This is a genomic window from Marinobacterium stanieri, from assembly GCF_900155945.1.
Taxonomy (GTDB): Bacteria; Pseudomonadota; Gammaproteobacteria; order Pseudomonadales; family Balneatricaceae; genus Marinobacterium; species Marinobacterium stanieri.
Genome location: NZ_FTMN01000002.1, coordinates 454747 through 512417, shown reverse-complemented (window position 1 = coordinate 512417; position 57671 = coordinate 454747). Strand labels below are relative to the sequence as shown.

The following is a 57671-nucleotide window of genomic DNA, read 5'->3' as shown; positions in this document are numbered from 1 at the left end:
GAACTGCTGGGAGCCGCGCTGGGGATCAATCTCAGTGCCGGCCCCTCGGCGCTGGTCGCCAGTGAAGCGGAGCGGCAGCCGACCGTCGTCATCATTGAAGATGCTCAGAACCTGTTTCTGCGCAAAGTCGGTGGCCTGGGTGGCTGGGAAATGGTGCTGAGCCTGCTGCGCACGCGCGTGCAAAGCATTTTTTGGGTGATTGCGATCAGTAACTCCAGCTGGGCCTATCTGCGCCAGGTGTTTGGCGGTGACTACCAGTTCAGCAAGGTGATCAAAACCAAGGCCTGGACGCAAAGCGAAATTCGCTCGCTGATCATGTCGCGCCACCAGCTGAGCGGCTTGTCACTGGATTATGATGACATTCTGCTGTCCACTCGAGGGCCCCAGGCCGGCAATGTGCGCAATGCCGAGCAGCTCTATTTCAACCTGCTGTGGGATGCCAGTGGCGGCAACCCCATGCAGGCGCTGGAGATGTGGCTCAGGTCGGTCACGGTGCGCACCAAGTCCGTGCTGGTAAGCCTGCCGCAGCAGCCTTCGTCGAGTGCGCTGGATAATCTGGGGGCTGACCTGCTGTTTGTATATTCGGCGCTGATGCTGCATGAAAACATGACCAGTGATGAGCTGGTCGAAACCACTTCGATCCCGGAATCCACCATTCGCACTGCATTGAAAACGGCCTTCGATGCCGGTTTCGTCTGGCGTACAAAGGACCGTCGCTACCGCATAGTGCCGGTATGGATTCCGGTGTTGGGTCGGTTATTGCACAGGAAGAATCTGCTCAATGAATGACACGGCAGACACACTCAATTCGCAGTTGGAGACGGTGCTGGCCATGTTCGAGGCCAGCAACCTGCTGATGTTGGTAGCCGGTTTTGTCGTCCTCTGGCTGATCAACTGGATGATTCGACGTACGGCCACCGGGTTAATGGATCATTTGCCCACGCGCCGCTTTACCATCCTGCAAATGACCACGCTGGTCAGTTTTGTGCTGTATATCGGCGGTACAGCCTTTCTGCTGATTACCGTTCTGAATCCGCCTCAGGAGATGCTGCTGGCCGTGGGTGGCTCTGCAGCGGTGGCGGTGGGCTTTGCCCTCAAGGATGTGGCGGCCTCGCTGATTGCCGGCATCATGCTGCTGTTTGATCGCCCGTTCCAGGTAGGGGACAGGGTCAACTTTGAGGGCGTGTATGGCGAGATTACGGCCATTACATTGCGCTCGGTGCGGCTGCAGACGCTGGATGACAATACCGTCACCATTCCCAATGCCCGTTTCGTCACCGATGTGGTGTCATCCGGCAATATGGGCGCCATGTCGATGATGGTGGTGACCGATTTCCATCTGGCACTGGATGCGGACATTGAACAGGCCCGCAGCATTGTACGTGAAGTCATCGTCACCAGCCGCTTTGCCTATCTTAAGCAGCCGGTCACCTTTGCCATTGAAGAGATAGTGCTGACCAACCGGGTGGTGATTCGCCTGAGGGCCAAGGCCTATGTGCTGGATGTGAATTATGAAAAGGCGTTCCAGAGTGACGTTACGACCCGCGCTTCGATGCTGCTGAGAGAAGCCGGAATTGCCCGTCCTCCAAGTGCCTGAAGGCACTCAGCATCTGTGCCGAACAGAGTGGCGCCAAAAGACAATATTTGTGTGATCAGGGTGTGAATAATACCTCCATGGCCGGTCTCAGTCCGACGACCCTATGCCAATAACAATGAGAGGTTGAAATGACTCACGCTGATCACGCTGCCATTGCGCAACTCGAAGACGTTTTCCAGCAGCAGAAGGCTGCCTACCTCAAGCACTCGCACCCGACGCTTGCCGAGCGCCGCGAATGGCTGCAGGCGATTCCGGGCATGATACTGGGCAATGCCAAGCGCCTGGCCGAAGCCTTGAACAGCGACTATGGCTACCATCCTGAATTGATGACTTATGCACACGATGTGGTCAGTGTGGCGGCCCGTGCCCAGTATGCCGAGAAAATGCTGGAAGAGTGGACCGCACGCGATTATCGCGAAGTTGAGCCGCACATCTACGGCAGCTCCAAGGCTTACATCGAATACCAGCCCAAGGGCGTAATCGGCAACATGCCGGCCTGGAACTTCCCGGTTGAACTGACGGTTGGTCCGCTGTGCGAAATGCTGGCAGCCGGTAACCGTGCCATCATCAAACCCTCCGAGCAGACGCCGGCTGTAGGCGAAGTACTGGAAGAGATCATCGGCGCGACCTTTGATCGTGAGCGTGTTGCCGTGGTGAATGGCGGCATCGATCTGGCCAAGCATTTCAGTGCCATGCAGTGGGATCATCTGCTGTACACCGGCAGTACCAATATCGGCCGTGAAGTGATGATGAATGCGGCGAAAAATCTGGTGCCGGTCACTCTGGAGCTGGGCGGCAAGAACCCGACCGTATTCACTGAAGAAGCGCTGACGCCGGAAAATATCCGCTCCATGGTTGGTATCAAGATGACCAAAAACGGTCAGCTGTGTATCAACGTGGACCACTGCTATGTGCCGGCCGGTTCGGTGGATCGTTTCGTCAATCTGGTGAAGGACTTTGTCGAAAGCTCCGTGGGTGATTACACCCAGGCGCCGCAGATCTGCTCCGTCATCAATACCCGCCAGTTCGACCGTCTGGGCAGCTACCTGGATGAGGCACGCCAGCAGGGCACTCAGGTTATCGAGCTGGGCAGTGCTGCCGAGCGCGGTGATGAGAGCTCGCCGTCCCGCATGCCCCTGACACTAGTGATCAATTCGCAGCAGGACTCCCTGCTGGGACGTAACGAGGTGTTTGGGCCGATCCTGCCGATCTACACCTACACCGAATTTGATCAGGTGATCACTTCGATTCAGTCAGGTGACCGTCCGCTGGGGATCTATATCTTCTCTGACCAGCAGGAACTGGTGGACAAGCTGCGCCTGAATACCTCGTCCGGTGGTTTCTGTGTCAACGCGGCTGCGCTGCAGGGTGCACAGGAAACCATGGGCTTTGGTGGCGTAGGCAAAAGTGGCATGGGCCGTCACCACGGTGTTGAAGGCTTCCGCGAATTCTCCAACCCGCGCGGCTGCATGGAAATGGCCAAGGATGCCAACCTGGATCTGATCATGTCACCGCATGGTGAGGTGACGCGCGAGTTCCTGAAGCAGGCGACAGGCGGGTTGCTGAGCTGATCAGGATACCAAAGACGCACCCCCGGTGTTCCGTAACGCTTTGCGGAACGCCAGTGGTGTCTGGCCGAACCAGCGCCGGCAGGCACGATTGAAGGTGCTGGCTTCGGTATAACCGATCAACCCCCAGACCGACTCCAGAGGCTTGTTGGAATTGCGCAGCAGGTCTTCTGCCCGTTCTCTTCTCAGTGTATCAGCGATCTCATCAAAGCTGCTGCCCTGTTGCTTCAGCCGCCTTTGTAAGGTGCGTGGCGACATCATCAGTTGCTGGGCAATTCTGGGCAGGGTGCAATTACCCGATACCAGCTGCTGCTCCAGCAATGTGCGCACCTGCATGGCCAGGTCCAGCGGAAAGCGGCGCACGATGTGAGACACGTAAGGCTCGACTTCACCGGCCAAAACCGGATCGGCCGTGTTGATGGTTTGATCCAGCAGTTCCCGCGGGAAGTACAACCCTTCAGCCTTTTGCCCAAGTTTCACCCGACAGCCAAGGCGCTGCCTGTACTCATCCAGTGGCAGTCCCTGTTCATGTTTGAAATGCACCTCCCAGTCTGTGCTGTCTTGTTCGGGGGCCAGAAGCCGTAACAGGCGAAGTGCGATGGCATAGCTGAGTTCCGACTTCTGGCGATGAGGAATGTCTATGGGCAGGTTCAGAGAGTAGAACAGGGCGGCCTGGCTCGGGCGAGCATCAGGATCAATGACCGCTTCAGCGCTGGTGCTGATATAGGCCATGTGGCGATGAATGGCATCCAGTGCTTCGCCAACACATGCAGCGTTCAACGCAATGACGGCCACCGGCCCCAGTGCATCGGTGTCCTGTATCTGAGCCAGTTGCAGGCCGAAGTCGCTGACTTCCAGCCTTTCAGCGGCACGCTCAAACAGGCGAACGACTTGTGCATGCTCCAGCGAAGCATCGGGCTGTTCCAGCAGGGCCGGGCTGATATTCAGTTCGTGCAGCAGGTCGCTTGGGTCACCACCGCACTGGTTCACCAGATCGGCAAAACCCATCAGGGCGCGTGCACGTACGCGGGAGGAGGTTGAAGTGGTCATGCCCAAGAGCTTAGGGGGAGTGGCACGTAAAGACAATCCGGTGCTCGGCCTGACTTAGTGCGGAATGGACTTAAATCCATAAGTATTGTGAGTATTTAGTTTAAAAATTACTATAAGTGACATTTGAGACAAAAAGTGTTTTTGGCTAGAATGCTCCCTGAAATTCATAACCGAGTGCAGACATGATTTCTTCCATGACCGTTCTGGTGGTTGACGACTTTTCAACCACGCGCAGGATCATCAGCCGTTTGCTGAGCCAACTGGGCTTCACCCGCATTCATCAGGCAAGTAACGGTATTGAAGCGCTGGAGCACTTGGCAAAGAACAAAGTCGACCTGGTGGTGACGGATTGGCATATGCCGGAGATGGATGGTCTGGAGCTGGTGGTTAACATGCGTACCCACCCGGAAACGGCCCGAGTTCCGGTGTTGATGGTTACGGCTGAATCGAAGAAAGAGCAAATGACAAAAGCGGCCTATGCCGGCGTTAACGGTTATCTGGTGAAACCTTTCACCGCAGAGGCTCTGCACGGCAAGATTCAGCGTATCGTCGCGCGACTGGATGAGGCCCAGCTGCAGGCGGCTGTCTAGCAAATTCGAAAACACCTGCACTCGGGCATAAAAAAGCCAGTCAAGCCTAGTGACTGCTATGCATGGTACCCGGGTAACTGGAAGGAAATTCACGGCCTGGCTTAAGTCAGGTACCGCTCAACGTTTGTTTACCCTTGGCGATGAGAAGTCCCTGTAACCGTTGTGGCAGGGGCTTGTCGGTAATAACCAGATCGTAGTCTTCGATGTGCCCGGCGTGGCAGGGGGCCAGGCAATCAAACTTGCTGCTATCGAGCAAAAGCACGCGCAAACGGCTCTGTTCCAACATGGCTTCCCGTGCCATTACTTCATCATCGTTAAAATCGAATAATTGACCGTTGGCGTCCATTGCTCCTACCGACGTAATTGCTGTATCGGCGCGATAGCGCTTGAAGAAGCGCAGGGCGTCGCCGCCAATCACATCCCTGTCGCGCAACCGCACACGACCACCGGCGATGGTGAGGCCACAGTCCGGATGCTCGCAGAGTCGGTTCGCCACATGGAGGTTGTTGGTGATCACCTGCAAGCCTTTGTGCTCGCCAAGCCGTGCGGCCAGTTCCGCCAGAGTTGAGCCTGTGCCCATGAACAGGGTCTGAAACCCGCCGAGTTGCTCTGCACAGAGCTCAGCGATCAGTGCCTTGCCGGGCTCATTGCGAATGCGTCGCTGGTCGTAACTGATGTTCTCCCGGTGGGGGAAGGGCAAGACTTCCCCGTGGTTGCGCAGAAGCAGCCCCTGTTGTACCAGCACGCGAACGTCGTTGCGAATGGTCTGCACGGATACGCCAAAGTGCTCTGCCAGCTGCTGCACGCTGGTGCGGCCTTCATTGTTTACCCGTTCGGTAATCTGGTGTCTGCGTTGATGCATCGGTCAGCCTGTGTCCTGAAAGGTAATGCCGTTAGCGGTTTTGTCGTTGAATATGCAAAACGAAAGTCAGCGACATCAAAACGAAAATGAAATGTCATTCTGGTGTAAGGAGGTGTCACTAAGGTTTCAGCCATCACATTTTGGAGATGGCATGATGTTTAAGAAGACTCTGATGACCCTCGCCGTCATTGCCGGCGGTACCCTTTCCATGATGGCGCAGGCGGATAGCCGTCTGGTGCTGTATACAAGCCAACCCAACGCCGATGCTCAGGCAACGGTGGATGCCTTTACCCAGGCGCATCCTGATATCGAGGTTGAGTGGGTCCGTGATGGCACCACCAAGCTGATGACACGCCTGCGGGCTGAATTGCAAAGTGGTTCGTCCCGAGCCGACTTGTTGTTGATTGCCGATAGCGTGAATATGGAATCGCTCAAGGAAGGTGGGCATCTGCAGCCTTATCTGAGCCCCGAGCGCAAGCATTTCGATTCAGCTTTGTACCAGCCCCAGGGCTATTACTACGGCACCAAATTGATCACCACCGGCATTGTGCGCCATACCCGCGCGTCCGAGTCACCGGCCAGTTGGGCTGATCTGGCGCATGAGCGCTGCAAGGGGCAAGTAGCGATGCCGAGCCCGCTTTACTCCGGTGCTGCGCTGATTCATTTGGCGACACTGACCTCCAACCCTGACCTTGGCTGGGATTACTACCGCTCTCTGGCAGACAACAAGACCCAGGCTCAGGGCGGCAATGGCGGTGTGCTTAAGGCCGTTGCATCCGGCAATAAGCCCTATGGCGTGATCGTCGATTTCCTGGCCATCCGCGAAGCGCGTAAAGGCTCGCCCATTGAGTTTGTCTTCCCGGAGGAGGGCGGCAGCATGGTGACCGAGCCGGTGGCCATTATGCAGGGCGCCGAGAATGTGGACGCGGCCCGGACGTTTGTCGATTTCGTGTTGTCTGCCAAAGGGCAGGAGCTGGTGCGCGAACAGGGTTACCTGCCGGCCAGCAATCAGGTTGCAGTACCAGAAGGCTTCCCGGCACGTGACAAGATCAAGCTGATGCCGTTTGATGCGGCTGATGCACTGCGCAATGCCGATGCCAACAAGGCACGCTTTAACGACGTATTTGGCGGCTGAGCATGCTGGTAGCCATACGTTCGAGCGACCAGCCGCGCTGGCTGGTCGCACTGATTCTCGCGTTAATAGTCCTGTTGAGCCTGACGCCCAGCCTGCGCCTGATGCTGGAAGCGCTCAGTCAGCTGGATCAGGGAACTGATTCGCCGCTGTTTCGGGTGCTGCGTGACAGTGCTACCTGGACTGCTCTGTATAACAGTCTCTATACCTCGATACTGGCAACCCTGATATCGCTGGTGCTGGGAGCGCTATTTGCCTGTTCACTGTCGCTGACCAATGTCTCCGGCCGCCAGTGGCTGGTGTTCTGCTTCATGTTGCCCATGATGATTCCGCCTCAGGTAACGGCTTTGAGCTGGCTGCAACTGTTTGGCCCGAGTAGCCCGTTGCTCAACTCGCTGGGAATGGCGCCTTCATTAGGCTCGCCGCAGCCTCTTTACTCGGCCGAAGGTATTGCGTTGCTGATGGGGATTCAGCACGCGCCCCTGGTGTTTCTGACCCTGAGAGCCAGCCTGATTAACCTGCCCGCCGAGCTGATTGAGGCTGCACGCATCAATGGTGCCAGTCAGCGTCGGATCTGGCTTGATGTGATTTTCCCCCTGTGTCGCAGCGGGCTGGTAGCGGCCGCCGCAATCGCTTTCGTATCGGCATTGGGTAACTTCGGCATTCCGGCCATGCTGGGTATTCCCGCGTCCTACTATGTACTGCCCACTTTGATTTATCAGCATCTGGCCGGGTTTGGTCAAACGGTATTGAGTGACGTGGCGGTACTGTCGATGTTGATCGGGTGTCTTGCACTGATCGGTGTGCTGGTTCAGCAGCGGTTTGTGCGCAAGGCCCAGTTTGAACTGGTGGGCCATAGTGGCCGTGCTCAGGCATTTGAGCTGGATACCCGTCATCGTCGGTTATTGCAGGCGGCGCTTTGGCTGGTACTGGGGCTGATATTGGTAGCACCGCTGATCGCGCTGGTGATTAGCTCACTGGTGCCTGCTTTGGGTGTTGGCCTCACCGCTGAGACACTGACCTTTGAAGCCTATGTGGAGATGCTCACACGTCAGGGCGTCACCAGCCGTGCCATGAGTAATAGCTTGCTGTTGGCCGGCGGCAGTGCTCTGTTCTTGATGGCCTTGAGCCTGCCGCTGGCCTGGCTGCTCTTGCGCATGCAGCCCCGGCTGCGCACAACAATCAACAGTCTGATCGAAATTCCCTATGCCTTGCCCGGTGTGGTGTTGGCGATTGCCTGCATCCTGCTGTTCGTAAAGCCCTTGCCGCTGCTGGATATCAGCCTCTACGGCACGCTGGCGATTCTGTTTGTGGCCTATCTGGCGCGATTCATGAGTATCGCGCTGAAGCCGGTGCAGGCCAGTGCCGGCCAGCTTGATGGCTCGCTGGAAGAAGCCGCGCAACTTGCGGGGGCCGGGCCGCTCAGGCGTTTGCTGCAAATCGTGTTGCCACTGGTTGCACCTGCGCTCTGTGCTGGTGGACTGCTGGTGTTTCTCACTGCGGTAAACGAATTGACGGTGTCGGCGCTGCTCTGGAGTGCCGGGAATGAAACCCTGGGTGTATTGGTGTTTAACCTGGATGAAGGCGGCGACAGCGTGCTGGCCGCAGCCATCTCGGTGGTGATTGTAGTTATGGTGGCCGCGCTCATGCTGTTGCTCAGCCTGATGGGGCGCTGGCTGCCTGAAGGAGTTATACCTTGGCGAACCTGATACTGGATTCTGTAACTAAAATCTTTGACGGCCAGCCGGCGGTGGATGCGGTTAGTCTGGACATTGAACAGGGCGAATTTGTCGCCTTGCTGGGCCCCAGTGGCTGCGGCAAAACCACCATGCTGCGCATGCTGGCCGGTTTTGAGGCCGTTTCGGGCGGCAGTATCCACTTGAACGGACAGACATTGGCCGCAGACGGAGTTCATGTGCCGCCGGAGGCGCGTCGTATGGGGATGGTGTTCCAGTCCTATGCGCTCTGGCCGCACATGAGCGTGCTGCAGAATGTGGCCTATCCGCTGAAATTGCAGAAACTGTCGGAGGGCGAGCGGCAGCGTCGCATTGATGAAGCTCTGGCGGCTGTACAGCTGGCGCACCTGGCGGATCGTGCGCCCAAGGATCTGAGTGGCGGCCAGCGTCAGCGTGTTGCGTTGGCCCGCTGTCTGGTGACCGAGCCCGATGTGGTGCTACTGGATGAACCCTTGGCGAACCTGGATCGACACCTGCGTGCCTCCATGGAAGAAACCTTCCGGGAGTTTCACCGCCGTACAGGCGCCACCATGATCTACGTGACGCATGACCAGTCCGAGGCCATGTCGCTTGCCAGCAAAATAGCCGTCATGAACCGGGGGCAACTGGAGCAGTGGAGCAGCCCTCAGGACCTGTATGCTCGGCCCAGAAGTGAATGGGTGGCCGGCTTTATTGGCCAGGGCGGCGTTGCCAGCGTGGGCGGTATCGCACCGGGGTTTGAAATCGGGCCTGAGGCTCTGGCCACAGGGCTGAGCGCTGAGCAGGGTGCCAGGACCCCAGTACTGATTCGGCCTCAGGATGTGCGAGTCGGAGTGCCCGGCGTATCGGCTGAAGTGATCGCCTCCATTTACCGGGGCGCGCATTACGAACTCAAGTTGCGCCTGGCCTGTGGCGCCGAGCTGATGGCTTTTCATGATCAACCTCTGGCTATGGCCGACCGAACTTGCCTGCATATCAGCCGGGGCTGGTCGCTGGAGCCGACACGATGACAGCGGCACTGCGTATTTTGAGTGGTTTGGGCGGTAAACAGCCGGCCGCTTTCCTGCTGGATACCGAACAAGGACGACTGTTGATTGAGGCAGGAGGCCCGCTTGAGCCCGGACTGCCCTGTGACTGGGAGTGGCCACAGGATCGTCCTGTCGATGCCGTAGTGATCAGTCATGACCATGTGGATCACATGGGCGCCATTGATCGAGTGCCAAAGGGGACACCGGTATACGCGACGGAGCCGGTAGCCGCCGCCCTGCCTGCAGGGATTGAACACTGCGTGCTGCCGCTGCAGGGCGAGCTGGAAATGCTGGGGCTGCGTGTGCGGACCGGCCAGGCCGGCCACTCGCTGGGCGGTGTCTGGCTGCACTTCGATGTGGGTGACGGCCTGTTCTACAGCGGTGACTTTTCAACCGAGTCGACCCTGTTCCGCTTTGATACCCCACCTGATGCAGAGCTGACACTGTTGGATGCGTCCTACGGGCTTTACGACCAACCACTGAATCAATGCCGGGAAGAGTTGCTGACGCATTTGAATACACCCACTTTATTGCCGGTGCCTGCGTCAGGGCGTGCGCTTGAAATGGCGCTTTGGCTGGAAGAAAAGGACATCGACTGGAGTATGGATGACCTCTGCCTGCAACAGCTGGCGCGCATGCAATCGATGCCGGCCAGCTGTTTTCAGCCAGGTGTGTTCGACAGGCTTAAACGGTTGCAACCTTCCAGCACGCTGGCGCAAAGCCAGGTTGCACTGGTGGGGCGGCCGGAGGGAATCGGTGAGGACATTGAGCAGTTGATCAGCAGTGGTCAGCGCCAAGTGATTTACACCGGTTATCTGCCGCCCAAGGCACAACGGGATGTAGCCGAGGGGCGTGCCCGCTGGCTGCGCTGGAATGTGCACCCGCGCTGTTCTGATCTGCAAAGGTTGGCGCAACAGATACAGGCCAAGCGTGTCATCCCGCTGTTTACGTCTCTTACTGAACGGCAGCAGTGGCAGCGCGCTCTGGACCCTTGCCTCTTCATCCCGACCACAGACGAAATTCAACTGAGTTAATCCCCCATGATTGATACCGAGTTGGCGCTGGTGCGGCGCCCCTTTGTTTTTATGCGCCATGGTGAAACCCCGGCCAATGCCGGGCATTTGATCTGTGGCTCCACGGATGTGCCGCTGAGCCCGAGAGGAGAAGAACAGGCCCGCTCAGCGGCCTGGCTGGGCGGCTATAACTGGAGCTGTGTTGCCACCAGTCAGCTGCAGCGCGCCCGTTCCACTGCGCAGCTGGCACTGCCCGAACGCACCCTGATTAGTGTCGAAGATCTGCAGGAGCGTCATTGGGGGGCACTTGAGATGGCGCCTCTTACGGAGCAGACGCCCTATGAAGAGACACCACCGGATGGAGAGCCCTGGATCGTCTTCAAATATCGGGTCGTTCATGCTCTGAATCAGCTGCTGAATGCTTATGACTTGCCCTTGATTGTGGCGCACTCGGGGGTGTATCGCGTGATTCGCGAGCTGCAAACGGGCACTCCACAGGGCCCAAGAATTGAAAATGCCGAGCCGGTGCTCATTGAGCCTCAGGCGGATGGCTGGGACATGACCTTACTTAAGGAGATATGGTTTGAACAACGGTGATACCGTCATTGTCGATGTGGATGGAACCCTGGCACATTTCGATCCCGCAACAGTCCATCAATGGGTGCTGGGCGCCGAAAAAGCCTGGGACCCGTTCTTCGAATTCATGCGTGAAGCGCCGGTGATCGAGCCCGTGCGTAACCTGGTGAGAATGTTAAAGGCACAGCAACAGAAGATCGTCATCTGCAGTGGTCGGCCGGATTCCCACCGCGAGCACACCCTGGAGTGGCTGGACCGTCACGAGATTCCCTACGACGGCGTGTACCTGCGTGCCCTGGGTGATGATGAGGTTGATGATGAAAGCGTTAAGCAGCAGTTGCTGCAGCAAATTCGGGACGACGGGTTCAGCCCCTGGCTGGTGCTGGATGACCGTGATGCGGTAGTGGCGCGCTGGCGCGAGCTGGGGCTGACCTGCCTGCAGTGTGCGCCGGGTAGTTTTTGAGACAGGAGCGCTGGCCGTACTGGCTGGTCAGCGCTCTCCCAACACAACACATTGTTCTAACTTGCGCGAATAGCTGACGGGCAGGCGCGGGTCTGCAGTCGAAATAAGAGCAGTCCAACCATTATCAGCAACACGGGCAGGGCGGCATACAGGTTAATGGCCGCCCAGCTCATGGTGCTTGCCAAGCTGCCGGAAATCAGGGTGGCGCCGGTTACGCCGGTAAATACCAGCGTATTATTGAGTGCTCTTGCTCGGTGGCTGTCAGTTGGGTGGCAGTGCTCAACCAGCAGTGATGAGGCACCGATATAGAGAAGGTTCCAGCCCAGCCCCAGTAACACCAGTGCCGCCTCGAAATGGATCAGTTCAACCCCAAGGATGCCAATGCCGATACTGCCGAAGCTCAGCATGCAGCCCAGTAGCATTACGGGAATGCAGCCGAAGCGTTGAATCAGCTGTCCGGTGAAAAAGGAAGGGGCGAACATGGCGACCAGGTGCCATTGGATGACCCAGGCTGTGTCATCAAAGCCGAAACCGCAATGCATCATCGCCAGGGGCGTGGCGGACATCAGCAGGTTCATAACCGCATAGCTGCCCACCGCTGCCAGAATGGCAATCAGGATACCCGGGTTTTTCAGCAGTGATGCACGTGAGAGGGAATCTCTGGATGAGCTTTTGTCCGACGGCTCGCTACTGTTCTGATCCGGCAAACGAAGTGCGCCGGCCAGCAGGGCTGAGGATGTGGCGATGATGGCCAGTATAAGAAAGCTGGCAAAGAAATCCGGTCCCAGAGCATCACGGCTCCAGAGCGCCAGGTTGGGGCCCAGCAGCGCAGCGAGGAGTCCGCCGCTCAGTGTGAGGGAAATCGCCAGGCTTTTGTGCTCGATGGCAACGGCATCTGCGGCCGCAAACCGGTAGTACTGTCCAGCGCCGTTGAAGATTCCGATCAGCAGGCCGGATACCGCAAACAGGAAGAAACTCTCCAGATAAATCCCTGCTGCTGCCATAAACAGGCCCAGAGCACCGGCCAGTGCGCTGCATACAAAAGTGGTTCTGGCTCCGAGACGCTGCATGCACCAGGCAAGCGGGAACAGCATCAGCAAGGTGGCCAGATACTGGATCGCCAGTGGCAGGGTCGCCAGTTCCGGGCCGGGAGACAGTTGAGCGCCAATCAGCGCAGAAGATGACAGCACCAGGCTCACGCTGGTCATCATAGTGGCCTGGCAGAGGGTTAGCAGTAAGACATTCCGATTCATGAGTCAAAATCTCGGTAAACGTTGTTGGCCTGATCATGCATGACTAGAATCTGTCCTGAATGACTAGCTTCCCACTATTTGTGCCATGCCTCATATTATTGCCGTTTTTGTGTTTGCTGATTTCCAGTTGCTGGATGCATCCGGGCCTGTTGCTGCTTTCGAGGCCGCCAACAGGCTGGTACCAGGCAGTTATGACCTCAGGCTGGTTAGCCTTGACGGCGGACTGATCGCCAGCTCGTCAGGTGTCAGCCTGCTAACCAGCTCATGTCAGGAAGCGGGAGAGGTGGATACGCTGATGGCGGTGGGAGGCTGGGGCGTGTACTCGGCGGCTGAGTGTGAGCAGACACTGGGCTGGATGCGGGCGCGATCTGGCACTGCAAGGCGCATGACCAGCGTGTGCTCGGGTGCTTTCCTGTTGGGAGCCGCCGGTGTGCTGGATGGGCGCAGAGCGACCACTCACTGGAATCGCAGTGCGGATTTCTGTCGTCGCTTTCCTCAGGTACGGCTGGAGCCGGACCGGATTTTTGTCAATGACGGTCCGGTCTGGACTTCGGCCGGCGTCAGTGCCGGGATTGATCTTGCGCTGGCCCTGATTACCCAGGATCTGGGAGAGGCTGTCGCACGTCAGGTTGCTCGGCAATTGGTGGTGTACTACCGGCGTCCAGGTGGTCAGTCACAGTTTTCCGAACTGCTGGATCTGGCTGCGCCCGACAGTCGCTTTGCACCCTTACTGGATCATATCCGCAGCCATTTGCGCGACCCTCTGCAGGTTGAGGATCTGGCGCACTGGATGTGCATGAGTCCGCGCCATTTCAGTCGTTTGTTTACCGCTGAAGTGGGTACGACGCCCGCGCGTGCGGTCGAGCGACTCAGGGTTGAAGCAGCCAGCAGCTATCTGGAAAGTGGGCAGGACTCGATACAGGTCATCGCTAACCGATGCGGGTTTCAGGATGCTGAACGTATGCGGCGTGCTTTTGTGCGTATCAAGGGGATGCCGCCCTCCGCCTTCAGGCGCAAGGGCGGGCAAGTTACAGATGTTTAGCGGGCTGTTAGAACTGAACCGCGTAGCTCAGTCCCAAGGTGCGGCCCCGACCTTCGAAGGTTACGACCGCCGGTGAAGTCAGGCCGGCGTAAAGCATCTGGGCTTTCTGGCTCCACAGGGTCTGGTAGTCGGTATCGAACAGGTTGTTGATGCCAAAGCTCAGGTTGCCCACCGGCAGGTCATAGCCGCCCACCAGATCAAACAGGGTGTAGCCGTCCAGTTCGCGACCGGCATCATCCTTGTAGTCATAGACTTTCATCCCTTGCAGACGCAGGTTCAGCGGGCCCTGGTTCCAGTCCACATGTGCGCCCAGCTTGTGGGTACTGGCATAGTAGGCTTCCAGTGCCTGCCAGCCGTCGCCTTTTTTCTCGGGCTCGACCAGGTGCAGGTTGGCACCCAGTGCCCAGTTGCTGTTGATGCGATAGTCGGCGATGGCTTCCAGGCCGTAGATGCGTTTTTTCTCATCCAGCACGCTCACGGACAGGTTGCGGCTGCTGTTGCTGATGCGCTTGTCGGAAATGGAGTAGTAGGCCGACAGCTGGGTGCGCAGCTGACCATCGTCATAACGCCAGCCCAGTTCGTAGGAGTCGGTCTTGAGGGCGTCTGCCTTGTTGTCCGCCACGTTGATGCCGGAGATCAGGTTGCTGCCATCGTAGTTGCCGTAGCCGTAATATTTGGCCGGGTCCGGCACTTCAAAGCCTTGTGAGAAATTGGCATAAAGCTGGTGTTCCGGGGTCAGTGAGTAGACCGCGCCCAGGTTGAACAGGGTGGTGTTGTAATCGGCTTCACCGCCCGGCACGGCGTCGGCATAGGGCAGCTGACCAGTGGCGACCAGGTACTGCTGGTCGGTATCGACAAAGTCGTCGATCTTGGCATTGGCATACTGATAACGCAGACCACCGTTCAGGGTCAGCTGATCAGTCACCTGGCTGTTGGCTTGCAAGAACAGCGCCATCTCATCGATTTCAACGCCGGGGTAGCGACCAGTGCTGACATCGGGGTTGTAGACCAGGCCACCGCTGGCTGCGGCATCGGCAAAATTATAATACTGCTGGCGACTGTCGAAGGTTTCCCGGCTCAGGTCGGCACCGTAGGTGAGTGAGGTATCCGCACTCAGCTGGCTGACCATAACAGCCTTGAGGCCATAGACTTCGGTTTCCTGATTGGAGGCGCTGACAGTCTGGCTTGCCGCACGCGGGAAGGGGTAGAACTGCAGTGCTTCGCTGCGATAGAACCCCTGCACCAACAGCTGCTGGCCCATCAGGTCATCATTGGCGTATTGCAGGTTCAGCAACTTGCGCTCGGTTTCCGGCTGGTCATCCAGTTGCAGCCCATCCTCTACGGATACCTGTGACGGGTCGGTGAAGCCGGCATAGTTGGGGCCGAAGTAGGAGAAGCGGTCAGCATCCTGTTCGTTCTTGAAATACTGGGCCGTCAACTGAAGGTGCTGTTCGTCATCCAGCTGGATGCCAGTGTTGGCCATCAGGTCGACCTGATCGCCATACTGGGACGAGGTCTGGGTGATGTCCTGCAGGATCTCTTCATCCTCAGTGTTGTAGAAGGCGCCGGTTTTGCGCAGTGAGGCAGAAATCCTATAGTCCATGCGGTCATTGCCGCCACTGACGGCACCTGCCAGCTGACTGTCCAGATCGTCACTGTGGAAGCCACTCTTCACGCCGGTTTCCAGATCGAAGCGGGGTTCGCCCGGTGTGCCCTTGCGCGTAATAATGTTGATGACACCGCCCGTACCACCGCCACCGTAGACGGAGCTGGCGCCGGAGATCACTTCAATGCGGGCAATGTTGAACGGGTCGATAGACTCGAACTGACGGCTCACGCTGCGGCTGGAGATGAGTGACACCCCGTCGATCATGACCAGAATGGAGCGTCCGCGCATGTACTGACCATAGTTGGTCCGCCCCTGACTGCCGGCATCCAGGCTGGGGATCAGCTGCGCCAAGGCATCCTTGAAATCACTGCCGCCGCGCATCTGCTGCTGGATCTGCTCGGCTTCGATCACACGTACGGTGGCCGGGATATCAGCAATACTGGTCGCAGCTCGGTTGGCCGTAATGACGGTCGTGTTCAGATCAGCTTCAGCGGCAAGTGCCTGGGTACTGGCCAGACCAATGGCAACGGATATCAGTGATTTGCGAAACGTCAGTAGGGGAGAGGGCACGGAGCAACTCCTTTGGCGGATGAAAGTGGTTTTGTATTTTGGATGTGAAAATACTATACGCAATGAGAATTGTTATCAATGGTATTTTGGTTGATGAAATACAATTTTGGTGTTTTCAGGGAACAGGCAGTACCCTTATGCCTTTGGTGTTGAAGGGAATTAACGGGCGTTATGGTTCAGAAGGCAGTAACCGCACTTCAGGCCAGGTTGGCCGATCAGATCGTGCAATGGCTGAAGCAGCAGGGCGCACCCCAGGGATTCAGACTGAGGGAGTCGGCGCTGGCAGATCAGTTTCAGGTGTCACGTTCGCCCATACGGGCGGCGCTGGGATTGCTGGAACAGCAGGGCTGGGTGGAGTCTTTGCCCTATCGAGGCGTGGAGTTGCGGGTGCCGGCCAGTGAGCTGAGTCTGTTTGAGGAAAACCTGGATGAAAGCGACCCTCAAGATCTGTATATGGCGTTTCTCATAGACCGTTTTCTGTCGGAGCTGCCTGCAGCGTTTTCCGAGCGGGAGCTGCAGCAGCGCTATGGTGCCAGCCGCTCTGAAGTGCAACGCTTGCTGGTGCAGCTGGAAGTAGACGGCATTGTTCAGCCGGGCAAAGGCTATAAATGGCTGTTGAGTGACAACCTGAATAATGCCCAAAGCCATTATGAGAGCTACCGCTGCCGCTTGATGATGGAACCGGCCGCCTTGTTGGAGCCGGAGTGGACGCTGGATACGGAGTCAGTTGAGGCGCTGCTTGAACGTCACCAACAGGCCATTGCACAACCTGAACAGGTACCTGCAGCGCAACTGTTTGCCCTGAGTGCGGACTTTCATGAGTTGCTGATGCACTGCTCGGGCAACCGTTTCCTTGTTGCGATGATGAAGCAGCAGAACCGGCTGCGAAAGCCCTCGGACCTGCTGTCGATGCAGCTGCATACCTCGGTGGAGAAAGCGTGCCGGCGGCGCATGGCCATTCTGGAAGCACTGCTGCAGGGGCGTAACCGGGAGGCATCCGAACTGCTGCGGGCGTTGCTGGAAAACGATATCCGCGTGATGCGCCATACCTATTCGGAAGTGGCGCGGCTCTCGCGTCAGGAACTGGAACAGCTGGTACGCAAAGCAGGCCTGACCCTCAGGCTTCCTGCTTTCGATACGCCAGCGGACTGACGCCGGTCCAGTGCTTGAAAGCACGTGAGAAGGCGCCGGGTTCGGCAAAGCCCAATTGGCTGGAAATGTCACCAATGCTGAGGTTCTGGCGGGTCAGCATCATGATCGCCTGGTCTCGGCGCAGGTTATCCTTGATCGCCTGATAGGAAGTGCCCTCCGCCTTCAACTTGCGTGACAGGGTATAGGAGGTGGTGTGCAGCTGCTCGGACACCCAGTCCAGATTCGGCAGGCCGCCTTCGTCAAAAGTTTCCAGCATGCCGCGCACACGTGTGCTCAGGCTGTCGTCCTCATCGGTCCAGATCAGCAGGTCACGCGGCGAGCAGATGATAAATTCGTCCAGCTCTTTGGAGGTGCGTGTCACCGGCATGCTGAGATAGTTTTTGCTGAAGAAGATGCTGGTGCGAGGCTGCTCGAACAGGCACTTGCAGGGATAGATGAAGCGATATTCATCAAAATGCAGTGGCAACGGGTGGGTAAAACTTGCATGGCTGAGCACGATTTTACGGCCGATCAACCAGCCTATCAGCCGGTGCCAGACCATCAATAGCCACTCCACCAGAAAGTTGTCCGGGTCCAGCTCAGGGTGCTGGTGAGTCAGGCTCAACTCCGCTTCGTCGCCGTCCAGATTCAGCCTGATCTCGATATCTTCCGAGAACAGGCTGTAGCAGCGGATGCTTTGTTCAATCACTTCCTGCAGGTTGCTGCTGTGCACCACCAGCGACCCCATCAGATGAAAATGTCCTACCTTGCAGGGCTGACTTGTTCGTCCCATGAACTCGTCATCCAGCTCGCGCCAGATAGCGCGAAACAGGCGAATGAATTGCCCCTTGCGGATACGTGCCTTGGGCTGGGCGATCACCTTGGAATCGATATCACAGTCCGCCAGCAATGCCGCTATATCCATGCCCTTGACCTCAGGGCCGTGCAGCATGGCGCGTGCGTAATGGGATGAAAAGGTCAGGTTTTTCATGCTTGAAACAGGGCTCCAGCCAACCCGAAACCGCGATGCCGGCGGTGAACGGGCAAGCGTGAATCGCGTGCAAAAATTGTCAATTTATCTGTTGGAAGTTGTCATTCTGTTGTCACCGGCCTATCCATTAACCTGCTTTCATACTGCAAGTAAGGGAAAACCCTTGTTTCTAGAGCGCCTATGCATGGACCCCCTTCAGTGGGCAGCCGCATTACAACAATAAACAGGTTTCAGTATGGACAAGATCAGCTACAACGATTTCATCAAGGACTTCACGCCGGAGTCGATCATACAGAACTTCGTGGGCGATTTTAACGCGGGCCTCAACGTCTGTGAGGAGATCTGCGATCGCTGGGCCGAAGACCCCGTCAAGGTTGCATTGCGCTACGAACTGGCCAATGGCGACAGTGGTGAAATGACCTTCCGAGAACTGATGCAGCGTTCCGCTCAGTTCGCCAACTTCCTCCAGTCACGTGGTATTGGCAAGGGCGACCGAATTTCGGCCCTGCTGACCCGTACCCCTGAATTGTTGATTGCGGTACTGGGGGCACTGCGTGCCGGTGCCGTGTATCAGCCGATGTTTACGGCGTTTGGCCCGGGTGCGATTGAGTACCGTGTACAGAAGGCACAGACCAAGCTGATCATTACCAACCCGGACCAGTGGGCCAAACTGAAAGACGTGAACGGCCTGCCGGAAACCATGCTGGTGGCGGATGCCGGTCATGAGCTGGCCGCTGAAGCGGACAACCTGTTCTACGCCACGCTGGATCAGCAGTCTGACCAGTTCGAGCCGGTCAAGATTGGCGCGGAAGACCCGTTCCTGCAGATGTTTACCTCAGGCACCACCGGCAAATCCAAGGGTGTCACCATCCCGGCCAAGGCGCTGCCGGCGTTCTACGTATACATGCGTTATGCCATCGGTCTGCGCGATACCGACAACTTCTGGAATGTGGCTGACCCGGGTTGGGCTTACGGCCTCTACTACGCCGTTGTGGGTCCGCTGCTGCTGGGTTGCACGACGCACTTCAACGAAGCCGGCTTTACCGCTGAAAACACCTTCGAATTCCTGCGCACCTACAAGATCACCAACCTGGCAGCGGCTCCGACCGCCTATCGTATGCTCAAGGCAAACGATGCCCTGCTGAAAGACTATCCGGAAATCGACTTGCGTGTGGCCAGCAGTGCCGGTGAGCCTCTGAACCCGGAAATCGTGACCTGGGTGAAGCGTGCATTCGATTGCACCGTCTGCGACCAGTATGGTCAGACCGAAACCGGCATGACTTCGGCCAACTTCCACGAGCTGGAGCATCAGCACCGCGATGCCAGCATGGGCTATCAGTTGCCGGGCTATCGCCTGGTTGCTCTGGATGCCAACTTCAATGAAGTGGCTGAAGGAGAGAGTGGTGAACTGGCCGTGGACATGGACAACTCGCCGCTGTACTTCTTCCAGGGCTACACCTGGGAAGAGAAGAGCCCCTTCCATGGCAAGTACTACCTGACCGGCGATATCGTCATCAATAATGGCGATGGTTCCCACTCCTACACCGGCCGTGATGACGACATTATCGCGTCTGCCGGCTACCGCATTGGCCCGGCCGATGTGGAGAGCACTCTGCTGGAGCATGAAGCCGTTATCGAGAGCGCCGTAGTCGGCAAGCCGGATGACAAGCGTGGTGCCATCGTTAAGGCCTATGTGGTGACCCATCCGCAGTTCGATGCCGATGAGGCGCTGGCAGAAACCCTGCAGCAGCATGTACGCAACCGACTGTCCACTCACGCTTTCCCGCGTGAAATCGAATTTGTAACCGACTTGCCGAAGACTTCAAGCGGCAAGATCCAGCGATTCCTCCTGCGTAAGCAGGCGGCTGAAGAAGCGGAAACAGCCTGATCTTTCAGCCCTGATCCGCCGGGAGGCCGATGTGCCTCCCATCCAGTCGAGCAGAACAACAAAAAGGTGTACCTATGAAAGTACTCGTAGCCGTTAAGCGCGTAATCGACTACAACGTCAAAGTGCGTGTTAAATCCGACAAAACCGATGTGGATCTGGCCAATGTGAAAATGGCCCTGAACCCCTTCTGTGAAATCGCTGTTGAAGAGGCCGTGCGCCTGAAAGAAGCTGGCACCGCTACGGAAGTGGTGGTGGTGTCTATCGGCAGCAAGCCCTGCCAGGAGCAGCTGCGTACCGCACTGGCACTGGGTGCTGATCGTGCCATTCAGGTTGATGCTCAGGATCAGCTGGACTCCCTGTCCGTGGCCCGTATCCTGCAGAAAGTGGCGGAAGAAGAGTCCGCTGACCTGATCCTGCTGGGCAAACAGGCGATCGACTCCGACAACAACCAGACCGGCCAGATGCTGGCAGCGCTGATGGACCGCCCGCAGGCGACCTTCGCGTCTGAAGTCGTGGTTGAAGGCGAGTCCCTGAAAGTGACCCGTGAAATTGACGGTGGTCTGCAGACCCTGAGCCTGAAGCTGCCGGCCGTGGTTACCACCGACCTGCGTTTGAACGAACCGCGTTACGCCTCTTTGCCCAATATCATGAAGGCGAAGAAGAAACCCCTGGATGTGAAAACCCCGGATGAGCTGGGTGCCCAGCTGTCTGCAGGTGCCGAACTGCTGAGCGTTGAACCGCCGGCAGAGCGTCAGGCAGGTATCAAGGTTGGCTCCGTTGAAGAGCTGGTGGACAAACTGCGTAACGAAGCGAAGGTGGTAGCATGAGCATCCTGATTATTACCGAACACGACAACCAGTCCCTCAAGCCGGTTACCCTGAATCTGGTGACGGCAGCACAACAGATCGGCGGTGATATCGACCTGCTGGTAGCAGGTGAAAACGCCCAGGCTGCAGCCGAAGCGGCCTCTGCCATCGCCGGTGTACGCAAGGTGATCCATGCGGACAATGCCGCTTACGCTCACCAGTTGGCCGAAAATCTGAGCAAGCTGGTAGTAGAGCTGGCCGATGGTTACAGCCACATCCTGGCGCCGGGTACCACTACCGGTAAAAACGTTGCGCCGCGCGTGGCGGCTCTGCTGGGCGTAAATCAGCTGTCCGATATCAGCGCAGTTGAAGCGCCGGATACCTTCAAACGCCCGATCTATGCCGGTAATGCCATCGCAACCGTCAAGTCTTCCGATCCGGTCAAGGTGATCACGGTACGTGGCACCGCCTTTGATGCGGCTGAAGCCACCGGTGGCAGCGCGAATGTTGAAGCCTGTGGTTCTGTGCATCAGCATGCGGATGTGAGCTTCGTCGGTGAAGAACTGGCCAAGTCCGATCGTCCGGAACTGACTGCTGCGTCTGTGGTGATCTCCGGTGGCCGTGGTATGGGTAACGGCGAGAACTTCGAGCTGCTCAATAAAGTGGCGGACAAACTGGGCGCTGCAGTCGGTGCCTCCCGAGCGGCTGTTGACGCAGGCTTTGTGCCCAATGACATGCAGGTCGGTCAGACCGGCAAGATGGTTGCGCCGGAACTCTACATCGCTGTGGGCATCTCCGGTGCCATCCAGCACCTGGCCGGTATGAAAGACTCCAAGATCATCGTGGCGATCAACAAGGATGAAGAAGCGCCGATCTTCCAGGTAGCCGACTATGGGCTGGTGGGCGATTTGTTCGAAGCGGTTCCCGAGCTGGAAAGCCGTTTGTAACAGGCTGCTGAAAATCTATCTGCGTTGCCGATGCATCGTTAAAAACAGGCTCAAAATGCTCATTTAGTTCACTAAACTGCGCTTTTTCGCCTGTTTTTGCCCGGGCGGCGTTCCGCTTGCCTCGGCTGCCTCGATAACGCTTTTCAACACCCTGTAAACCTGCTTTGTCCTAGTGAGAAAGGCCCGGCCGGACCTCAGTGTTCTGCCGGGCCTTTTCCTGTCTGGCCGTGATTAATCCTGGTCAGCGTCTCGTTGATAGCGAAAATGCGACCGCGAATATTCTTGGCCCCCATCGCTTCAACCCGCTTCGAGTGCATCTCCAGATACGCCTGCGCTGAAGCCTTGTCGGCAAAATGGTAAATTCCGCCCGCCTCACCGGTTTCCGTATTCTCGGTCCATATCTTGGAAATGAAGCCCGGTTCATGGTTGATGGACTCGGCCAGTCCGCGTGCGGCTTCGGTCAGGTTGTCACCGAGCATCTCGGCAGGCATGGTAAAATCAATCAGTATGATAATAGCCACGGTTGCTCTCCTTTGTCGTTTAAGCTGCGAGCTTAGATAGCAACCTGAGATGCGACAAGAAGGCACTTTCAGGTGCCTCGGTTACCTGCAGGAAACCCATGCGCGAACATTGTGAACTCTATACCGTACTCGAACTCATTGGTGGCAAATGGAAGCCTTTGATTCTGTTCTGGTTAAAGGACGGTACCTTACGCTTTGGGCAATTGCGCCAGTGCATGCCCGATGTGAGCCAGAAAGTATTAACGCAACAGCTGCGCGAATTGGAGCAGGGCGGTATTATTCACCGTCATGTATTCCCTGAAGTCCCGCCCAGAGTCGAGTATTCATTGACGCCTCTGGGGCAAAGTCTGGTGCCGCATCTACAGGCGCTGCACGATTGGGTGGTGGAACATGCCGATGCGCTCAATACCGCACGGACGCAGAGTGAACTTCCAGAGCAAGCAGGAGAAGATTGAATGTTGAAAGCGTGCAAGCGTTTGGCCCTGATCGCAGGTTTGAGCGCCCTGGCAGCAGGGTGTGCAGTGTCTCCCACGGGGGAAAAGACGCTGCTGCTTAACTCGCCGCAGCAGATGAATGCCATGGGGACGCAGTCGTTCGAGCAGATGAAAGAGAAGCTCGAAATCGAGAAGGACAAGCAGACCAACCGCTATGTGCAGTGTATTGCCGATGCCATCGTGATGCAGGTGCCGCGTGAATATGGCTACGCGCCCCAGGATTGGGAGCTGGTGGTGTTCAAGGACGAGGCCGTAAATGCTTTCGCGTTGCCGGGTGGCAAGATGGGTGTGTATACCGGCATGCTCAAGGTGGCAAAAAACCAGGATCAGCTGGCATCGGTGATTGGCCATGAGGTGTCTCATGTATTGGCGCAGCACGGTAATGCGCGTATGAGCCAGCAGATGCTGACACAGCTTGGTATTACTGCCACCAGCTTGGTACTGGCTGATCAGGTCGATAGCAAAACTCAAAAGGCTGCCGTTATGGCACTGGGGCTGGGCGCCCAGTACGGCATCCTGCTGCCTTACAGCCGAGCCCATGAATCCGAGGCCGACATGCTGGGCCAGGAGCTGATGGCCAAGGCCGGTTTCGACCCGCGTGAAGCGGTAAGTCTGTGGCAGACAATGGCCGAGAAGGGTGGTGCTGCACCGCCTGAACTGCTGTCGACACACCCGGCATCCACAACCCGTATTCGCAAGCTGGACGCCCAACTGTCACAGTACTATCCACTGTACCAGCAGGCGCAGGCCGAAGGGCGTCGCCCCAACTGTGATGCCTTGAAACCGCGTTAAGTGAAAGGTGTCTGCGGACTTTGCGAAACTGTAGAGAAAAGTCACCAGAGAGAGCCTTCTGTGACAAGCCAGTTGAGACAGGGCTCTTGTGGTAAACCTGCATTGATACATGCAAACTGTGACAAGGTGTACCTGTGGGAGGCCAGTCCCCTGGCCGAAAGGGCTACCTGCAGTAAAAAAGTCTGAAAACTGCCCAACAAAAAACCTCCCCTGCTTATGGCAGCGGGAGGTTTTTTATTCTGGCTTGGCCGGTAGTAGTATCAGTCGATCAGACCATACTGATCACGCAGGATTTCAATGATTTCGGCTTTCGGATTCTCCGACAGCTCAATCTTGTGGCCAACGACCTTCTCGGCAATGCCCAGGTAGGTACGGGATACATCCATCAGCACTTCAGTCGGCAGGGCGTTGTCACGGGCCAGGGCCTCACGCTCATCCATGCGCTCCTTGTTGAGCAGGATATCCGGATCCGGGAAGTGGTTCAGCAACAGCTGGCGGAAGCCTTCTTTCGACTTCTCGATCACCTTGCCATCGCGGTAGGCCGGGCCATCCCAGATACGGGAGGAGTCAGGCGTGCCCACTTCATCCATGTAGATCAGCTTTTCGTTGCCGGACGCATCGGTGACGTAACCGAACTCGAACTTGGTATCGACGAACACCTGATCCAGCTCCGCCAGGGCATCGCTGATCACGCCAAAACCTTCTTTCAGCAGCTTCTCGTACTGGGCGATGTCCGCTTCAGAACGGAAACCGAAGGCTTCGAAGTTATCGGCGATGTTGGCGCGGGTGATGTTCACGTCATCCGCTTCCGGAACGCCCGGAATACCGCGCAGAATACCCTTGGTAGATGGGGTCATCAGCAGCTCGGGCAGCTTCTGGTCCTTCTGCAGGCCTTCCGGCAGAGTGATACCACAGAACTCACGTTCACCCTTGGTGTAGGCACGCCACATGGAGCCCGTGATGTACTGACGGCAGATCGCTTCGATCATCACCGGACGTGCCTTCTGCACGATCCAGACAAACGGATGCGGGATATCAACGATGTGGCTGTCGGCCAGACCCTTCTCGCGGAACAGGCCAAACCAGTGGTTGGAAATCGCATTCAGCGCCGCGCCTTTGCCGGGTACGCCATTCAAGCCATCTTCACCGTGCCAGATACAATCGAATGCGGAAATACGGTCGCTGATCACCATGATCGCCAGTGGGGCATCAGGGGCCACGTCGTAGCCTTTCTCTTCGATCAGACGGCGGCTGTCCGCTTCGGTCAGCCAGTAGACGGAACGTACCTTGCCGCTGTGAACGGGGCGGTCGGTACGGATCGGCAGGTCGTTGTTCACGGCCAGAACGGATTGCGCAAGGCTCATGGTGTCACAGGTCCTGTTGCTTGGATTGGTCAGCCATCAAGGGCAGAAATGAATGGCGGGATTCTAGCACAAGGTTGGCAGGATTCGCGCGCGGAGCGCGCTCCCACAACATTACCCGCGTGATCAAACTTAAGAGGGGCAGAGTTTAGTTCGCTCACAGGAGTGAGCTCCCACACATCACCGATCCACCGAAGTGCAGGGTTAACTGTGGGAGGCCAGTCCCTCTGCCGAATAGCGTTTTTCCCAGCCTCATCTCAGTCTAAATCCAAACCACATTCCAAAGCGGGTAATCCCGTTTCGCTCACAGGAGTGAGCTCCCACACATCACCTGCTCACCGAAGTGCGGGGTTAACTGTGGGAGGTCAGTCCCCTGGCCGAATAGCGTTTTCCCCAGCCTCACCCCAGTCTAAATCCAAACCGCATCCCAAAGCGGATATTCCCTGACCGAGCGAACCAGCCCTGCTCGAACCGGGTTGGCCACTACATAGCGGGCCAGATGAACCAGATCATCTTCCTGGCGCAGCTGCCGGTCATGGAACCCCGACTGCCAAACGCTAATGTGATAGCCAGAAGCCTGATGGATGAGTGAAGTGGTGCGGCTTTTAACAAAACGAACCGACTCGGACAGACTGAACGCGTCCTTCAACTGCATCAGCCAGTGAACATGGTCCGGCATTACCACATACGCCAGTGTCTCGGAGGAGAGCTGGGCTTCCTGCAGTGCATGAACGAAACAGCGGGCGGTATGAAACTCAGAGAATACCGGCGCGCGCGCTTTGCAGTTAATGGTGATCAGGTAGATATGGCCGGTCGCTGAATAGCGACCGGTACGCAAGCGGTTTGAATGATACATAAGGCATCCTTGCCTCTGTTGTTGGTGTTTGAGTATAGGCCTGATGTGGGATTTGTTTGGTGATATTCATATTCGCGCGCGGAGCGCGCTCCCACAACAAAATACTAAGCTCATTAATACAACTGCCTAAGCACAGGCCTGCTCTGTGGGAGCGCGCTCCGCGCGCGAAAAAAGGTTCACCTCACTTCAGCAAGTGCTCATAACGCTGGTCGGTCAGTGTCTTCATGAAAGCGACCAGTGCATCAATGCGTTCATCTTCCAGTGCGGGGCCTGCTTCCAGCTCCTTTAGTGCCAGGTTCGCGGACACTTCCGGCTTGCCCCAGGGTTCTCCGGTTTCCGGGTTGGTCGTGCGGGTGGGGTTGTTGTATTTGTCGTAGAATAGCACCACGGTACGCAGGTCCTGGAACACGCCGTTATGCATGTAGGGGCCGGTGACGGCGACGTTGCGCAAGGTGGGAATCTTGAACTTGCCGGCCTGGTTCGGGTCGTCGATGGCCGGGTTATCCAGCAGGCCCTGGTCGATGAACTCAGCGGCAACACCATTAACTGCGCGCAGTTTTGTATTCACCGGTGTGCCTATGTTGCGATATTCGTAGCTGGTGAAGGTTTCATCCTTGGCGCGTGCACTGGTGCGCAGCTGGTGGCACTGGTTGCAGTTGGTGAATTGCTGCGAGAAGAACAGCAGGCGCCCCAGTTCTTCCTGGTCCGTGAGCTTGGCTTCGCCGCGCAGGAAGCGGTCGTATTTGGAATCGAAGGGAGCAAACTCTCTGGTTTTCTCAAAGGCTTCCAGGCTGTCTGCCATGGCGGCATAGGCCTGTTCAGGTTGCTCCAGAATACCGTTGCCGTAAAGCTTCTCGAACTGCATGACGTAGCGCGGTGCATCTTTCAGACGCGCGACCACGCTGGCCTTGTCCGGCATGCCCATTTCGATCGGGTTCAAGGGCGGGCCACCTGCCTGGTCGGCCAGGGTTGAGGCGCGCCCGTCCCAGAACTGGCCGCCGGCCCATTCGCCATTGGCCTTGCGATGAAACTCGGGGCTGAAGGCAGCATAGGCAGCAGTAGGTGCGTTGCGATCGCCCAGTGAGTGTCCATCGTCACCCAAAGACCCGCCAAGCTCTGTACCCTTGCGGTTATCAGCGAAACCCTGTGCCGGCGAATGGCAGCTGGCGCAGGACTGGCTGCGATTTTTCGACAGGTTAACATCAAAAAACAGCTGCTGGCCCAGTGCGGCTTTGGCCTTCAGTTGGCTGGTGTCAGCGTCGTTTTGCGCCATTGCTGTGGTGGTGGAAAGGCACATTGGGAGCAGGAAGGTAAGCAAGGCACGATTTTTCATGAATACAGCCTGATTATCAGAATCATTCTCAGTTATCCATTATGTTAACACGTGCAAAGTTGCCTTGCCGAGCGGGTGAACACTGAGTTTGATCCAGCGCAACGCTGGGTTTAAGGTACGTGGTCAAACGCACAGCAGGAGAGCGAACATGCGTGTCGCCACAGCACATAATCGTGATGAGCAGGTCATTGAAGCGCTGGAACGCTTCGATGCCGATCTGGATGCACATTTGAGGCAGCAAAAGTATGAGCGCATGTCGGTATCGGCATTCAGCTTCTTTCGTGGCAGCAACCACCTGTACTGGCAGGATATGTATCGGGATTGGCACTTTTCCCTGTTTGGTGGGCGTACCGAGACGCAAACCTGGCTGCAGGGGGATGCGCACCTGCATAACTTTGGTGCCTACGGCAGTCATGATGAACGGGTGCGTTTTGGCCTGGATGACTTTGATGACGGTATCGTCGGCGATTACCAGTACGATCTTTGGCGTCTGCTGATCAGTGTGGTGCTGGCGGTGCGTGAGAGTGAAGCCCTCAAACCGGAAGCGATCACCGAGATTCTGGAAACGCTGATCGACAGCTATCTGGACACGCTGGCGGCGGATAGTGAAGAGGTCCGGGACTGGGCCGCCATGGCGGATACGACTGATGGCCGCCTGCAGGCCTTCCTGATTAAACTGACCGACAAGAAAAGCCGCGCCAAGATGCTGCGCAAATGGACAGTGGCCGAAGGTGAATCCGTACGCAGCTTTATGCCGGACCACCCCAAGCTGGAGCCATTGCTGCACTCTGAATATCAGGCGCTGGAACAGGCGCTGCAGGATTATCAGGATACGCTGGCGGATGAGGTGCCCGGCCACAGTCACCAGCATTTCAAGGTGAAAGATATTGCCCGGCGTATCAATGCCGGTACCGGTTCTCTGGGAACGGACCGCTTCTATGCCCTGGTTGAAGGGCAGGGCAGTGGCGATCATGATGATGTGATTCTGGATATCAAGGCGCAGCAGCCGCCGGCGGCCTGGTGGGTGATGAGTCAGCGCGAACGTGACGAATATGCCGCCATGTTTGCACATGAAGGGGAGCGCCATGCTCTGGCCTTTCAGGCGATGGCGCGCCACCCGGACCCTTATGTGGGCTGGCTTGAAGTGGGTGAGCAGGTGTTTTCCGTGCGGGAGCGCTCACCCTTCAAGGCAGACTATCCGACCGATAAGCTGACCAAGCCAAAGCATTGGCGCCATATTGCCGCGCTTTGGGGCCGTATTCTGGCAGCCTCCCATCTGCGCGGCGCTCAGGCGCTGAGCGAGGAGGGCGCCAGTCAGTTTGCCAAGGCTGTATTGGGCCTGGCACTACCACAGAAGGCGGCATTCAACGACCTGCTGCAAGGTATGGCGCAGGCCTATGCCGACTGCGTTGAACGTGACTATCAGGCGTTCCTGCGCCATCAGGAATCCTGATTAATCGATCACCACCAGCTCACGCAGGCGTTCCAGTTCCTGGATACGCTTGCGCGTCTCCTCAATAAAGGCTTCACCGGCCTTGTAGCGCGCGACCTCACCGTCTTCATCATCCAGGAACGCGCGGGTCATAGCCTCGGCGCGTTGGTCCAGCCAGCGGTTCTGCAGTTCCACCTCATGACGACGCGCCTGTTCAGGCAGGTAGTCCAGCGTATCCTGAAACAGCATGTACAGCCGTGCATCGTACAGATAGGCGATGCTGGAAAGGGTGTGGTTTTTGCTTAGCTGAGACTCTTCCACCTGCAGCTGGGCTTCCAGCTGGGTAATCGGCTGGTCCAGCTTGGGCTCCCAGTTCAGGTCGGCGCTGGCGGGCAGCTGGGCCGGAATGGAGCTGGCTCTGGACTCTTCGACAATCGGTTCTTCGGCAGGGGGCTGGGGCGTTTCAGCCGGTTCCGGCTCGGAAATGAAAGGCACCTGTATGGTTTGGCAGCCTGTCAAAAGTGTGCCGAGGAGCAGGCAAGCGGCGAGTCCCGGTCGAAGTGTCATAGATTTCGTCCATGTTGTGGCAGAGTGGGCTGACCATTCTACCTGAGCCAGACGAACAGGCCAGTCTCTGTTTGAGCGGGCAGTCGCCTTGATTTATGTGTCCCTGATGGTATTATCCTCGCCGCTCTTGGGGGAGTAATTTTCTGTCCGGCGTCAGCCGGCGGAGTGGCCGTCAACATAATTGAGCCTCAAGCTCATGGCTGTCACGTCCCGTACGGGATTAATGAGACCTGAGACATGACATGCTGACCTGGCGGGCCGGCGTGTGATGTCTTAATGGACTCTTGGCCCGCCGGAAGCATATCAATGGACGCGTTTATCCCTTCTACTCTGGCTGTTGCGATTGCTGAAATAGGCGACAAAACACAGCTGCTTACACTTTTCCTTACCGCTCGTTTTGCTCAGCGCAATGCCATCATTCTCGGCATTCTGGTGGCAACACTGCTTAATCATGCGCTTTCTGCCTGGCTGGGTGCCTGGGCGGTACAGTGGATTCCCGAAAGCTGGGTGCCCTGGATTCTGGGCCTGAGCTTTATTCTGGTCGGCTTCTGGATACTGATTCCTGACAAGGAAGATGAGGAAGACGGCGCCGTTCTCAAATATGGTGCCTTCCTGGCATCGACTATCCTGTTCTTTATTGCCGAGATTGGTGACAAAACCCAGGTTGCGACGGTGATACTGGCGGCGCGTTATGACGACCTGTTCTGGGTGATCATGGGAACCACGCTGGGCATGTTGCTGGCCAATGTGCCTGTGGCCTATGCGGGCAGCTGGCTGATGCAGAAGATCCCTCTGGATCTGGCGCGTAAATCGGCCTGTGTGCTCTTTGTAGCGCTTGGCGTGCTCACGCTGGTGTCATTCTGACAGCCGTTCATCCGCGACTCAGGCTGGGTCATTAGACTGGGCGCCAGGATACGACATTCACAGGAGGTATCTTTTTATGCATATGAAGACATTGATTGGTTCTACCCTGCTGGTATCGGCGCTGGCGCTGACAGGTTGTGATGATTCCGCAACTGAAGCCGAGCAGGACCGTGCGGAAGTGCTGGAAAAAAGCGAATCTTCCATGGATAAGCTGAAGCGTGAGGCTGATGAAACGCTGACAGCTGCAGGCGATGTCTACAAGGATGCCAAGGACAGTGCCCAGTCAACAGCGGATGATCTGTCAGAAAAGGCGGCTGAAACCGGTGATCAGATCCGTGAAGCCACGGGTGAGACCTATGACCGTGTCAAAGAAGATGCCAAGGCATTTGGTGAAGCGGCCTCCGAAACCGCGGAAGACCTGACCGATGAAGCCCGCACTCAGCTGGACGAGCTGAAATCCTCCGACTCCTGATTGCCTTCAGGTGTTCTCTGCATGCTCGGCAGGCTTGGCCTGTCGGGCATGTCATCAAGCTGTCACTCCTTTTTGTTAGCGTTCCTTAAGTGTCGCTGTGTTAATACAGCGATTTGCCTTCTGACGTGACAGGGATGTACCAGCTTGAGCCCCCCTTTAGAGCGTGATGCCATTACGATTTCTTCATTGCAAGGTGTGCTGATCGCCTTGGCGATGCTGGTGATTTTGGCAACCTGGATCTTTGCCGGCTACCAGCTGCGCCAGAATCGCGAACAGGTGCTTGATGAACACAAGGTCATCCTGCAGAACCTTTCTTTGGTAGTGTCTGAAAACATCAATCAGGTGCTGGACCGTACCGAGGCATTCAAGACGCTGGTGCGGTTGCAGCTCTCGCGTGGCGAATTGCCCGCTGCCGGGCCGCTGGCAACGCTGATGGCGACCGACCCCGTGTTCACGCGCATGACCGTTTACAGTCGTGATGGGCGGGTGCTGAATTCGACCTCGGCGACCAACCTGCCCAGGCTGCAGCAGGGATGGCAAGCAAGCCTTTCTCACCAGAGAACCTGGCCCATCAACATTCTGCCCTCTGAAGCCCTCGGCAAGTCCTGGAGTGTGCCTCTGGCCATGCCGATTAACACTCCGGGCAGGTCCGATTGCTGCCTGCTGGTACTGGAAATGGACCTGGGCTACCTGCTTAACCTCTATCAGAACCTGCAGCTGGGGCGGGAAACCAGTATCCATGTCTTAACTGCGCAGGGCGCCGAGCTGCTGCGCGCCGAGCGGGGAGGCCTGGTGACCGGGCGCTCGGCATTTGATAACACCGTACTGTTGAAGTCGCGGCTTAACCAGGGCACTACCCGGGACTTGCATACCGACAACCAGCGTTACTATCTGGGCCACTTTGCCAAGCTCGAGCGGGCACCTTTGGTGATTGCGGTGCGGCAATCCGAAAGTGAAGCCCTGGCCGGATATCATCGCCAGCGCAACAAGTTTCTGGTGTCAGTGGTCATCATTACGCTGATTGCTGCTGGCGGCTTGCTCTGGCTGCTGCGCATGATGCATGTGCGGGAAGTGCAGCTGCGAGAGCTGCAGCAGTCTGAGCAGCGCAACATGAAGTTGCTCGCCCGGCTGCGGCGCGAGCATGAAGACAGTGTGAAGGCTGCTTCGCGCGACCACCTGACCGGCCTGTACAACCGACGTCTCTTTACCGAGCTGGGACATTCACATCTGGCCGGATCCAAACGACAGGGACGTTTTGCGGCCGTCTGCTTTATTGACCTGGACAGGTTCAAGGCGATCAATGACACCCTGGGTCACAAGGTGGGTGACAACCTGCTGCAGGAAGTGGCCCGGCGCCTCACCGATAACCTGCGTGAAAGCGATATTGTCAGCCGTTTTGGTGGTGACGAGTTTGTAGTGATGCTGACGGCCGTCAAGCAGCAAGCGGATGTGGAGCAGAAGGTTCAGCGTCTGGTGGATGTGCTGGCAGCGCCCTATCCAGAGCTTGAGGCGGGTGGTCTGGCGACCAGTCCCAGTATCGGTGTGGCCATGGCACCGCGAGACGGCATGGATATCGAAACCCTGATCAAGCATGCCGACATCGCCATGTACCGCGCCAAACGTGGCGGGCGTGCCCAGTTCCGGCTGTTTGACAGTCAGGATGCGGCACAGGAGGTTTCAACCGAAGAGTTGCAGGCGCTGATTCCGGAGGCGATCGAGCGGGGCGAGTTCCAGCTGCACTTCCAGCCGCGCCTCTTCTTGCGAGGTTATGAAACCGGCGGCTTTGAAGCGCTGGTGCGCTGGGAGTCACCTCAGCAGGGGCTGCTTATGCCTGCCGTCTTTCTGCCGCTGGTTGAACAGCAGCAGCTCATGCCTGCCCTGGGCTACCAGCTGCTGCGGCAGTTGGCACAGCAGCTGCGTCAGTGGGCGGATGAAGGGCTCGATATTCTGCCGGTGGCGCTGAACCTGTCGGCTTCTCAAATCAATGACCCGACCTTGCCGGGGCAACTGCGCATGCTGATTGAGGAGTACCGCTTAACCCCCGGCTGGCTTGAACTGGAGATTGGGGATCAGGATCTGCAGCATCTGGGTGATCAGGCCATACGCCAGCTCCGCCTGGTCAGCGAGCTGGGTGTCGGACTGGTGATGGATGACTTCGGCTCCAGCGAAGAGGGGCTGCAGCGTGTCTCTCGTTTGCCATTTAACTGTATCAAGCTGAGTCCGGCACTGATTCGACATATTCGTAACAGTTTTGATGACAATGTATTGCTGTCGGCCACGATCTCGGTTGCGCGCAAGATGCGCCTGAGAGTGGTGGCCAAGGGTGTGGAAACACCTGATCAGCTGGTGTACCTCAAGCTGGCTGGCTGTGATGAGGCTCAGGGTTTTCTCTTCAGCCGCGCCGTTGAGGAAGCTGAAGTACGGGATTATCTGCAAACCCCCAAACGCAAGGTGAAGCTATGAAGATGATCAGGCGTGTGTTGGTGGCCATGTTGATGCTGGCAGCGGGGGCAGTGCAGGCAGACACCTGCAAGCAGCCGGAAATACTGCGCTTTGTAACGGTGCCCAAGCAGTCCCAGCAGCTGCAATATGAAGCCTTTGAGCCCATGCGCCTGCATCTGGAAGAGGTGTTGGGCATCCCGGTGGTAACCATTGCCGCACACTCCTACCAGGCGGTTATCGAAAGCATCGTATCCGGTGCCGTTGATCTGGCGGAGATGGGGCCGGCGTCTTACCTCAAGGCCAGTGAGCGTGACCCCGGTATCAAGCCCATTGGGTCCTACAGCTTTGCCGGTGGTACCTTCTCGCCTGAGGGCAGTTACTACAACTCCCTGTTGCTGGTCAGACAGGGTGAGACTTACGCGGCACCAGAAGATCTGCAAGGGCAGGCCATTGCTCTGACCGATCCGAACAGTACCTCAGGTGGTGTAATTCCCCGTACGCGGTTTGTCGAGGATACCGGGCTGGCGCTGGACCGGCTGGCCTCGCATTTGGTCTATGCCGGCTCCCATGACCGTGCCCTGAAAGCGCTGCAGGCGGGGCAGGTTGAGGCTGCCTTTGTCGCCAGCCGCGAAGCGGATGCCTATATCGAGCGGGGGGAGGCTGAGGCCGGTGAATGGCGGGAGTTATGGCGCTCACCGCCCATCCACTACGATCCTATCGTCTCCAGCAGCCACCTTTGTCCCGAGCTGACCGAGGCGCTCTCGCAGGCCTTGCTGCAGCCATCACCGGCGCTTGATCTGTTATTGAAGCAAAAGCGTGCTCAGGGGATTGTCCCGGTCAGTGCCGAAGACTACCGCTGGCTAAAGCCGCTGGTGCTCGATTAAGCCGTCTGGTCCTGGGCAAAATGCTGTTTCAGTGACCCCAGGCTGGCGCGGCAGAGGCTGTCCAGTTGTGCTATGGCATCTGCAGAACGCTCGCCTGATTGTTCCAGCGTACGGCAGCAGGCTGCCGCCTTGGGCATGCCGAAGTTACCCAGCGTGCCGGCCAGCTTATGCAGCAGTTCGGTTTGTGACTCACCCACAGCGCTTTGCAGTTGTGACAATAGTTGCAGGCACTGCTGTTCCATCTGATCACAGAGCTCATTGAAGCGTTGAGGGCCGAGCATATTCTGGTGCTGATGCAGCAGGTTAAGGTCCAGATACTCCAGCGCTGCCGGTGGCATGGCCGGCGCTGGCGGTGTATCTGATGCGCCGTGCAGCTGGCGGCGTAGCTCGCCAAACTGCAGGGGCTTGCCCACTACGGCATCCATCCCGGCTTCTTCGTAACGGCGCACTTCAGCTGGTGTGACTGATGCGGTCAGGGCAATAATGCGCACGCCAGCGCGCTGGGGGTTGGAGTGCTCACGCATGCGCCGAGCCGTTTCGATCCCGTCCATATCCGGCAGATGTATATCCATCAGTACCAGGTCGTAGGCGTGGTCGTTGTGCATCGACAGGGCCGTGTAGCCATCGTCCGCGACACTGACACGGTGGCCTTCGGACTCCAGTAATCCCACCGTGACCTGCTGGTTGATCGGGGTGTCTTCAACCAACAGGATATCCAGTGCGCAGTCGCGTGCCCTGGTTGGTTCCTGAGCAATCACGGTATGAGGTGTGGTGGTGGCCACGTAGTCCAGTTCCACCCAGAAACTGGTACCCCGACCCTCTGCACTGTCAAAGCCGATTTTGCCCTGCTGAAGGTCTACCAGGCGCTTGCAGATCGACAGGCCTAGTCCGGTGCCACCGAAGCGACGCGTAATGGAGCTGTCGGCCTGGCTGAAGTGGGTGAAGATGCGTTCGTGAGCGCTGGCAGGGATGCCGATACCGGTGTCTTCCACTTCAAAGCGGATGCGGTGCTGCTCCGGTTTATCGCAGCTCAAGGCACGTGCCTTGATCAGTACATAGCCCTCATGGGTGAACTTGAGCGCGTTGGTGCAGAGGTTGAGCAAAACCTGGTTCAGCGCGCGGGCATCGCCCAGTACGGACTCCGGCAGGCTGTCGTCGCACCGCAAAATCAGGTCGAGGTGTTTTTCCTGCGCCATGGGGGAGAGCAGTTGGCGCAGCTGTTCAAGCTGCTCATTCAGCTTGAAGGGAGTCGCTTCCAGCTCCATCTGGCCGGCTTCAATCTTGGTGAAGTCGAGCACATCGTTGAGGATGCTGAGCAGGGATTGGCCGGAGCGGTAAATAGCCTGGACCTGTTCCTGCTGCGCAGCTGGCAGCTCGGTACGCATCAGCAGTTGAGCCATGCCCAGAATGCCGTTCATCGGCGTGCGGATCTCGTGGCTCATGGAAGCCAGGAACAGGCTCTTGGCTTCGCTGGCGGCTTCTGCTTTCTCCCGGGCCAGCTCGGCCTGTTCCTTAGCCTTGCGCTCACTGATATCGGTGATTGAGCCCTCGTAGCAGAGCTGATCATGCTTCTCGTCAGTGATGCAGTGCGCCGAAATAGCCACGAATACCTCGGAGCCATCGGCACGACGCCAGCGGCTTTCAAAACCGCTGACATGCTCCTGCTGGCTCAGCTCACCCAGAAAAGCCCGGCACTCCTGGCGCGAGATGAAGCAATCACGGATCACATCCGTTACCTGGCTGAAAAATGCGTCTGCACTGCTGTATCCCAGCAGCTCGATCAGCGCCGGGTTGGCGGAAATGAAGCGGCCGTTCTGGTCGATACGGAAGATACCCTCGCTGGCATTTTCAAACAGTGAACGGTACTCACGTTCCGACTGTTCCAGGCTCTGATACAACTTGGCGTTTTCAATAGAGATCGCCGCCTGCGCCGCCAGTATCTGTAGAGTTTTCAGACGATTGCGATTAAAAACGTCACGGCTCTCGGTGTGTTCCAGGTAGAGCACAGCGGTCAGGTCACCGTGGTAAAGAATCGGAATGGCCAGCAGCGAACGCGGCTGGTGGTGACGAATATAGGGGTCGTGCTGAAACATCTGATGCTCGACGGCATTGCCCAGCACCACATCATCCTTGGTACGGGTCACATAGTGCACGATGCTCAATGGCAGCAGCTCGGCACTGGCCTCAAGTGCCTGATCGGTAAAGAGTCGGGGCGGCTGGTTATGGCAAATCTCAGCTTCCAGGAACAGACCATCCGGGCGTCGCAGCATGAGGATGGCGCGCTGGGCACCAGCGTTTTGCAAGGCCAGCTGCATCAGCTGTTCCAGTAGTCGCTCCAGCACAATCTCATCGGAGATAGCCTGGGAAGCGTGGATTACCGAGTTGATATCGAAGGCCTGGTTGTCCAGCGATTGCGGGCTCAGGGTCTGGCCCGGCGCTGATTCGGCGACACCTGCCTGCAGCGGTCGCTCAAGTGCAAATGGATAGGCCTGTTGCATCTGTTCCAGTTTGGCCTGGGCACCCCATTCCGCATAGCGGCTGTAAGCATCCTGAAGGTAGGTACGGGCGATGCCCGGTTTATCCCACTCCAGATAGAAGCGGCCTGCCAGTTCGGCGGCCATGGCTTCTTCCATTTTGAACCCCTGATGGCGGGCACGTTCGATGGCCTGCTCATAAAGGTCCATGGCCTTGCTGTATTTGTGCTGGCTGCGGAAGAGCTCGGCCTGCAGCAGGTCAACATGATGCTGGTGGTTTTCAGGGCAGTAGCGGCTGAGTTTACGCACCTTGCGCAGAATGCGTTGCACCCGCTTAATGCGAGAGGGTTGCTGCAAAATGCTGGTATCCGGCAGCAGCGCCAGGATACTGAGTCCGTGCAATGCCTGCAGCCAGGGGCCGGTAAAGGTACCGCTGATGGAAGATAGCAGCGCCATGCCGGATTCCGTATGCAGGTAAGCCGATTTGTACTCGCCCAGCAGGTAACAGATCAATGCCTTGTAGTAATGGTGCAGGCAGATGGCGGTCATGTGGTGCTCGCGCTCAAGCTCTTTCAGGCCTTCTTCTTCGTGGTAGAAGGGGCCGGTGAACTTCAGCGGGTCGGCGCAATGGCCGCGCAGGTTGGCCATGGTCTGGAGCACAAACAGGGAATACTGCAGGGACTGTTGCTGGCCGGATTGTGACAATTGGTCAGCATACTGTTCCAGACGCGGCTGCAGTTCATCCAGGTTGGCACAGAGTTGAAAGGCATACTGGATATAAGCGGCCAGGGCGTAGGCACCCCATTCCATATCACCGGCTTCCTGTGCCAACTGGTGCGCGTTGAGCAGGGATTCCAGGCAGTTGCGCAGTGGCTCGCGGTAGTGGCGAACATAGGAGTCGAACAGCGACAGGGTACGGTGGTGCGTCAGCGGCGACAGGTAACGCCGATCCAGCTCCATTGCCAGCTGTCCCAGCTGGTAACCCTGCTCAATCATGCTGAACTGGCCGCAGAGTACGCCGCCATAGCCGGCAAAGGCCTGGGCCGATGAGGGGGTGAGGCCGTGCTTGAGTGTCAGCTCGACCTGACGCGCCATGACCAGCGGGCGCAGTCCTGAGCTGGAAAACTTGATGGCACCGAACATGCTGGCCAGCAGCGGCATGGCGGCGGCCAGCTGAGGATCGCTCATGGCAGGCAGTTCGGGAATACGCTCTGGCGCCGTGCGTCGCAGCAGCCATTGGGTTTTGCCCACGGCTCTGAGTAGTTGGGTGGTGGATGGGTCAGCAGGAATGCTGACGCCCAGCTGCTGCAGGGTACTCAGTGCCGTATCCAGCGCGCTGCCGAACTCGTTGTTGGCCACCTGGGACTGGATCTGGATCTCGTAGGCCTGAATGCGGTCGAGCAGGGCCTGGCCGTGACGGTCGATTGCTTCGATCAACTCCAGCATGCGCTGCTTATGGCCCAAAATATTGGCGCAGTCGGCGGCTGCGGTGTGCAGGCTCAATGTCAGGCGGTAGCAGCTGTTCCAGGCGTCTTCTGGCAGCAGATTCAGGCCCTGGTCGTAATATTCACGGGCCGACGCAAAGGCCGCGGATTCGCGTGCCTTGAGCCCGGCCTTCAGGTTCAACTCGGCCAGTCGGGTACGCTCGGCCTGGGTCTTGAGCAGGCTGTGGGCCTGGTTGAGATGGTTGGTAATCTCGAAGATGCGAGTCTCGACCTCGGCAGTGGTCAGGCTGGCGCACAGCTGCTGACCAATCTGCAGGTGCAGCTCTTCCAGCTCGTCATCGGCAATCAATGAGTAGGCAGCTTGCTGTACGCGGTCATGTACAAAGCGGTAGCGCGAGCGTTCGGGCTCCTGATGCTGGAACAGGCGGTAGCTGTCGTCCTGGGACAGAATCAGGCCCTCGGTCATGGCCGGCCAGAGGCGGTCGGCGACCACACGGGGTGTCAGGCCGCTCACCAGTGACAGGGTGCGCAGATTGAAACTGCTGCCGATGCAGGCGGCCAGAGGCAGTACCGCCTGAGTCGCGGCGGCCAGCTTCTGGATCTTGTTGACCATCAGCTCGATGACGTTATCGGTCATTTCCTGGGCATGGATCGCCTGCTCATCCCATTGCCATTGCTGCTCACGGAAGTTGATCAGCCCCTCTTCATGCAATGAGTGCAGGAACTGGTTAAGGAAGAAGGGGTTGCCCTGGGTTTTTTCGATGCAGACCCTGGCCAGGCTGCGGCAACGACTGCGCTCCACACGCAGGGTATCAGCAATCAGCTGGGTAACCTGATCCAGATCCAACGGCTGTAGTGACAGCTCAACCGGTTCCGGCGTTGAGCGCGCCATGCGGTCGAGGCTGACCTTGAGCGGATGAGTCGCGCTCAACTCATGGTCACGATAACTGGCGATCAGCATCAGACCGATGGGGCGTTCCTGTCCGGCCAGGGCTTCAATCAAATGCAGTGAGGCCAGGTCGGCCCAGTGCAGGTCGTCCAGGAACAGCACCAGTGGGCGTTGCGGCGAGGCCAGTACGTGCAGCAGTTGTGAGAACAGGCGGGAAAACCGGCTTTGCTCCTCCACCGGAGGCAATGCAGGCACATCGGGCTGCTGGCCGATAATCAACTCCAGTTCGGGGATCAGTTTCAGCAGCACCTGCGCCTGACTGCCGATATGCAGGAGGAGGGCTTCACGCAGTTCGGCAATGCGCTGTTCCGGCTCGGTCAGCATCTGCCGTACCAGGCCTTGCAGGGCCTGAACGATAGCGAAATAGGGCCGGTTGCGGCGGAACTGGTCAAACTTGCCGCTGGTAAAGCGTCCGCCCTGTTCATTCACATACTGGCGCAGTTCGTGTACCAGACTGGTTTTACCGACACCGGCGTAGCCGTGAATCAGAATGAACGGGTGGCGGTGGGCGCTGCTGTGGTCATAAAGATGCTGCAGCTGCTGCAGCAGTGCTTCACGGCCATACAGGCGCTGCGGGATCTGGAAGCGCGCGGACAGGTCTTCCTGTCCCGGCTGGAAGTCGCCCGGAAAACGTTGCCGATGATGGGCCTGCAAACAGAGCTGCAAGTCATGGGTAAGACCGACACTGGACTGATAGCGCTGGGCCGCGTCCTTGGACAGCAGCTTGAGGATCACCCGCGACAGCATTTCCGGCAGCTGCGGATTGAGCAGATGCGGCTGGCGAACCTGTTTGGCGATATGATCATGCACCAGCTCCATGCCGTCTTCGCTGACGAACGGCGGGCGCTGGGTCACCATTTCGTAAAAGCTGGCGCCGAGGCTGTAGTAATCGCTGCGGTAATCGATGCTGCGGTTGATGCGACCGGTCTGTTCCGGCGCGATATAGGCCAGGCCTTCCAGACTCAGGTCCGGGGTGTGCCAGCTGGCTTGCTCTCGACTTAACCCGGTACAGCGCGAGAAGCCGATCAGCTCCACCATGCCGGTATCGGGGTTGACCAGCACATGATCAGGTGTGATCTGTTTATGGATGATACCGGCTTCGTGCAAGCGGCCCAGCAGGTTGGCGGCCTTGATGATGATGGCCAGCCAGCGTGTCCAGGGCAGTTGCTCGTGTTGCATCAGCTGGCGCACGGGAATCGAGTGGGAGTCGCTGTAGAGCGCGGTGGGGCCACGGTCCAGTTGCAGCAGTTCCAGCGGCCGCACTATGCCGGGGATCTGCAGCCGGGACAGCATGTCGTACTCATGCTGAAAGCGGCTCAGGTGTTCATGGTTACAGTGGACGGCATCCAGCTGCTTGATGATAACGCTGACGTTATCGCGCAAACGCAGCGCACGCCAGACTTCCATCTGTTTGCTCTGGTGCAGGCGTTGCTGCAGGCGATAGCCGTCCGGGGTTTGCATCAGCGAGTATCACCGGCAAACATGTAGCCGGCCCCGTGGGCGGTCAGAATCAGCTGCGGGTTGGACGGATTGTCGCCCAGTTTGCGGCGCAAACGGCCAATGAGCACATCCACCGAGCGGTCGTTGGGGGTCCATTCACGATCATGGATGGCATCCATCAGCTGATCGCGGGACAGCACCTGTCCCGGGTGTTCCGCCAGTGTCTGCAGCAGCTTGAACTCGCCTTCGGGTAAGCGCTCCTGCTCACCCTCAGGGCTGGTTAGCTGGCGCTTGAAGGGGTCCAGGTGCCAGCCCTCGAAGGTATAGCCTTTGGCGCCGGTACGCACGGGGGCCTTGTCATCGCCTTCAGGCAAGGCGGTCTGGATACGCCAGAGCAGGTTCTTGGCTCTGACCAGCAGCTCACGCGGGTTGAAGGGTTTGGTGACGTAGTCGTCAGCACCCAGCTCAAGGCCGACAATACGGTCGATTTCATCGCCCTTGCTGGTGACCAGAATAATGCCCACACGGGAGGCTGCCCGCAGCTCGCGGGTGACGGTCAGTCCGTCTTTTCCGGGCAGGCTGATATCCAGCAAAATCAAATCAATCCCTTCCTGCTCGATGCGCTCGTGCAAGTCATCTGCCTGGTCCGTTTCCGAGACCCGGTAGCCTTCGTTTTCAAAGTAACTGACCAGCAGGGACCTGGACGCCAAATCATCTTCTACAATCAGTATGTGCGCAGGGGCGTATGAAGTCTGCATCGCTTGAGCCTCGGGAACAGCAGCCGAATGGTGAAAAAGGCAATATCCGTTGTGTGACGAAAAAGTGAAAGGGCTTTTTACATTCTGTTACATCTGGGCACAACTTAGCACAAAAGCTAGATAATTCATTTACATGGCGTGTTTAGTTTAGCTATGACCACTGAAGCGGGTAGTGCGTTGCAGAGCCGCGTCACCGCTTGGGCACAATAGAAGAAGATCCATCTCATCAGTAAGGGAGTGATGGCATTGAGTAATAATAATTCCAAACGTGCGCTGTTGAGCACAGGCGTGTTGGCATTGGCCGGTCTGGCCAGTACCCCGCTTCTGGCTCAGGACGCACAACAGATCATCCGGGACCGCTGCCTGGCCTGTCATACCGAAAGCGGTACGGCTGAGGCGCCCAGCTTCTCCCGTATCAGTGAACAGCGTAAAACGCCGGAAGGCTGGCACATGACGCTGAACCGCATGATTCACCTGCGCAACCTGCAGATCTCCACCGAGGAGAAGCGTGCGCTGGTTAAATACCTGGCGGATACTCAGGGCCTGGCGCCGGAAGAGACCGAAGGCTACCGCTACCTGCTGGAGCAGGATACCAATATCGTGGAAACCGGTATTGAGCCGGGTACTGCAGAAATGTGCGCACGCTGTCACTCCGGTGCCCGTTTCAGCCTGCAGCGCCGTACCGAGCAGGAGTGGAAATACCTGGTTGATTTCCACATGGGGCAGTTCCCGACTACTGAATTCCACTCCCTGGCACGTGACCGTCAGTGGTTCGATATCGCACGCAACGACACCGCTGTTAAGCTGGCCGAACAGTTCCCGTTTGAAACCAATGCCTGGAGCAACTGGAAAGCCGCTGACAAGAGCGACCTCATGGGCCGCTGGCGTGTAACCGGCTTTATTCCGGGCAAGGGCGAGTTTGATGCCTGGATGTCGGCTGCCAAGACCGGCGAAGGCAAGTATGACCTGGATATCGAAGGCACCTACGCCGATGGCAGCAAGCTGGCCGGCAAGGGTAATGCAACCGTCTATACCGGCTTCGAATGGCGTGCCAGCCTGACCATTGACGGCGTGAAAATGCGCCAGGTGATGGCGGCAGACAAGGCCGGCAACAACCTGGAAGGCCGCATGTTCCTGGCTGCTGAGCGTGAAATCGGTGGTGACCTGATGGCCGTGCGTGATCAGGGTGCTGCGGACATCGTTGCGGTTCAGCCGTCTTACCTGCGCTCCGGTGTCAGCACCGAGCTGACGCTGGTTGGCCAGAACCTGGATGGCGAGATCAATCTGGGCGAGGGTGTTGCAGTCGAGAAAGTGGTTTCTCGCAGCAAGGACCGTATTACCGTGATCGCCAAGGCGAACGGTGCAGAAGGCATGCGTTCCGTATCCGTTGGCAAGGCTAATGCCGAGCTGGCCGTATACAGCGAACTGGCCCGTGTTGAAGTACAGCCGGCCAACGCGGTAACCCGTAACGGTGGTGCTGACAGCGCCATGGCCAAGGTACGTGCCAATTATCGTGCCGTGGGCTACAGCGCGGGTGCTGATGGCGAAGCGGGTACGGATGACGACCTGCGTCTGGGCTACATGCCGGCACAGTGGAGCATCAAGCCGGCCGACGAAGTGGCTGCCCATGATAAAGATGACAAATATGCCGGCATGATCAATGCCGCAGGCATCTTTACACCGGGTGATGCCGGTCCGAACCCGGCCCGTAAGATGAGTGCCAACAACGTTGGTCGTCTGGCAGTGGTAGCAAGTGTTAAAGACGGTGATACCACCGTTGAAGGCGAAGGCAGCATGCTGGTAGCGGTGCAGGACTTCGTACGCCGCGTACTGGACTAAGCCTCTGACACCCGACAACAAAAAGTAGCCACCCAACAGAACAACAAAGAGGTGAATCATGGGCGCCATGACACTGGTGAAACCGAATCTGCACAGGGTTGATGTTGATGCCCGCCAGATGCTGTTTCACATCCCCAGCAGCAGCATTTTCGAACTCGATGATCTCGGGCGCGAACTGTTGCAGCTGTTCGATCGCCATGAGCAGGTATCACACCAGCAGTTGGCTGAACTGCATGCGCGCTATTCGCAGGAAGCGGTCTCCGAAGTGATTGAGGAGCTGCGCTCACTGGAAGTGATTTCCGAGCCCGGTGCGGTTGCCCGCATCAACCCGGATCCGCAGAAAGTGGAACAGTTTCCGCTGACCACTGTGGTGCTGAACGTTAACACCGGCTGCAATCTCAGCTGCACCTACTGCTACAAGGAAGACCTGACGACGCCGTCCAAGGGCGAGAAAATGGCCTATGAGACGGCGATCAAGTCGGTCGAAATGTTGCTGAGGGAATCGCCGAACCAGCCCGCGTACAACGTGGTCTTCTTCGGTGGTGAGCCGCTGTCCAATATGTCACTGATCCGAGATGTCGTGGCCTATTGCGAGGAGCGCTTTTCCAAGCTGGATGCCACTGTCGACTTTACCATGACAACCAACGCCACCCTGCTTAACGAAGAGCTGGTGGACTGGTTCAACGAGCATCGCTTCGGCCTGACCATCTCCATGGATGGCCCCAAGGCGATGCACGACAAGAACCGGATTACCGTTGGTGGTCAGGGTACCTACGATGTGGTCCGCCGCAAGGTGGAAATGCTGCTGGCCCGTTACAACGCGCGCCCGGTGGGCTGCCGTGTCACGCTGACACGTGGCATCACCGATGTGGAGAAAATCTACGATCACCTCAGCGGCGAGCTGGGCTTCTTCGAAGTGGGCTTTGGCCCCGTGACCTCGGGCGATATAGCCGAATTCAACCTGACCGGTGAAGAGCTGGTCGAGGTGTTCGCCGGCATGAAACGCCTGGGCAAACGTTACCTTGAAGCCGCACTGCGCAATGAAAACTTCGGCTACGGCAACATGCATCAGTTGATTACTGACATGTATGAAGGCAACAAGAAACTGGTGCCCTGTGGTGCCGGCATCGGTCTGCTGGCTGTCGACAAGGATGGTGACCTGAACCTGTGTCACCGCTTTACCGGCTCTGACATGCAGACCTTCGGTGATGTGGAAAACGGTATCGACAAGGCCAGCCTGGGTCAGTTCGTCGAGAAACGCCTGGACCGCAGCAACACCGGTTGTGAAACCTGCCGTATTCGAAACCTCTGTTCGGGTGGTTGTTACCACGAAAGTTACGCCAAATATGGAGATCCGACGCATCCTTCCTACCACTACTGTGACCTGATGCGAGACTGGGTCGACTTTGGTGTGGAAGTGTATTCGCGGATCATGCTCGAGAACCCCGGGTTCTTCGAAGCACATGTCTCTCCGAGGAGGAGTGCTAAATGAAACATCTCAAGTCTCTGAACAAGAAAGCGCAGCTGATCAACAAGGCGGTCAGCCCGGAAGAAGTTGAAGACGTTGTTGCCATGCAGACCGTTGTGGGCTGTACGGCCACCACTGACCCGGGCTGGGAGCTGGACCCCTTTGGTGGTCTGGGCTCACTGTGTCAGCCGATGGAATCTGACCTGTACGGTTGTGCCGACGCCTGCTGGTGGCCGGCACAGGTCCCGGACACCATGCACACTTACCCGGACTGGGGTAAGGATGTGGCGAAAGCCGACAAGGACTGGCGCAAGCTGGATGGTATCTTCGAGGATGAGCAGTAACAGGAGCTGGCAGATGAAACTGACTAACACGTTCAAATCAGCCGGCCTGGCTGGCTCCCTGGTGATGGGCGCAGCCCTGTCAGCGGTGGCACCCTATGCCATGGCGGACCAGGAATACCTGCTGACGGTGACCCGTCCCAATCAGCTGCACGTGATCGACATGAGCACCAACGAGATCGCGCGTACCTGTGATATCCCTGGCCCGTTCGGTACTGGCTCTATCGCCATGTCCCCGGACAATACCCACGCCTATGTGCTGAGTAACGGTACCAAGGACATTTACGGTTTCGATATTCGTAACTGTGACATGACCTTCAAGGCCGAGCAGTCTTCCCCGACTCTGCAGGTGATCTCCATGCAGTCGATCACCGTCAGCGCCGACGGTACCGAACTGTACACCGTGCAGAACCCGGTCAAGAAGCACCGTGACCGCTTTGAAGTGATGCAGCCGCGCCTGGCCGTATTCAACATTGAAGATGGTATGAACGCCAAGGTTGTACGCACCTTCCCGGTGGATCGTCGTATCACCAAGATCGCCACCACGGCCCAGAATGAAGTAATCCTGGGTGGTGCTGATCTCAAGGCAATCAACCCGGAAACCGGTGATATCCGCATGGTCAGCAAGCTGGCCAACTGGGAGAAAGGCCCGCTGTGGTTGCCGCCTGATGCTTTCGCCATGCATTCTCAGGGTGAGCAGGCCAACGAGTACATCATGCCGTACGTGACCGCCAAGTTTGACTCTGAAGAGTGGAACTTCGAAACCGCCGAATGGTGGTGGGGCATGAGCCGTGTGGATCTGGAGACCGGTGAAGCCGAGCGTGTGGAAACCATTCCGTTCGAATTCATCATCTTCAACTTCATTACCGACCCGCGTGACTCCAATATCCTGTACGGCAGCTTCAACACGCTGTCCAAGCACGATATCAGCAAGAACGAAACGCTGGCGGTACATGAACTGGGTCACACCTACTACGACCTGAACATCTCGGGTGATGGCAAAACCATCTACGTAGGCGGTACCAGCAGCGATATCTCAGTCCATGACAGTGAAACGCTGGACAAGATCGGCTCCATTCAGCTGACCGGTGACATGTCCACGTCTGACCTGCGTGTGGCAACCATCAAGGACTGATACCTGACGCGCTCGGCAAATCAGGTATAGTCAACGGGAGGTGCCGGCAACGGACCTCCCGTTTTTATTGGGCAGGAGCTGCTCAGAGGCCGCTCGATATTGCCAGGAAATACATAAGGATAGATAGATGCTGAACTGGCTGGTACGCGCCATCCATGCGCCCGATCGCAGCCGATTGGAGCAGGGGTTTCGCTGGTTGTACAGCTTCATCAAGCCGCAGCGCCGTGCCATTGCCGGGTTGCTGGGCTTATCGTTCATCGGCTCCGCCTTCGTGCTGTTGCAGCCCTGGCTGACCAAGATGCTGATTGATGATGGCTTGATCGCAAAGGACTATGGTGTGCTGGTGCAGCTGGCGATCGCCATGATCTTCGTGGGTATTCTCAGCACTGCACTCTCCGGGGTGAACCGCTATCTGCACACGCGCCTGTCGGGGCGGATTCTGTTTGCGCTGCGCACCGATCTCTATGCGCATCTGCAGCGCCTTTCACCGTCGTTCTTTGGCCAGCGTCGTATTGGTGACCTGCTGTCACGAATTGATGGCGACGTGGCCGCGATTCAACGTTTTGCCGTCGACAGCCTGTTTTCTGCGGTCAGCAGTATTATCGGTCTTGCCGGTGCGCTGGTGTTGTTGGTGGCACTTTCATGGCAGTTGTCGCTGCTGGTGCTGGTGCTCATTCCACTGGAAATCGTCTGGCTGCGTTGGATGCGACGCAAGGTTGAAGTGCGTACCCGTGAGATGCGCGAACGCTCGGCGGATCTGTCCAGCTTTCTGGTCGAAACCCTGCCAGCGGTTAAATTCATTCAGTCGACTGGTCAAGAAGGGCGCGAACGTACCCGCCTCGGCGGGCTGAATGACAGCTATCTTGATAAACTCCTGCAGCTGCAGGTGACCGAATTCTTTACCCATGCCATTCCCGGTACGCTGACGTCCATGACCCGTGCCGCTGCCTTTCTGATCGGTGGCTGGTGGGTGATTCAGGGCGAGTGGCAGCTGGGCTCGCTGATTGCCTTCTCGACGTATTTGGGCATGGCCACAGGGCCGGTCAACAGTCTGTTGGGCTTGTATGTTGCCATTCAGCGCATGAGCGTCAGCCTGGATCGTGTTAACGAGTTGCGCCTGGCCGAGGTTGAGATCGAAACACCAGCCGAGCCCAAATCCCTGCCTCAGCCCGTGCGTGGCGAGATGCGCATTGAAAACGTCAGCTTTGCTTATGATGGGCGTGGTCCGGTGCTGGATAATGTCAGCGCTGAACTGCCAGCCGGCTTGAAGATCGCGCTGGCCGGTGCTTCAGGTGCGGGTAAATCAACGCTGATTGACCTGCTGCAGCGGCATTACGATCCCCAGGAAGGGCAAGTCCTGCTGGATGGCGTTGATATACGTGAACTCAGCCTGGCGGAACTGCGCCGCTGTGTCGCCGTGGTGTCCCAGGATATTACGCTGTTCCGTGGCTCCCTGGCTGACAACCTGCGCTATGCCTGCCCCAATGCCAGTGATGCTGAGGTGCGTGAGGCGGCACGGGAAGCCCAGCTGGACGATTTGATTCAGCGTCTGCCTCAAGGTCTGGATACGCCGCTGGGTGAGCGCGGTCAGCAGCTGTCCGGTGGTCAGAAACAGCGTATCGCTATTGCCCGTGCACTGCTGCAGCAGCCGGCGGTGCTGGTGCTGGATGAGGCTACCTCCGCCGTTGATGAGGCGACGGAGCAGCAGGTGATCGCAGCGGTGGATCGTCTCTTTGCCGGCCGCACCCGCATTCTGATCAGTCATCGACCCTCAACGCTTGCCGGCGCCGACCGTCGCTTGCTGCTGCAAAATGCGCATCTGAGCCTGATTGAGGAGGTGGCCGATGTCCACTAGCCCACTGAAAGTCGGGGTGGTTGATTCGGGCTGCTCCGTACAACAACAGCTGGTTGAAAGTGCGGCCTTTGTACTGGATGAGGGGCAGTTGTGGCTGGCTGAGGCGGAGCCGGATCAGCTGGGTCATGGCACCCGCACGATCGAGGTGATTCAGGCTCTGGCCCCCGAGGCGGAAGTGTTTTCGGCACAGGTTTTTCAGGCGCGTTTAACCACGACCGCTGTTCAGGTGGCCGCTGCCATCGACTGGCTGGTGGAGCAGGGTGTGCAGGTGATCAATCTGAGCCTGGGCTTGCGTCAGGACCGTCCGGCCCTGCGTGAGGCCTGCGAGCAGGCGCTGAAAGCCGGTGTGTTGATCTGTGCTTCCAGCCCGGCACGGGGGGAGCCGGTTTATCCGGCGCACTATCCGGGTGTATTCCGCATGACCGGTGATGCTCGTTGCCAGCGTGAAGAGATCTCCTATCTTGAAACCGAGTTCGCCGACTTTGGTGCCTGTGTGCTGCCGCTGGATAATACCCGCGGGCTGTCGGGGGCGAGCCTGGGCTGTGCTCATCTGAGTGCACACCTTCTGCGCTATTTGCAGCAGGCCTCGAGCCCAAGCCTTAGCGCGGCGCGTCAGTGGCTGATTGAGCAATCACAGTATCAAGGACCGGAACGACGAGGAGCGGCTCATGGCTGATACGGATATTTTGATTCTGGGCGGAGGCCCGGCCGGTGGTGCGGTCGCCCTTGGCCTGCGTCGTCTGGGGTATTCGGTGTCGGTTGTCAGCGAGCCGCGCCCCTTCGATGCGGTGGAGGGTAGTTCTGACCGTGCCGTTCAAGGCATGCAGGCGGCCGGTTTCAAGCATGCGTTGCAGGCATTGGCCGCGCCGTCACCACGCCAGGTGACCTGGAATGGTGAGACCAGTGCAGCCAACACCGAGCGTTTGATTCCGCGTCAGCCGTTTGATCGTGGCCTGCTGCAGGATCTGGCCGAGCAGGGTGTTGATGTAGTTCAGGGCCGAGTACACAACTGCCAGGAACATGAAGGCGCTTTTACGGCCGATGTGGCGTTGACCGACGGTGGAGAGCTGCAGCTCCGAGCGCCGTTTCTGGTTGAGGCCCGCGGCCGTGCCGCACCGGCGGCGGGTGTGTCTCGGGTAAAAGGCACGCAGACCGTGTCTCTGCTGCAATATTGGCAAGGTGAAGAGGCCGAACCAAAAACAGCCGTGGAAAGTTTCGAGGATGGCTGGGCCTGGATGGCCATGCGTGCAGATGGCCGCCGTTATCTGCAGCTTACCCTGGATGTGGCCAGCGCCAACTTGCCACCCAAGCGCGAGCTGGACGACTGGTGTCGTGCACGGCTGGAGCGGCTGGAGCAGTCAGCGCCTTTTATGGCGGGAGCTAAGCCTGTCGGGTCGATTTATGCGCGCACCAGCAGCCCGGTGCTCTGTGAGCGCAGCGCCGGCGATAACTGGATCCGCGTGGGGGATGCCGCCATGGCGGTAGACCCGTTATCGGGGAATGGAATTTTCCAGGCGTTGTCATCGGCTCTGCAGGCACCGGCAGTGGTCAATACACTAATCCAGAACCCTGAACGCGCAGAGTTGGCCAAGGCGTTCCATGAGGCGCGTATCGAGGGGCTGTTTTACCGCTTTGCCCGCATCGGGCGTGACTTTTACGCCCAGGAGAGTCAGTGGCCGGATCGGCCTTTCTGGCAAGCGCGGCGCCAGTGGCCGGATGCTGAACCCTTGCATATCGAGGTTACACCGGAGGTGGTCACAACCGGTATGCGTCCTGTGGTCGAAAACGGCCTGATTACGGAAGCTCATGTGGTGATCACACCGGACCAGCCACTGGGTATCTGGCACTTGAACGGACTGCCGCTGGCACCCTTGCTCGATGCGGTACGGGCAGAACCTGAGCGTGCCGCCGCCGAGGTTCTAGCTGATCACATCGGCAACGATAAGGGTCCTCTGTTGGCTAACTGGATGCGTCAGCAGGGCTGGTTGTCCGCCTGAGTATCAGGCATTGGCTTTTTGCATGATCTGACCGGCACGGGTGAAATCGTTGTTGCCACCACTGAGGATGCACACCACCCGTTTGCCGGCAATCTCGTCCTTGTACTGTTCCAAAGCTGCAATGCTCAGGCAGCCGGCCAACTCTGCCACGATGGCTTCCTCCTGGTACAAATCGATCAGTGTGCTGCAGGTTGCCTTGTCGTCTACTGAGACCACTTCATGCAGCGCCTGGCGACAAATGGTATAACCCAGCTCACCAATTCGCTTGGTGGCGGCACCGTCGATAAACGGATCGATCCTGGCCAGCGTCAGGTTGTACCCGGCCGCAAAGGAGTGCTTCAGCGCTGCGGCATCCTTGGGCTCTACACCCACAAGGTAGGTATCGGGGCTGCGGTGATGGAACACGGTACCCACACCGCTGGCCAGACCGCCACCGCCGACCGGCGCGAACAGGTAATCGATGGCGCCGGGGGCGTCCTCCAGTGTTTCCAGTGCCAGGGTGCCCTGACCGGCAATGACATCAAAATCATCGAAGGGATGGATGAACGTTGCCCCTTCCGTGCGTTCAAACTCTTTCGCGGCAGCGCAGGCGTCATCAAAGGTGTGGCCTGTCAGCACCACATCAATCTGGTCGCCGCCAAATTCCCGCACCTTGTTCACTTTCAAGGCCGGCGTGTTGGCAGGCATGAATACCCTGCCTCGGATTCCCAGAGCATGGCAGGAATAGGCTACGCCCTGAGCATGGTTGCCGGCACTGGCACAGACGATGCCGCAGGCACGTTCCTGATCGGACAGCTGTGCAATGCGATTGTAGGCACCACGAATCTTGAACGAGCGAACCGGTTGCTGGTCTTCGCGTTTCAGCAGAATTTCAGCCTTGTATTTACGGCTCAGATATTCACTTTTCTGCAGCGGTGTATGGCGAATAATGCCTTCCATACGTGCAGCGGCCGCCTCAATGTCCTGAACCTCGGGCAGAAGGTCAGTGAATGTCAGGGGCTCGGGTAGTGCGGCTGCTGCGGTCATGGTCATATCCTCTCAATGGATGTCAGCTATTTTCAGCCATAAAAAAACCCGCCATTTGGCGGGTTTTTTGAATGCGTATTTGCAAGTACAGGTTATCCCACCAAACCTCTGTTAGTGTGAATAATCATCATGATTTTGGTGGTGATGCAGCTCATTTGAGCGCTCCTGACTGACTTGCTAAAAAGTGGTTATAGAATAAACAGAAATGACCGGGGGCTGTCAAGTTGTTTTGCCTGGGCATTTTAAAACCAGCGAGCAGGATAGGGCTGCCGGGATATCCAGCGGTGGTAGGCATAGCCAAAGGCGACAATAGCGATGGCGCCCACAGCCACCGGATTCACCAGAAAATTCCAGTGTTCACCTGCCAACATCACCAGCAGCGGATTGGCACCGGCAGGCGGATGAGTGGTGTGAGTGAGCATCATCAACATGACTGCCAGGCCAACCGCCAGCCCCATTGACCAGACATGCACGCCCCACAGCTGGGCAATGAGCAGGCCTAAAGCCGTCGTCAGCAGATGCCCGACAATGATATTGCGCGGCTGTGCCAAGGGGCTGGCCGGCAGGGCAAACAGAATCACCATGGTGGCGCCAAAGGGAGCCATCAACCAGAGGGCTTGCTGCAAATGGCCCAGCAGCCCCAATCCTGAAATACAGAGGCTTGCACCCAGTCCGGCCAGTAATGCGGTTTTCAATTGCATCGGGAGGGAAAGGTGGGGGCTCATGAATATTTCCTTAAGTAGACAGATTTGTCTCCATGGTAGACAGGTCTGTCTCCTGGTGTCAACATGGGCCAATCAAGACAGAGGAGTCTGAATGGATAAGCGAGAACATCTGGTGCAGGTCGCATTCGACATTTTCTATCGTGAGGGTGTGCATGCGGTGGGGATCAATCGCATTTTGACTGAGTCAGGGGTGGCCAAGAAAACCCTGTATAACCACTTTGCCAGCAAGGATGAATTGGTGGCGGCGACGCTCAGTTATCGTGATCAGCGTTTTCTGAACTGGCTCGGTGAGCGAATGGCAACTGGGCAGGCAGGAATAGACGCTTTGAAAGCGATGTTTGATGCTTTACATGACTGGTTCAACGGTGAAGATGCTGGCCAGCCTCAATTTAATGGCTGCTACTTCATTAACCTCAGTGCTGAATACGGGGATGCAGAGCATCCATTGCATCAGCAATGTTCAGCGCACAAGCGGGCGGTGCAGGCACTTATGCGACAGCACCTGTCGGCATGGGTGGAGTCTGGAGTGCTGGATCAGCTGGTTGATGCGCTGGCAATCCTGAAAGAGGGGGCCATTGTGCAGGCGCATGTAACCGGGGATAAAAACGCTGCTCTCAAGGCCTGGGCGATTGCAGAGCCATTGCTGCAAGCGCATGTTCGCCAGAAAGATTAGCCCTCGGCGGTTTCAATCCGGACATCAGCGTAGGCCGCGATAATATGCTCGACCGGCTTGTGGTTACCGCGGCTGGTGCGGCGATAATGCGCCAGTGTTCGGCTCAGGTACTCTCGGGCGATACGAGTCTGCATTTCCGTGTCCGCTTTCCAGATGCGCTGGCCGGTAGGGCTGACGGCTGGCAAATGTCGGTTCTGAGGTAAGCCGGGGCACACCTTCAGGATCTCGTAGAAGTGGCGCTTGTCCTTGACCAGTACTTCCTGCTTCAGGCGAAAGCCCAGAGCAATCAGCTGCTGGCGAACGGCGTACTGGTGGTAGACCGGGCATAGCAGATAGTCCACATCTGCATCGGGGCGTTGCTGGTGCAGCCGGGTGACCAATTCCTGGATCAGATCGCCACCCACACCGGCAATGATGACCAGGTGTTTGCCGGGCATTTGATCCAGCGGTAGCTCCCCGGTATCCATACAGGCGGTGTGCCAGCCGCTAAGTGGTGCTTTTTGCTGCAGATGAAGCTCCAGTGAGTTGATCAGCTCCGGAACGATATCGACGAAATGAATTTGGGGCTGGTGCAACTGATGCAGCAGTGCCTGTCCCAGGTACCCATGGTCACAACAGCAATCCCAGATATGGGTATAGGATTCGTCGGCAAGTGCCGCTATCTGTTGTAACCGTTTACCCAGTTTCAAGTCATACCTCATCAGTCACGTGAACGAGGGCGCATTATACGGGCTCTGACTTTGGCTGTTAAAGCAGGAGGCCCGTTAGCCTCCTGACAATCGTGATGTATCAAGGGGCCAGTCGATAAATTTTCTCGGGATTTGGCTTGGCCTGCCAGGGGAGGCCCGAGTTTTGCCAGCCGTTTTTAATGCGAAGTCCCTTTTTCTCTCCCTGTTTCACGCTGCTGCCCTGAAAGCCATTGATCACGTAACGGGCGTTATCAAAGCCATGCTCCTGCAAAAACTGGGCGCTGGGCAGTCCGCGTTCGCTGCCCGAGCGGCACATGGTGATAACGGTTGCACTCTTGTCCATACCCCGCGCACTGAGTGCCGCTTCAATTTGGGCAATGAAATCCGGGTTTCGATACAGGCGGAAGCGGTTTTTTTCACTGTCCCACTGGTTTCTGTCGACCATCAGATAGGGGATGTTCAGGTCAACACTGTCTGTGAATCCGATGAACATGATCTCGACCGGGTCACGTACATCCACAAAGAGTACGTTTTGGTTCTCTGCTTGAACCAGCTCGTAGGCATCCTTATTGCTGATGCCCATTTCGTCCGCATGTGATGCCGCACCTCCCAGTGCGAGCGAGGCTGATACCAGAATCGTTGTGATGAACTTCTTCATAATTGACTACCTGTTTATGTCTCAAAAGCTGTAAATGCGGCGGTTGGAATCCAGCATTTGGTCGGCAATGGCCGGTGGCTTGGCCACATTGATCCCCGCGCGCAAGTCGTTTTGTGTGTGCTGGCTATTGGGGAGATAGAGCGCACATACGCTGACCTGGGCGCCCCCTTGCTGGAGTTTACCCATCAGCTGCTCAGGGGTGACATTGCGTGGTTTAAGTTCAGAGCTCCGGGTCGATTTAAGCGCCAGGTCGCCGGCCTGGTCGCAGAGCAACACATCAACCTGGGTACCCTTGGCCTGCATGGCATTGGCCAGTACCATGGCCATTCCCTGTGTTTGCAGTGAACCGCTGTTGACAATAACCAGTGCCTGATCAACGTTTTCGGCCTGTGTCGCCGTTGTCATCAGTGCTGAGCAGAGTCCAAGCGTTAGGAAGAGCTTTTTCATGGTCGAGTCCTGTGCATGTTGGTTAGTATATTCTAAATTAGAATATACTTATATTATTTGGTTGTGAAGCGGTGACGCTGAAAAGTGGCGCTCTCGATTTGAACTCCTTGCTCACCCATGCACAATGCTGCTGACTTTCATGCTGGCTCGGAGTTAACGTGCAATTTGAACCCTCGCTTGAACCTGTTGTTTTGTTGCGTCGCTACAAGCGCTTTCTTGCTGATGTCCGTCGTGCTGATGGCAGTGAAATGACCGTGCATTGCCCGAATACCGGGTCCATGCGCAACTGTGTGCTACCCGGTGTTGAGCAGGCAGCGCTGATCTCGGATAGCGGCAACACAAAGCGCAAATACCGGCATACGCTGGAAGCCCTGCAGGTTGGCCACGGGCACTGGGCCGGGGTGAATACCAGTCGCACCAATGCGCTGGTGGAAGAAGCGGTACGGGCAGGATGGATACCTGAGCTTCAGCCCGACTCAGGTGTTGAACGCGAAGTGCGCTATGGCGACAGTCGCTTTGATCTGGCACTGGGGAAGCGTGCTGATCCGCATACCTTCATTGAAGTGAAAAATGTAACGCTGGGGCCGGGGCCCGAGGATAAGGATGATGGCATTATTGCCTTTCCGGACTCGGTCACCGAGCGTGGGCAAAAGCATCTGCAAACCCTCATGCAGGTCGTCGATGAAGGGCGTCGAGCCGTTCTGTTTTTCTGTGTGCAGCATACGGGTGCACTGGCAGCCCGTCCTGCTGATGAGATCGATGCACGCTACGGCGAATTGCTGCGAGAAGCCCGTGCGCGTGGGGTCGAAATCCTGGCCTGGCGTGTGAGGTTGGCTCCGGAGGTATTTGTGTTGGAGCAGCCCTTGCCCCTCATACTTTAGTACTGGTTTTGCGCCTGGCGCGGACTCAGATCAAGTCAGGTGCATTCAAAACCGAGCTGAACTACTACGACAAAGCCGCATCTGCGACAATTATTGTGTGTCATATGTTCAGCTTGTTGAGGTGTAAGCTCCCTGTCGCCTCAGAACGATCGAGTGATCGCCATGAAGTACCTTCTCTCCCTTTGTTTAGTCGCGTTGGCTATGCCTTTGTGGGCCGCTGATAGCGCTTCCTCCCGTGAATATACCGTTGGCGTTGTGCCCCAGTTTGAACAGCGAAAGCTCTTTGAAACCTGGCAGCCGATACTGAGTGCGCTGGAGAAGCGAACGGGCTTTCGACTCAAGCTGATTGGCAGCCCGAAAATACCGGTATTTGAGAAGAAGTTTCTGGCGGGCCAGTACGATTTCGCGTACATGAACCCCTATCATCTGCTCAAGGCGAATGACAGCCAGGGCTATGTGCCACTGGTGCGGGATGACTCGCGAATGTTGAAAGGGGTGCTGGTCGTTGCCAAGGATAGCCCCTATGAAGCATTGAGCGACCTTGATGGGTCCATGATCGCCTTTCCTTCTCCCAATGCACTTGGCGCGTCACTGCTGATGCGTGCCGACCTGGATGGCCAGTTCAATCTCAAATTTATTCCACGCTATGTGCAAACACACAGTTCAGTGTATCTGAATGTGGCCCTGGGGCAGACCGCAGCGGGTGGCGGTGTGTTGAGCACTTTGAAGAAACAGCCTGAAGACCTGCAAGCACATTTGCGCATCCTGTATGAAACCCAGGGCATTAAACCGCATCCTCTGTCAGCGCATCCACGTGTCCCCGAGAGTGACCGTGAGAAGATGCGCGATGCCTGGCTGGCGCTGGCGTCGACCGCTCAAGGACAGCAGTTGATGGCCAGGATACCCATGTTCCAGTCTGTATCGGCAACGATGGATGATTATACCGAGCTGCGTGACCGTGGCCTGGATGATTATTACATTCTGGATTAAGCAGGGCTGAGGTCGGTTATGGGACTAAGAGCCAGGTTTATCTATCTACTGCTGGGGTTGGCGGCCGGGTTTCTCCTGTACGTGCACTGGGTAGTTTTGCCTCCGGTGAGTGATCAGACTCTGCAAATTGCGCGTAAGGCGCATCAGGATCGTCTTGAACTTGCCGCAGAAGCAATTTTGCCACCGTTGTTGGAGAGCGACCTGGCCAACGTTTACACCCTGTTGAATGCTATCAAGCATGATTCACCCGATTGGCTGCAAGTCGTACTGGTCAATGCCGAGGGTCAGCGTTTGTACCCACTGACACAGCCTGAAGGATTGGCGGATAGGGATGAAATTATCCAGCTGAGTGCGAAAGTAGGGTTTCTGGACCCGGCTGTCGCTGAGCTTCAGGTTGTGGTGGATATGGCACCCGTATTGGGTGTGGTGCGCAGCCAACAAATATCCTTGCAGATCGCCTTATTGATTGTATTGGCGCTGATGCTGCTGGCCGTCTGGTTTCAGGTGGAGATGGTTATACGCAGGCCACTGGCGCAAATGATTCAGGCTGCACACAAGCTGATGCATGGCCATTTTGGTACACACCTGCCGGATCAGGCTGCAGGGGAAATTGGTGAACTTTCTCAGACGTTCAGCGATATGCGCAGTGCGATTGAACGCCACCATATCGACATGCAGGATGAGCTGAAAAACCGCCAGCATGAAGCCAGTCTGTTGAAAATGGAGAAACAGCAGGCGGAGTTTGAAGCCAAGCATGATCCCCTGACCGGCATTATCAACCGTCGGGAGTTTGAGCGACGTCTGGCCATAAGCCTTGATGAAGCACAGCAAGGCCCGGGTGCCGAACATGTGCTCATGTTTATCGACCTGGACCACTTCAAGGTAGTAAATGATACCTGTGGTCATGCCGCCGGGGATGAGTTGCTGAAAGCCATTGCAGGAGTTATGAGAGGGCGCATCCGTGAGGCGGATGAGCTTGCACGGCTGGGAGGTGACGAGTTTGCCATTCTGTTAAGGGACTGCGCATTAAACGCGGGCTGCAAGGTGGCTGAAGGTATTTGTGAAGCCGTTCACGCGTTTCAATTCCGGTGGGGCAACCGCGAGTTCAGGGTGGGGGCCAGTATCGGTGTAGTCCCGGTTTCCGGGCAGGCAGCCGGCTTGAAAGATCTGCTATGCCAAGCCGACACAGCCTGCTACCAGGCCAAGCACCTCGGCCGTGGGAGAGTATCCTTGCACGGCTCCGGATATTCATCCAGCGGGTAACCTGTTCCGGTGAAAAAAGTAGAAATGGCTCTGAATATTCAGTCAATATTCAGTAGACCTTGGGTGGTTTTGAAGCTACTTTAAGTCATGTGTTTCTTTTTGGTGACATAAGTCCCTGCGGATTGACGGGTTATGGAGTTTCCCGCCAGCAGGCAGTCACAACGCCTTGCAGTAGAGGAATAAAATGACAATTAAGGAAGCCGGGCAGGGGAAGGGCATCGAGGATGATCCCGATTTCTATAAAACCCTGCTGGAGTCGACCAAGGCAATACCATGGAAGATCGATTGGAATTCGCTGACCTTCACCTATATTGGCCCGCAAATCGAGCACCTGCTGGGCTGGCCCAGAGCCAGCTGGAACAGCGTTGAAGATTGGGCTGAGCGCATGCACCCGGAAGATCGAAAACGGGTGGTCGAGTTCTGTCTGGAACAGTCTCGCAAGGGTGCAGATCATGAGGCTGACTACCGTGCTTTGACGCAACAGGGCGAATACGTCTGGATTCGTGATGTTGTACATGTGCTGCGCGACCAGCAGGGCAATATGGAAGCCCTGGTTGGTTTCATGTTTGATATCAGCGAGCGTAAAAAGGTTGAGATCGAGCGTGACCGCTTGCGTCAGGAGCTCGAAGAACTTTCCTATCTGGATAGCCTGACCGGGGTGGCCAACCGTCGCATGCTCGATCAGGTGCTTGAACGTGAATGGATGGAGGCGCGGCGACAGCAGCAGCCGCTATCGATCATCATGTTCGATATCGACTATTTCAAGCAG

51 protein-coding genes (2 of these 51 only partly in view) are annotated in these 57671 nt (G+C 57.3%); 34 read left to right on the top strand and 17 right to left on the bottom strand.

Features of this window, described 5'->3' with window-relative positions; all coding sequences use genetic code 11:
- The 3 genes from BW956_RS07440 to BW956_RS07430 form a co-directional block, all read left to right on the top strand.
- Positions 1-789, top strand: the end of a protein-coding gene (locus tag BW956_RS07440; RefSeq protein ID WP_076462050.1) for an AAA family ATPase. 2007 nt of this gene lie to the left of the window's left edge; 789 of the gene's 2796 nt are visible here — the last part of the coding sequence; the start codon falls outside the window, past its left edge; it ends in the stop codon at positions 787-789.
- Positions 782-1597: a mechanosensitive ion channel family protein gene (locus BW956_RS07435; RefSeq protein WP_010323808.1), complete on the top strand. Its 816-nt coding sequence runs from the start codon at positions 782-784 to the stop codon at positions 1595-1597. The genes BW956_RS07440 and BW956_RS07435 overlap by 8 nt, the downstream gene beginning before the upstream one ends.
- A gap of 128 nt (positions 1598-1725) precedes the next feature.
- Positions 1726-3168, top strand: coding sequence for an aldehyde dehydrogenase family protein (locus tag BW956_RS07430; protein WP_076462048.1), 1443 nt, complete (start codon positions 1726-1728; stop codon positions 3166-3168).
- On the opposite strand, the gene BW956_RS07425 is transcribed toward BW956_RS07430, so the two are convergent.
- Complete coding sequence (locus BW956_RS07425; RefSeq protein WP_076462046.1) at positions 3169-4215, bottom strand: AraC family transcriptional regulator; 1047 nt, start codon at positions 4213-4215, stop codon at positions 3169-3171.
- Between the two features lie 182 nt (positions 4216-4397).
- On the opposite strand from BW956_RS07425, the gene BW956_RS07420 reads away from it, so the two are divergent.
- Positions 4398-4805 carry a response regulator gene (locus tag BW956_RS07420; protein WP_076462044.1) on the top strand — a complete coding sequence of 136 codons (408 nt, stop codon included), beginning with the start codon at positions 4398-4400 and terminating at the stop codon, positions 4803-4805.
- A 106-nt stretch (positions 4806-4911) separates the two neighbouring features.
- Here BW956_RS07420 and BW956_RS07415 read toward each other — a convergent pair whose 3' ends face one another.
- A complete protein-coding gene (locus BW956_RS07415) occupies positions 4912-5667 on the bottom strand; it encodes a DeoR/GlpR family DNA-binding transcription regulator (protein ID WP_076462042.1) in 756 nt (251 codons plus the stop codon).
- 154 nt (positions 5668-5821) lie between these two features.
- Here BW956_RS07415 and BW956_RS07410 point away from each other — a divergent pair, with 154 nt between their 5' ends.
- Genes BW956_RS07410 through BW956_RS07385 form a run of 6 tightly spaced genes read left to right on the top strand, consistent with a single transcriptional unit; the run spans position 5822 to position 11594 of the window.
- Positions 5822-6802 (top strand): ABC transporter substrate-binding protein, encoded by a 981-nt coding sequence (locus BW956_RS07410; protein ID WP_076462126.1) that lies wholly within the window; start codon positions 5822-5824, stop codon positions 6800-6802.
- A 2-nt stretch (positions 6803-6804) separates the two neighbouring features.
- Entirely contained in the window at positions 6805-8508 is a 1704-nt protein-coding gene (locus BW956_RS07405) for an ABC transporter permease (protein WP_076462040.1), read from the top strand.
- Entirely contained in the window at positions 8496-9524 is a 1029-nt protein-coding gene (locus tag BW956_RS07400) for an ABC transporter ATP-binding protein (protein ID WP_076462038.1), read from the top strand. The genes BW956_RS07405 and BW956_RS07400 overlap by 13 nt, the downstream gene beginning before the upstream one ends.
- Complete coding sequence (locus BW956_RS07395) at positions 9521-10576, top strand: MBL fold metallo-hydrolase (RefSeq protein ID WP_076462036.1); 1056 nt, start codon at positions 9521-9523, stop codon at positions 10574-10576. The genes BW956_RS07400 and BW956_RS07395 overlap by 4 nt, the downstream gene beginning before the upstream one ends.
- A 6-nt stretch (positions 10577-10582) precedes the next feature.
- Positions 10583-11152 carry a histidine phosphatase family protein gene (locus BW956_RS07390; protein ID WP_076462034.1) on the top strand — a complete coding sequence of 190 codons (570 nt, stop codon included), beginning with the start codon at positions 10583-10585 and terminating at the stop codon, positions 11150-11152.
- Positions 11139-11594 (top strand): phosphatase domain-containing protein, encoded by a 456-nt coding sequence (locus tag BW956_RS07385; RefSeq protein WP_076462032.1) that lies wholly within the window; start codon positions 11139-11141, stop codon positions 11592-11594. The genes BW956_RS07390 and BW956_RS07385 overlap by 14 nt, the downstream gene beginning before the upstream one ends.
- 56 nt (positions 11595-11650) lie before the next feature.
- Here BW956_RS07385 and BW956_RS07380 read toward each other — a convergent pair whose 3' ends face one another.
- Positions 11651-12847, bottom strand: a complete 1197-nt coding sequence (locus BW956_RS07380; RefSeq protein ID WP_076462030.1) for an MFS transporter — start codon at positions 12845-12847, stop codon at positions 11651-11653.
- Between the two features lie 85 nt (positions 12848-12932).
- Between BW956_RS07380 and BW956_RS07375 the strand changes: the two genes are divergently transcribed.
- Positions 12933-13889, top strand: a complete 957-nt coding sequence (locus BW956_RS07375; RefSeq protein WP_076462028.1) for a GlxA family transcriptional regulator — start codon at positions 12933-12935, stop codon at positions 13887-13889.
- Between the two features lie 7 nt (positions 13890-13896).
- Here BW956_RS07375 and BW956_RS07370 read toward each other — a convergent pair whose 3' ends face one another.
- The gene (locus BW956_RS07370; protein WP_175611977.1) at positions 13897-16068 is read right to left on the bottom strand and encodes a TonB-dependent receptor; all 2172 of its coding nucleotides are present in this window, start codon (positions 16066-16068) and stop codon (positions 13897-13899) included.
- 171 nt (positions 16069-16239) lie between these two features.
- On the opposite strand from BW956_RS07370, the gene BW956_RS07365 reads away from it, so the two are divergent.
- The gene (locus tag BW956_RS07365) at positions 16240-17220 is read left to right on the top strand and encodes a GntR family transcriptional regulator (protein WP_076462026.1); all 981 of its coding nucleotides are present in this window, start codon (positions 16240-16242) and stop codon (positions 17218-17220) included.
- Here the strand turns inward: BW956_RS07365 and BW956_RS07360 are convergent.
- Entirely contained in the window at positions 17186-18190 is a 1005-nt protein-coding gene (locus tag BW956_RS07360) for an AraC family transcriptional regulator (RefSeq protein ID WP_076462024.1), read from the bottom strand. The genes BW956_RS07365 and BW956_RS07360 overlap by 35 nt on opposite strands.
- Positions 18191-18425: 235 nt before the next feature.
- Between BW956_RS07360 and BW956_RS07355 the strand changes: the two genes are divergently transcribed.
- The 3 genes from BW956_RS07355 (at position 18426) to BW956_RS07345 (ending at position 21831) form a co-directional block, all read left to right on the top strand.
- A complete protein-coding gene (locus BW956_RS07355) occupies positions 18426-20078 on the top strand; it encodes an AMP-binding protein (protein ID WP_076462022.1) in 1653 nt (550 codons plus the stop codon).
- Between the two features lie 74 nt (positions 20079-20152).
- Entirely contained in the window at positions 20153-20905 is a 753-nt protein-coding gene (locus BW956_RS07350; RefSeq protein ID WP_076462020.1) for an electron transfer flavoprotein subunit beta/FixA family protein, read from the top strand.
- Positions 20902-21831, top strand: coding sequence for an electron transfer flavoprotein subunit alpha/FixB family protein (locus BW956_RS07345; protein ID WP_076462017.1), 930 nt, complete (start codon positions 20902-20904; stop codon positions 21829-21831). Before BW956_RS07350 ends, BW956_RS07345 begins: the two co-directional genes overlap by 4 nt.
- Positions 21832-22025: 194 nt before the next feature.
- On the opposite strand, the gene BW956_RS07340 is transcribed toward BW956_RS07345, so the two are convergent.
- Positions 22026-22352, bottom strand: coding sequence for a monooxygenase (locus BW956_RS07340; RefSeq protein WP_076462015.1), 327 nt, complete (start codon positions 22350-22352; stop codon positions 22026-22028).
- Between the two features lie 98 nt (positions 22353-22450).
- On the opposite strand from BW956_RS07340, the gene BW956_RS07335 reads away from it, so the two are divergent.
- Both BW956_RS07335 and BW956_RS07330 read left to right on the top strand, forming a co-directional pair.
- The gene (locus BW956_RS07335) at positions 22451-22807 is read left to right on the top strand and encodes a winged helix-turn-helix transcriptional regulator (protein WP_076462013.1); all 357 of its coding nucleotides are present in this window, start codon (positions 22451-22453) and stop codon (positions 22805-22807) included.
- Complete coding sequence (locus tag BW956_RS07330; RefSeq protein WP_010323776.1) at positions 22808-23638, top strand: M48 family metallopeptidase; 831 nt, start codon at positions 22808-22810, stop codon at positions 23636-23638.
- A 260-nt stretch (positions 23639-23898) separates the two neighbouring features.
- Here BW956_RS07330 and BW956_RS07325 read toward each other — a convergent pair whose 3' ends face one another.
- From BW956_RS07325 to BW956_RS07315, 3 genes are all read right to left on the bottom strand, one after another.
- The gene (locus BW956_RS07325) at positions 23899-25002 is read right to left on the bottom strand and encodes a phosphoribosylaminoimidazolesuccinocarboxamide synthase (protein ID WP_076462011.1); all 1104 of its coding nucleotides are present in this window, start codon (positions 25000-25002) and stop codon (positions 23899-23901) included.
- 406 nt (positions 25003-25408) lie between these two features.
- Complete coding sequence (locus tag BW956_RS07320) at positions 25409-25855, bottom strand: REP-associated tyrosine transposase (protein ID WP_076462009.1); 447 nt, start codon at positions 25853-25855, stop codon at positions 25409-25411.
- Positions 25856-26036: 181 nt separating this feature from the next.
- Entirely contained in the window at positions 26037-27188 is a 1152-nt protein-coding gene (locus tag BW956_RS07315; protein WP_076462007.1) for a cytochrome-c peroxidase, read from the bottom strand.
- Between the two features lie 148 nt (positions 27189-27336).
- Between BW956_RS07315 and BW956_RS07310 the strand changes: the two genes are divergently transcribed.
- Positions 27337-28641 carry a DUF2252 domain-containing protein gene (locus tag BW956_RS07310; RefSeq protein ID WP_076462006.1) on the top strand — a complete coding sequence of 435 codons (1305 nt, stop codon included), beginning with the start codon at positions 27337-27339 and terminating at the stop codon, positions 28639-28641.
- On the opposite strand, the gene BW956_RS07305 is transcribed toward BW956_RS07310, so the two are convergent.
- Positions 28642-29187, bottom strand: coding sequence for a hypothetical protein (locus BW956_RS07305; RefSeq protein WP_010323771.1), 546 nt, complete (start codon positions 29185-29187; stop codon positions 28642-28644).
- 306 nt (positions 29188-29493) lie between these two features.
- On the opposite strand from BW956_RS07305, the gene BW956_RS07300 reads away from it, so the two are divergent.
- From BW956_RS07300 to BW956_RS07285, 4 genes are all read left to right on the top strand, one after another.
- A complete protein-coding gene (locus tag BW956_RS07300) occupies positions 29494-30051 on the top strand; it encodes a TMEM165/GDT1 family protein (RefSeq protein ID WP_010323770.1) in 558 nt (185 codons plus the stop codon).
- A gap of 76 nt (positions 30052-30127) precedes the next feature.
- Positions 30128-30523 carry a hypothetical protein gene (locus tag BW956_RS07295; RefSeq protein WP_010323769.1) on the top strand — a complete coding sequence of 132 codons (396 nt, stop codon included), beginning with the start codon at positions 30128-30130 and terminating at the stop codon, positions 30521-30523.
- 144 nt (positions 30524-30667) lie between these two features.
- Positions 30668-32986: a putative bifunctional diguanylate cyclase/phosphodiesterase gene (locus BW956_RS07290; protein WP_076462005.1), complete on the top strand. Its 2319-nt coding sequence runs from the start codon at positions 30668-30670 to the stop codon at positions 32984-32986.
- The gene (locus BW956_RS07285; protein WP_076462003.1) at positions 32983-33849 is read left to right on the top strand and encodes a phosphate/phosphite/phosphonate ABC transporter substrate-binding protein; all 867 of its coding nucleotides are present in this window, start codon (positions 32983-32985) and stop codon (positions 33847-33849) included. Before BW956_RS07290 ends, BW956_RS07285 begins: the two co-directional genes overlap by 4 nt.
- Here BW956_RS07285 and BW956_RS07280 read toward each other — a convergent pair.
- Positions 33846-40178 carry an AAA family ATPase gene (locus tag BW956_RS07280; RefSeq protein WP_076462001.1) on the bottom strand — a complete coding sequence of 2111 codons (6333 nt, stop codon included), beginning with the start codon at positions 40176-40178 and terminating at the stop codon, positions 33846-33848. The genes BW956_RS07285 and BW956_RS07280 overlap by 4 nt on opposite strands.
- A complete protein-coding gene (locus tag BW956_RS07275; protein WP_076461999.1) occupies positions 40178-40915 on the bottom strand; it encodes a response regulator in 738 nt (245 codons plus the stop codon). Before BW956_RS07275 ends, BW956_RS07280 begins: the two co-directional genes overlap by 1 nt.
- 240 nt (positions 40916-41155) lie before the next feature.
- On the opposite strand from BW956_RS07275, the gene peaA reads away from it, so the two are divergent.
- From peaA to qhpG, 7 genes are all read left to right on the top strand, one after another.
- Complete coding sequence (peaA, locus tag BW956_RS07270; RefSeq protein WP_076461997.1) at positions 41156-42754, top strand: quinohemoprotein amine dehydrogenase subunit alpha; 1599 nt, start codon at positions 41156-41158, stop codon at positions 42752-42754.
- A gap of 58 nt (positions 42755-42812) precedes the next feature.
- On the top strand, positions 42813-44246 hold the full coding sequence (gene peaB / locus BW956_RS07265) for a quinohemoprotein amine dehydrogenase maturation protein (protein ID WP_076461995.1): 1434 nt from the start codon (positions 42813-42815) through the stop codon (positions 44244-44246).
- A complete protein-coding gene (gene qhpC, locus BW956_RS07260; protein WP_010323762.1) occupies positions 44243-44566 on the top strand; it encodes a quinohemoprotein amine dehydrogenase subunit gamma in 324 nt (107 codons plus the stop codon). The genes peaB and qhpC overlap by 4 nt, the downstream gene beginning before the upstream one ends.
- 13 nt (positions 44567-44579) lie before the next feature.
- Positions 44580-45698, top strand: a complete 1119-nt coding sequence (gene peaD, locus BW956_RS07255; protein WP_076461993.1) for a quinohemoprotein amine dehydrogenase subunit beta — start codon at positions 44580-44582, stop codon at positions 45696-45698.
- A 127-nt stretch (positions 45699-45825) separates the two neighbouring features.
- Complete coding sequence (locus BW956_RS07250) at positions 45826-47553, top strand: ABC transporter ATP-binding protein (protein WP_076461991.1); 1728 nt, start codon at positions 45826-45828, stop codon at positions 47551-47553.
- The gene (gene qhpE, locus BW956_RS07245; RefSeq protein ID WP_076461989.1) at positions 47543-48229 is read left to right on the top strand and encodes a subtilisin-like serine protease QhpE; all 687 of its coding nucleotides are present in this window, start codon (positions 47543-47545) and stop codon (positions 48227-48229) included. Before BW956_RS07250 ends, qhpE begins: the two co-directional genes overlap by 11 nt.
- Positions 48222-49550 (top strand): flavin-dependent monooxygenase QhpG, encoded by a 1329-nt coding sequence (gene qhpG, locus BW956_RS07240; RefSeq protein WP_076461987.1) that lies wholly within the window; start codon positions 48222-48224, stop codon positions 49548-49550. The genes qhpE and qhpG overlap by 8 nt, the downstream gene beginning before the upstream one ends.
- Before the next feature lie 3 nt (positions 49551-49553).
- Here qhpG and ilvA read toward each other — a convergent pair whose 3' ends face one another.
- Entirely contained in the window at positions 49554-50576 is a 1023-nt protein-coding gene (gene ilvA, locus BW956_RS07235) for a threonine ammonia-lyase IlvA (protein ID WP_076462123.1), read from the bottom strand.
- Between the two features lie 242 nt (positions 50577-50818).
- On the bottom strand, positions 50819-51301 hold the full coding sequence (locus tag BW956_RS07230) for an HPP family protein (protein ID WP_139327144.1): 483 nt from the start codon (positions 51299-51301) through the stop codon (positions 50819-50821).
- A gap of 91 nt (positions 51302-51392) precedes the next feature.
- Here BW956_RS07230 and BW956_RS07225 point away from each other — a divergent pair, with 91 nt between their 5' ends.
- The gene (locus tag BW956_RS07225; protein WP_076461983.1) at positions 51393-51974 is read left to right on the top strand and encodes a TetR/AcrR family transcriptional regulator; all 582 of its coding nucleotides are present in this window, start codon (positions 51393-51395) and stop codon (positions 51972-51974) included.
- Here BW956_RS07225 and BW956_RS07220 read toward each other — a convergent pair.
- The 3 genes from BW956_RS07220 to BW956_RS07210 form a co-directional block, all read right to left on the bottom strand.
- Positions 51971-52663: a tRNA (adenine(22)-N(1))-methyltransferase gene (locus BW956_RS07220; protein WP_076461981.1), complete on the bottom strand. Its 693-nt coding sequence runs from the start codon at positions 52661-52663 to the stop codon at positions 51971-51973. The two genes, BW956_RS07225 and BW956_RS07220, sit on opposite strands and share 4 nt — an antisense overlap.
- Positions 52664-52763: 100 nt before the next feature.
- Entirely contained in the window at positions 52764-53321 is a 558-nt protein-coding gene (locus BW956_RS07215; RefSeq protein WP_076461979.1) for a rhodanese-like domain-containing protein, read from the bottom strand.
- 21 nt (positions 53322-53342) lie between these two features.
- Complete coding sequence (locus tag BW956_RS07210; RefSeq protein WP_076461977.1) at positions 53343-53768, bottom strand: DsrE family protein; 426 nt, start codon at positions 53766-53768, stop codon at positions 53343-53345.
- A 158-nt stretch (positions 53769-53926) separates the two neighbouring features.
- Here BW956_RS07210 and sfsA point away from each other — a divergent pair, with 158 nt between their 5' ends.
- The 4 genes from sfsA to BW956_RS07190 all read left to right on the top strand — a co-directional run.
- Complete coding sequence (sfsA, locus tag BW956_RS07205) at positions 53927-54649, top strand: DNA/RNA nuclease SfsA (RefSeq protein WP_076461975.1); 723 nt, start codon at positions 53927-53929, stop codon at positions 54647-54649.
- A 162-nt stretch (positions 54650-54811) separates the two neighbouring features.
- The gene (locus BW956_RS07200) at positions 54812-55639 is read left to right on the top strand and encodes a phosphate/phosphite/phosphonate ABC transporter substrate-binding protein (RefSeq protein WP_076461973.1); all 828 of its coding nucleotides are present in this window, start codon (positions 54812-54814) and stop codon (positions 55637-55639) included.
- Between the two features lie 18 nt (positions 55640-55657).
- Complete coding sequence (locus tag BW956_RS07195) at positions 55658-56902, top strand: GGDEF domain-containing protein (RefSeq protein WP_076461971.1); 1245 nt, start codon at positions 55658-55660, stop codon at positions 56900-56902.
- A 184-nt stretch (positions 56903-57086) separates the two neighbouring features.
- A protein-coding gene (locus BW956_RS07190) for a GGDEF domain-containing protein (protein ID WP_076461969.1) crosses the window boundary here: on the top strand, positions 57087-57671 show its 5' portion. It continues 402 nt past the right edge of the window; only the first 585 of its 987 coding nucleotides appear in the window; it begins with the start codon at positions 57087-57089; its stop codon lies off the right edge, out of view.

Coding starts and splice junctions, on each gene's coding strand:
- BW956_RS07360 (WP_076462024.1), bottom strand. CDS start 18,190: ATGAAAAACCTGACCTTTTCATCCCATTACGCACGCGCCATGCTGCAC.
- BW956_RS07405 (WP_076462040.1), top strand. CDS start 6,805: ATGCTGGTAGCCATACGTTCGAGCGACCAGCCGCGCTGGCTGGTCGCA.
- BW956_RS07275 (WP_076461999.1), bottom strand. CDS start 40,915: ATGCAGACTTCATACGCCCCTGCGCACATACTGATTGTAGAAGATGAT.
- qhpG (WP_076461987.1), top strand. CDS start 48,222: ATGGCTGATACGGATATTTTGATTCTGGGCGGAGGCCCGGCCGGTGGT.
- peaB (WP_076461995.1), top strand. CDS start 42,813: ATGGGCGCCATGACACTGGTGAAACCGAATCTGCACAGGGTTGATGTT.
- qhpC (WP_010323762.1), top strand. CDS start 44,243: ATGAAACATCTCAAGTCTCTGAACAAGAAAGCGCAGCTGATCAACAAG.
- BW956_RS07430 (WP_076462048.1), top strand. CDS start 1,726: ATGACTCACGCTGATCACGCTGCCATTGCGCAACTCGAAGACGTTTTC.
- BW956_RS07305 (WP_010323771.1), bottom strand. CDS start 29,187: ATGACACTTCGACCGGGACTCGCCGCTTGCCTGCTCCTCGGCACACTT.
- BW956_RS07390 (WP_076462034.1), top strand. CDS start 10,583: ATGATTGATACCGAGTTGGCGCTGGTGCGGCGCCCCTTTGTTTTTATG.
- BW956_RS07415 (WP_076462042.1), bottom strand. CDS start 5,667: ATGCATCAACGCAGACACCAGATTACCGAACGGGTAAACAATGAAGGC.
- BW956_RS07250 (WP_076461991.1), top strand. CDS start 45,826: ATGCTGAACTGGCTGGTACGCGCCATCCATGCGCCCGATCGCAGCCGA.
- BW956_RS07195 (WP_076461971.1), top strand. CDS start 55,658: ATGGGACTAAGAGCCAGGTTTATCTATCTACTGCTGGGGTTGGCGGCC.
- BW956_RS07365 (WP_076462026.1), top strand. CDS start 16,240: ATGGTTCAGAAGGCAGTAACCGCACTTCAGGCCAGGTTGGCCGATCAG.
- BW956_RS07310 (WP_076462006.1), top strand. CDS start 27,337: ATGCGTGTCGCCACAGCACATAATCGTGATGAGCAGGTCATTGAAGCG.
- BW956_RS07215 (WP_076461979.1), bottom strand. CDS start 53,321: ATGAAGAAGTTCATCACAACGATTCTGGTATCAGCCTCGCTCGCACTG.
- BW956_RS07355 (WP_076462022.1), top strand. CDS start 18,426: ATGGACAAGATCAGCTACAACGATTTCATCAAGGACTTCACGCCGGAG.
- ilvA (WP_076462123.1), bottom strand. CDS start 50,576: ATGACCGCAGCAGCCGCACTACCCGAGCCCCTGACATTCACTGACCTT.
- qhpE (WP_076461989.1), top strand. CDS start 47,543: ATGTCCACTAGCCCACTGAAAGTCGGGGTGGTTGATTCGGGCTGCTCC.
- BW956_RS07230 (WP_139327144.1), bottom strand. CDS start 51,301: ATGAGCCCCCACCTTTCCCTCCCGATGCAATTGAAAACCGCATTACTG.
- BW956_RS07350 (WP_076462020.1), top strand. CDS start 20,153: ATGAAAGTACTCGTAGCCGTTAAGCGCGTAATCGACTACAACGTCAAA.
- peaA (WP_076461997.1), top strand. CDS start 41,156: ATGGCATTGAGTAATAATAATTCCAAACGTGCGCTGTTGAGCACAGGC.
- BW956_RS07280 (WP_076462001.1), bottom strand. CDS start 40,178: ATGCAAACCCCGGACGGCTATCGCCTGCAGCAACGCCTGCACCAGAGC.
- BW956_RS07300 (WP_010323770.1), top strand. CDS start 29,494: ATGGACGCGTTTATCCCTTCTACTCTGGCTGTTGCGATTGCTGAAATA.
- BW956_RS07425 (WP_076462046.1), bottom strand. CDS start 4,215: ATGACCACTTCAACCTCCTCCCGCGTACGTGCACGCGCCCTGATGGGT.
- BW956_RS07325 (WP_076462011.1), bottom strand. CDS start 25,002: ATGAGCCTTGCGCAATCCGTTCTGGCCGTGAACAACGACCTGCCGATC.
- BW956_RS07345 (WP_076462017.1), top strand. CDS start 20,902: ATGAGCATCCTGATTATTACCGAACACGACAACCAGTCCCTCAAGCCG.
- BW956_RS07210 (WP_076461977.1), bottom strand. CDS start 53,768: ATGAAAAAGCTCTTCCTAACGCTTGGACTCTGCTCAGCACTGATGACA.
- BW956_RS07435 (WP_010323808.1), top strand. CDS start 782: ATGAATGACACGGCAGACACACTCAATTCGCAGTTGGAGACGGTGCTG.
- BW956_RS07395 (WP_076462036.1), top strand. CDS start 9,521: ATGACAGCGGCACTGCGTATTTTGAGTGGTTTGGGCGGTAAACAGCCG.
- BW956_RS07410 (WP_076462126.1), top strand. CDS start 5,822: ATGTTTAAGAAGACTCTGATGACCCTCGCCGTCATTGCCGGCGGTACC.
- BW956_RS07320 (WP_076462009.1), bottom strand. CDS start 25,855: ATGTATCATTCAAACCGCTTGCGTACCGGTCGCTATTCAGCGACCGGC.
- peaD (WP_076461993.1), top strand. CDS start 44,580: ATGAAACTGACTAACACGTTCAAATCAGCCGGCCTGGCTGGCTCCCTG.
- BW956_RS07330 (WP_010323776.1), top strand. CDS start 22,808: ATGTTGAAAGCGTGCAAGCGTTTGGCCCTGATCGCAGGTTTGAGCGCC.
- BW956_RS07380 (WP_076462030.1), bottom strand. CDS start 12,847: ATGAATCGGAATGTCTTACTGCTAACCCTCTGCCAGGCCACTATGATG.
- BW956_RS07295 (WP_010323769.1), top strand. CDS start 30,128: ATGCATATGAAGACATTGATTGGTTCTACCCTGCTGGTATCGGCGCTG.
- BW956_RS07225 (WP_076461983.1), top strand. CDS start 51,393: ATGGATAAGCGAGAACATCTGGTGCAGGTCGCATTCGACATTTTCTAT.
- BW956_RS07420 (WP_076462044.1), top strand. CDS start 4,398: ATGATTTCTTCCATGACCGTTCTGGTGGTTGACGACTTTTCAACCACG.
- BW956_RS07335 (WP_076462013.1), top strand. CDS start 22,451: ATGCGCGAACATTGTGAACTCTATACCGTACTCGAACTCATTGGTGGC.
- BW956_RS07285 (WP_076462003.1), top strand. CDS start 32,983: ATGAAGATGATCAGGCGTGTGTTGGTGGCCATGTTGATGCTGGCAGCG.
- BW956_RS07315 (WP_076462007.1), bottom strand. CDS start 27,188: ATGAAAAATCGTGCCTTGCTTACCTTCCTGCTCCCAATGTGCCTTTCC.
- BW956_RS07200 (WP_076461973.1), top strand. CDS start 54,812: ATGAAGTACCTTCTCTCCCTTTGTTTAGTCGCGTTGGCTATGCCTTTG.
- BW956_RS07375 (WP_076462028.1), top strand. CDS start 12,933: ATGCCTCATATTATTGCCGTTTTTGTGTTTGCTGATTTCCAGTTGCTG.